Here is a 57,671-nt window from a genome sequence, read left to right on the forward strand (position 1 = left end):
AGTGATGACCGATGCTCAGGTAAAGATCAACGGCAAGTTGGCCGGCGCTAAACATCAGGGTGCCTTTTATGAGTTCAAATACAATATTACCAAACTCTTAAAATTCGGAGCAGAGAACTTATTAGAGGTTAGAGTAGATAAAATGTCCTCGAACAGATCCATTAATGCCGCAGAGCGAAACACAGACTTTTGGATTTTTGGAGGCATTTACCGCCCGGTATATTTAGAGGTTTTACCAAAGGAGCATATTGAGCGAGTAGCTATTGATGCCAAAGCTAATGGCCAATTAACTACCGAAATATATACCCCTTCAAAGAAGGCGGCATCCGCACAAATAGTATTAGCAGATTTAAAAGGGAATAAGGTTCAGGACTTAGATGCCAAAATTGATAAACAGGAAGGAAAACTGACCCTTTCTGCTAAAGCTGCTAATATAAAAACATGGACGGCAGAAAAGCCCAATCTATACCAACTAAAAATTAACCTGCTGGATAAGAAGGGGAATAGCTTACATGAAATTTCTAAGCGTATTGGTTTCCGAACCGTTGAAATCCGTGAAAGTGACGGTATTTATGTCAACGACAAAAAAATCAAATTTAAAGGTGTTAACAGGCATAGTTTTCACCCGGAGTCGGGACGTACCACTTCCAAAGCATTGAGTATTGAACATGTGAAAATGATGAAAGACATGAACATGAATGCCGTGAGAATGTCACATTATCCACCTGATGTGCATTTCCTGGACGTTTGTGATTCCCTGGGCTTATTTGTTCTGGATGAGCTTTGTACCTGGCATGTGCCGTACCTTGATACGGATGTTGGGAAGAAACTTATTAAGGAACTCGTGGTGCGTGATGTCAATCACCCTTCCATTCTAATATGGGACAACGGTAATGAAACCGGATGGAACCTGGAATTGGATGATGAATTTGCAAAATGGGACATTCAAAAGCGGGAAGTCATTCACCCATGGAACTCATTCAAAAAAATGAATACCATGCATTATCCGGATTATTATATGTTCGCTTTTGATGCTCCCGTAAAGGATAAAATCTATTTTCCAACAGAATTTTTGCATGGATTATATGATGGTGGTCACGGCGCAGGACTGGATGACTACTGGAAGCAAATATGGAACATGCCTTTGGCTGCGGGAGGCTTTTTATGGGATTTCGCTGATGAAGGTGTTATTAGAACAGACAAAGGCGGCATTATTGATGTGGATGGCAACCATGCTCCGGACGGCATTGTAGGACCCTATGGCGAAAAAGAAGGAAGCTATTTTACCATTAAGGAAGTATGGTCGCCCATTTATATTGCAGACCGCTATATAAGGGATGATTTTTCAGGAGTGTTCCGGGTGGAAAATCGTTACCATTTCACCAATTTAAATGAGTGTAACATGACGGCCAAATGGGTTAATTTCCATGGGCCAAATGGAACAACCGATATTACAGTATTGTCTGAAAGTCAGGTGGAGTTGCCGGCCTTAGTACCTGGAGCAAAAGGAAACTTCAGTGTTAAGAAACCATCCAATTGGAAATTGGCCGATGCCCTGTTTTTAACGGCAATAGATATTCACGGTATGGAAATCTTCACCTGGACATATCCAGTAAAAACGGCTAAGCAACTTAATAGTACGAATGTGAGTTATAGTGGTGATAGCAGTGTTCAGACGGTTACCACTGGAGATATCATAACCTTAAATGCCGGTGCCAATGAATATAAGTTTTCTGCCAAAACAGGCTTATTAAAAGCCGTTACAAAAAACGGAACGCTGATTCCTTTAACGGAGGGGCCTGTATTTTTAGGAAATAAGACAGCCCTGGAATCAGTTCAGGTGAATACTTTGGATGATAAAGTTGAAATCACCGGTTTGTTCAAAAAAAGAAAAAAGTATCATGATTGGAAGGATAACAAGGAAATGACTCAGGATTTCTTTAAGTGGACCGTATATCCCAATGGCTTACTTCATTTAAGAGCAGCACTGAGAAACCAGAAAATAGTAGAAGGTTATATGGGGATTACTTTCTCATTTCCCGAAGAAGAAGTTAAAGGAATGAAGTGGTTAGGCGATGGTCCGTATCGCGTATGGAGAAATCGTATGAAAGGCACCAAATTCCAGGTTTGGGAAAACGATTATAACAATACCATAACAGGGGAATCCGGTTGGGTGTATCCCGAGTTTAAAGGGTTCTTTTCAAGTATCCATTGGGTGAAATTGCACGGTAAGAAAGATAATGGCTTTACAGTCTACTGCCATTCAGATTTAACCTTTTTAAGAATGCTAACCCCTGACCAACCGGCGGAGCCTATGCGTGGGGCTACCGTAAAAGAATTTCCAAAGGGCGATATTTCATTTGTGAAAAATATTCCGGCTATGGGTACCAAATTTATGCCGGCTACCTCGTCGGGCCCACAAGGAAGCTCAAAGAACTATTTTGGAAATGTTGATGAGCCTATTGTGATTGAATTAACTTTTGAATTTTAGTAAGTCTCTCGCAAAGACGCAAAGAAGAAATAAGTTTTGTGACTTAGCGTCTTAGCGAGAAAAATAGAACGAGTATTAACAGCTTAAATAAAGATCTTTATACATGAAAAAAATTCTATACATCTTAAGTGTGTGCATAATTTTACTATCATGCCAACAAAAAGTAACACCGGAACAAAAAGAAAAAGAAAGTACTGAAGAAACCGCTAATGAAGAGTTTCCATTTTTTGTTCCTTCTGAAAAGCCAGACCGTCCGTTGAGCGCTGCCGTAGTGCGTAACTATGACGCTTACGAGAGTTTACGTCCGGAGCAAACCGAACTGTACACCCAATTTAAATATACCAAACTAAAGGGCTTTGATTACAATGGGGGTGATGGTACAATTACCCGACGCGACCCGTCAAAAGTCATTTATGAAAACGGAAAATACTATGTATGGTATACCGGTCGTAAAAGTCCTATAAAGCCTGTTGGGATGTCCCGGGCCAAAGAAGCTACGGACGTTATCCCCTCATCAGATTGGGATTTAGCCGATATCTGGTACGCCACATCAGAAGATGGTTTTACATGGGAAGAGCAGGGGATCGCCGTACCCCGTCCACCAAAACCACAACCGGGCTGGCGTTCGGTTACAACCACAGATATCTTAAAGTGGAAAGGTAAATACTATCTATACTTCCAGGCCTTTATGGAGGCCAGTGGATTACGCGGTGATTTTTGTCCGGTTTCAGTGGCTTATGCCGATTCTCCTGACGGCCCCTGGACACATACCAGAAAAGTCGTTTTGCCTAATGGGCCGGAAGGATCCTGGGACCAATACTCCATTCATGATCCCTATCCCTTGGTACATGATGGGAAAATCTATCTGTATTATAAAGGCGACTTCGACAAGCGTCCGGAGTTAAAACCATCAAAAATTAGAATGCAGGGATTAGCTATTGCCGAAGACCCGCTGGGGCCATTTGAAAAGCATCCGTTAAACCCAGTTATCAATTCAGGCCATGAAACCACCTTGTTCCCTTTTAGAGAAGGGGTGGCGGCTATTGTACAACGGGATGGTCAGGAACACAATACCATTCAATATGCCAAAGACTGGGTGAATTTTGAAATTGCTTCCATCACCGAATTGATGCCATTAGCAGCAGGGCCTTATGTGCCGGATGCGTTTACAGATACCAAAGACGGCAGAGGGATCACCTGGGGGATATCGCATTTTATCAATGCCGATGGCAATTGGAACCATACGGTATTAACGCGCTTTGATTGTGACTTAAGCCTGGATGTCCATGATGATAATATGAAAAAACATTACTATACCTATCCTCAGGATTTTTACTATACGGAACACGGTTTGAGTGCGAAGCAAAAGGAACGTATAAAAAAAGAAAACCAAAGATTAAAAGAGCAATCAACAAACTAAAAACTTACAATGTAAACGGCATTTAATATGAAACTAACTAAATTATTTATGGTTGTACTATTGGTAAGTTCTGCGGCTTGCAAACAAGAGGTAAAAAAAACGGAAACTGTAGCCTTTAAATACGAACCTAATTTTGAATCCCTTTCAATAAAGGAAGCGGCTCCGGAGTGGTTTGCCGATGCCAAATTGGGGATGTATTTCCACTGGGGTCCTTATAGTGTGCCGGCCTATGGCAGTGCCTGGTACCCATGCAATATGTATATAAAAGCAAGTGATGTCAACAAGTTTCATGAAAAGAACTATGGGCCTATTGAAGAATTTGGATACGAAGATTTTATCCCTATGTTTACAGCAGAGCATTTTGATGCCGAAGATTGGGCAGACCTCTTTGAAATGACGGGAGCTAAATTTGCCGGGCCCGTGGCTCAGCATCACGATGGATTCGCTATGTGGGATAGTGAAATTAATCCTTGGAATGCCGGTGATATGGGGCCTAAAAGAGATATTGTAGGTGAGTTATTCGAATCTCTTAAAAAACGAAACATCAAAACATTGGCGACCTTCCATCATGCCAGAAACGGACAGCGTAACGCTAAGGTTCCGGAGCGTTGGGGAAGAAATGGTTTTAATAGTCACTACCCTTACCATCCGGATTTACCAACGGCTACTACCGACCCTAAGCTTCGTAAGTTATTCGGAAACTGGGAAAAGATTGAGGATTTTAACCAATATTGGTATGACCAGGCTGTGGAGGTTGTAGATAAGTACAATCCCGATATTCTGTGGTACGATTCCTGGCTAAATATGATTCCGGAACAAAAGATAAACGAGATGGTGGCTTATCATTTTAATAGTGGGCTTAAGCATGATAAAGAGGTTGTGGTCTGTAGTAAACATCAGGATATCCCTTTAGAATATGGCATTGACGACCTTGAACAGGGCGGACGTAGGGACATTTATCCCTTGCCCTGGATGACTGATATCACCTTAAGTGATAAACGCTGGATGTACGTGGAGGGTGAAAAATACAAGGATGCGGCCCTGGTGGTAAGGAACATGATCGACGTTTGGAGTAAAAACGGCACCGTTTTATTAAACATATCCCCACGAGCCGACGGTGTCATCAATCAGGAACAGAGGGACATTTTAAAGGAAATAGGAGCCTGGATGAAAGTGCATGGCGAAGCCGTTTATGGGACGCGTCCGTTTAAAATTTTCGGATATGGTACCGCTAATGCCTCCGATGCTTCCCATGACGGGCAATCGGCTAAGGTAAAATACACGGCTTCAGACGTACGTTATACCGTCGCAAAAGACAAAAAATCCATGTATGTTTTCTTTTTGGGAGTTCCTAAGGGTGGAAAGCAAATAAAAATGAGAGCGATTGGTGGGCTTCATAGAAACCTGCCACCATCACCTATAAAGGATATTAAGTTGATAGGCTCCGACGCTAAGGTAGCATGGGAGCTTACCACGCAAACCTTGCTCATTAAATTCCCGGAAGTGGAGTATAACCCTATCGCTACGGTTTTAAAATTGGAGTTAGAATAGTAGCGGATTTTTTTTATACAATCCTTAGACAAAACACATTTGTTCCATCAAGAAACACATATGTAGTTTAGTCTCGTTTTAGGAATAGATACCTTTGAGACTGTCTAAAAAGTATGACCTTGTCACACTGAGCGCAGTCGAAGTGCATTGCAGGTTCTAATGACACCTGATAATTAATTAGGTAAGATTCTGAAACGAGTTCAGAATGACAGAACAAAGTGCTTTTAGACAGTCTCAATTATTTTATGCGTATCAAATTAAAACTCTAATAATACTTTTAATACGAATCATGAAAACATTTAAACAACTTTCAATTATAGTTTTGCTTCTAACGGTTGGCGTAACCTATGCTCAGGATGCCCCTTATTTCTCTGATGGCGAAGATCCCAAACCAGCAGGTAAAAGTTGGAAGCTGATAAAAGGTATGTCTGATGAATTCAACGGCAAAAAGGTAAATGAAAAGAAATGGCAAATTTCTGGCCAGGGGTGGATCGGAAGAGCTCCGGGCTTGTTTTTGGCGGACAATATTAAAGTAGAGGGTGGTAACCTACAGATTACCTCAACTAAATTACCGAAACCAGTAGTGAAACAAGGCAAGACCTTTACGCATGGCGGTGGTTATGTGGGATCCTGGAAAGGTATGACCTATGGATATTATGAATGTAGAATGAAAGCCAATAAAACCTTTATGTCGTCTACCTTTTGGCTTATAAATGACCGAAATGAAACCACTGGTTGCGATAAAAGAACCACCGAGTTGGATATACAGGAATGTGTAGGGCAGATGTCGGGCGATCAGGAGTTTATCAAAAAAATGTTGAATCATATGAATTCCAATACCCATAGTCGCGGTATTAAAGAAGGGTGTGATATACCTGCTGGTTCATTAGGAGCTAAGGCACCGTTAGGAGGATTGGCATCAGATGACTATCACGTCTATGGCGTATGGTGGAAAAGTAAGGATGAGGTATTATTCTTCTTAGACGGTAAATTCCAATCTAAAGTAAAACCTAAAGCGGACTTTAGTATCCCAATGCATTTAAGAATGGTTGTTGAAACTTATAATTGGAATCCGGTTCCGGCTGATGGCGGGATGACCGGCTCAAAGGAAGATAGAACAACGTTATACGATTGGGTGCGTTCCTGGAAGTTGGTGAACTAATAACTTAATATAGAATTGATTTTAAGGCTATCTGATTTTAGATAGCCTTTTCTTTTTCAATAAGTGATGCTTCCGACTTTAGTGTTAAAAGTTTTGGTCATTCCAAAATAATATGTATTTTTGGAAAACCAAATTGGTTAACCAGATTGGTTTTCCAGAAGTAAATGACCTGTCATAGTCCTTTTAAGGAATGATTAATAGTTGTGTTGATAGTTTTTTGAATTGTTGTTTAGTTGTAAAAGAAAGTCTTTGTTCGTAAAGGCTTTCTTTTATTCATTATCTTAAATTAATTTTAAAAACCCTTATGAGATCCTTTTTCCTGTTTTTTTTATTGTGTTTTGGCTTCCTGTCGTGTAATAACAACGCGCCAGAATCTAAAATAATGGTTGATACTATGGATGCGCTGAACGAAGCCATTAAAAATGCTAAACCTGGAGATGATATCGTCATGGCCAATGGCGTTTGGAAAGATGTGCAAATTAAATTTACAGGCGAAGGGACTGAAAGTGATCCCATTACTATACAAGCAGAAACACCGGGACAAGTGTTTATTGAAGGGATCTCTGACCTTAAATTCGGAGGGAAGTATTTAGTTGTAGACGGATTACATTTCAGACAGGGCTATTCACCAGGTGAAGCTGTTGTAACTTTCAGAATAGACAAAGAAACCATAGGAAATCATTGTACATTCACTAATAGTGTTATTGAAGATTTTAATAAAATGACACGAGATGATGCCGACCGATGGATCCAATTCTGGGGAAGGCATAATACACTAAGCAATTGCTATATCACAGGGAAAACAAATCGAGGCCCCACTATCAGGGTTGATTTAAAAGGGAATGAGCATATCAATAATTACCACCAAATTATAAATAATCATTTTGGGCCAAGACCGCCAAAAGGAGGGGCCAGTGGAGAAACCATTCAAATTGGGGATAGTTACTCGTCCATGTCGCCCAGTTATACCATGGTGGCTAATAATCTATTCGAAGAATGTAACGGCGAGGTGGAGGTCATTTCCAGTAAAACCAATTTTAATGAGTTCAGAAATAATGTATTTTATAAAAGCGAAGGATCTCTGGTAACCAGGCATGGTAACTACTGCATTATTGACGGCAACTATTTTATAGGGGATGGCGAAAATGAAAATATTGGAGGTATCCGAATTATTAATACCGGGCATTGGGTTACCAATAATTATTTCTACAACTTAAAAGGCAAGAGTTTCAGAAGCCCGTTAGCGGTTATGAATGGTATTCCAAAATCACCGTTAAACCGCTATAACCAGGTAACCGATGTGGTTGTTGCTTATAACACTTATGTGAACTGTGATTCGCCATGGCAATTTGGAGTGGGGCAAAATTTAGCGCAAAAGGATGTATTGCCGCCTTCAGAAATTCGTTCCGCAAGGCCTCTAAGAACTATCGTAGCCAATAATGTACTTTATAATGAAACAGGAGATGAGTCGCCCATTGTAGAACATGATAAGGCAGATGGTGTCACATTTAAAAATAATGCAATTAACAATCAGGGCGTTTCATATAAGGATTATGATGGAGGACTTAAAAGCCTGGATTTTAAGTTAAAAGAAATTGGAGCCCATATTTTAGTGCCATCATCAAGTTTAGACATAAAGCCTTTTAAAGGCTTTGAGTTTGAAACCATATCAAAAGACCTTTTTGGTAATTCAAGGAGCTCAAAAAATAGCATTGGTGCCGTGGTAAACACCAATGCTAGTGCCCCTTCATTTTTAGATAAATCCAAATATGGACCCAATTGGTATTCCAATGAGATTGAAGTCAGAGAACCAAAAACTATCGAAGTAGCTCCCGGAGACAACTTTCAATTGAAAATAGATGAAGCCGAAAATGGCGATATTATCGCTTTAGATTTAGGGCTATACCATGTTGAAGAACCCATAATAATAAACAAGCCCTTAACAATTAAAACTGTAGGTGACGGAAAAGTTCATATTGAGTTTTCCGGAGGAGCTAACACACCTTTGTTCCAATTACAACCAAAAGGATTTCTAAAATTAGAAGGTGTTATTTTAAAAGGGAATGGAACACAGCATGCTTTTGCAACTTTAAAAGAAAACATGTATACGCATTTTGGGTTATCTGTTTCAAATTGTGAAATAAGGGATTTTAATTTCGCATTAAAGGTGTATAAACAATCCTTTGCGGAGCGCATCACTTTTAAAAACACAGCTGTTTCTAACTGTGAAAATGGATTAGAACTGTCAGAAGAAACCAATGACAAAGGGGATTATAATACAGAATATTTAACCGTTAGCAATTGTCAATTTACAAATGTAAAACAGAACGTTATCGATTACTACAGAGGTGGTTATGACGAGTCTACTATAGGAGGAAATCTTATCCTTAACAACAGTATATTTACAAACTGTGGATCTAAAGAACAAAACGGTATTTTAATTAATACAAGAGGTATTGTGAATGTAGATATTTCAAATAATACCTTTAAAAACAATCCTGTAAAACTAGTGGCTTTGTTGTGGGGCGCTAAAAACAATTCACATACAAATAACGCTATTTCTAACTCCGGAAAAATTGTGGTGGAACAGAATTTAAAACAGACCTTAATGTATTAAGATATCTTGTTTATGAAAGGGCTTGGAACCATATTAGTATTCACAATTTTTATCACGATCAATTCCGGTATTGCTCAAAATATACCATCACATGAAGTAGTATCTGTCAGTGAACTTTCAACATTTTTAAAACCTGAGGTAAAACAAACGTTAGCTCAAAAGGGAAAGATCTCAACGTCAGATTTAGCACAATATTTTAGAGAGACATTCTCTGAACGCTATTTCTACGATTGGAAAAATTTCGATAAGCGTTTTCAATTGTACAAAACCATTTATCCCGAAGCAGAAAAAAATCATGAAACGCGCGCTTTAGACCATATGGCCAAATATTCGGGAACCACAAAATGGAAACTACCGTTCAATTATTTATTTGGAGACCCTGTAAATGCTTATGCCTTACGTCATTTGGCACGTCAGCATAAAATGGTAGACATTGCTTTTTATAGTCATTATCAAGATCAAGGGTCAAAATATGTTGCATATTTTAAAGATCAACAGAAATCTTTAAATGCAGCTTTAGAATCCGGTAATTACGAAAAAATTGAAGATGGTAACGGAGTTTATGAAGCTTTTCGTTCCGGGTATCGCGTATTAAACTGGTTACAGATCCATAATATGTTTTTGGGTGAGGATGCCTATACCGATGAGGACCAATTAAGAACCATTGCTACTTTGCTACAACACGGTTCCCATTTATATGAGACCAACCGGGAATTTCATTCCGGGAATCATCAAACCAGGGGGGTATCGGCCTTAGCTATGATTTCTATTTTGTTGAGAGATTTTGTCGATACAGATCTGTGGTACGATCGTGCGATGCAACTGTTGGAAGCGCATTTATCAAAAGAAATAAATGAAGATGGTTTTCAGTTTGAACGAACAGTACACTATCATATGAGCGATATTGGTAATTATTATTACGTATATCAGTTGGCTCAGATCAGTAACATTAAAGTGGGTGATTTTTGGGAAAATCGTTTAAGATCGTTGTTCTCCACATTGATAAAGATAGCTTATCCGGATAAATCGGCACCGGTACTTTCCGATGATACCGATAGGCCCTGGGCAGAAAAAAATGATATTTCAGGAGCACTTACGTTAGGGTATTTACTTTTCAATGATCCTGAAATGGGCTATTTCGCCAATGATCATGTGGAGGCTAAAATGTACTGGTATTTAAATGAACAACAATTAGGAATGCTCAGTAATATTCAATCTAAAAAACCGGAATATCAGTCACTGCATTTCCCTGAAACCGGGTATTATGTTATGCGTGATGGCTGGAATGACAGGGATAATATGATGATCATTTCAGCGGGATTGGATGATCTAAAACCAGACCATCAGCATGGTGATATGTTAGGCATTCAGGCCATGGCTAATGGAAACGTTATATTACCCAATTACCAGGTGCGCTACTACTTAAAGGACCTGGAATTATTCAAAAATTCTTTGACCAAAAATGTTGCTTTGGTAGATGATGAACTTCAAGGTAAGCAATATACATCCAATAAAGGGGGGAGTGGCTTTGGAAAGTTTAAAGCATTACCGAACCCTGAAGTTATTACATGGCATTCAGATGACAATGTTGATGTATTTGTTGGAACTCATGACGGTTTCGAAAATATTGGCGTAAACTATTCGCGACAGGTCATTTATTTAAAAAATGATTTTTGGATAGTAAAAGATAATTTTAGTTCTGAAGAGGAGCATATTTACAAACAGATATGGCAAGGTCATTTTAGTACTGAGAATGGGCCAAATCTGATCAGAACCACATTTGATGATGGTTCCGGGCTGGATATTTTTCAACTTGAAAGTGTAGATGGGGTTAAAACGGATGGGCGAAGAGGAAAAGAATGGGCTATTGTTTCTAAGGATGCCGCTCAAAAGTATAGTTTCATTACACTGGTTTTTCCCTTCAGTACTTTCGATAAACGAATTGATGAAAACCTGGATAGCCCGAACCTGAAAGGCTGGAAATTGAATGCTTCAAAATGGAAAAATGATTCCGGGCATGGCATGTCATTGACCAAAGAAGAAACCTCAATTTACTTTTCGGTTAGCTCCTTGGAATTTGCGGATACCAGAATAAGTTTCAGCGATACTGTGGATGTTTTGGTGAACACCGGGAACAACCGTCTGAAAGTACAATTGTTAAGTGGTGATAAAATCAATGGTATAATTACTAGAAAAGGTGTTGCACAATCTGTTATTTTTACATCAACTATTAATACATTTTAATAATGACTGTAAAAAAGAACAACGTGATTTTCATTATGGGAGTTTCCGGTTGCGGAAAGACCACTATTGGAAACTTGCTTGCGGAATCCCTTAGAATACCATTTTTTGACGGTGATGATTTTCACTCACAAGCTAACGTAGATAAAATGAGCAACGGTATACCGCTTAATGATGAAGACCGGTATGGCTGGCTGCAAACCTTAAATGGCCTGGCCAAAGAACAATTGGAAAAGCAATCTTGTATTATCGTTTGTTCGGCCCTGAAACAAAGTTACCGGGATCTATTATCCCAGGGTATTGAAAAGCATACCAAATGGGTACATCTGGCTGGGACATTCGATCAAATAGAAGCACGTATCAATAACCGTTCAGATCATTTTATGAGTTCTGCTTTGTTGCAATCCCAGTTTGATACTTTAGAACAGCCAACAGATGCTTTAACCATTGATATCAGTTTAAAACCGGAAGATATTGTTGAAAAAATACGAGAAGAAATAGACATGAAATCAGAATTTGGCCTATTTGGTTTGGGGGTCATGGGTAAAAGTTTAAGTAGAAACTTGGCTAATAATGGTTTCAGGGTGTCTTTGTTTAACAGGCATGTTGACGGTTTGGAAGAAGATGTAGCCGTCAATTTTAAAAATGAACATGAAGAATTGGCATCAGCCCTGGCTTTTGATGATATCGAAGCCTTTGTCAATTCGCTGCAACGACCAAGAAAGATCATGCTCATGGTTAATGCGGGAAAAACCATTGATATTGTTATCGATTTGCTCATGCCGCATTTGTCAGAAGGCGATATTATTATTGATGGCGGAAACTCAAATTATAACAAGACCAAAGCGCGGTTTGAGTACTTAAAAGCAAAGCAAATGCATTTTATAGGTACAGGTGTTTCGGGTGGAGAAGAAGGTGCGTTAAAAGGGCCTTCTATTATGCCAAGCGGTGCTAAGGAGGCTTATAAAAACGTACAGCCGTATTTAGAAACCATTGCTGCAAAAGATGAAAACAAGCTGCCTTGTTGTACCTATGTTGGACCGGAAGGCAGCGGGCATTTTGTTAAGATGGTACATAATGGTATTGAATATGCCGAAATGCAATTGCTGGCCGAGGTGTTCAGCATCCTTTCGGCCACAGGAAAAGATCCGGATGAGATAGCCGATATATTGGAAGGTTGGAAAGTTACGGCTAACAGTTATTTACTGGAAATTACTGTTGATATCCTTCGGAAAAAAGAAAATAAAGATTGGTTGATCCATAAGATCCTGGATAAAGCCGGTAATAAAGGAACCGGTAATTGGGCAACTATTGCCACGGCTCAGTTGGGTGCTCCAAGTACCATGATGGCGTCAGCATTATTTGCCCGTTATATATCCTTTTATAAAGACGATAGGGTAGAAGCACAGCAGCATTATGGAAGCCATAATGATTTGAGTTTAGAGGTTTCGTCAGAAGCGTTATTGAATACCTATCAGTTTGCCAGAATTATTAATCATCATCAGGGGTTTGGTTTAATTCAGCAGGCATCAGGAACGTATCATTGGAATATCAATTTAAGCGAATTGGCGCGTATCTGGACAGGCGGCTGTATTATCAAATCGAGCCTGATGGTTGAACTGGTAGAAATCCTTAAAGACACCGATTCAATTTTAAAAAGTGAAACTATAATTAAACAAATAAAGGCTTTAAAACCGGATGCCAACAAAGTAGTTTCTGAATGTATTTTAAATGAATTACCGGTGCCCTGTTTAAGTGAGGCGCTGAATTTCTTTAATGCCTTTACTACGGCTGATTCATCGGCAAATATCATTCAGGCGCAACGTGATTATTTCGGAGCGCATACCTATCAAAGAACAGATGATGGCTCCGGAAAATTTTACCATACCAACTGGAGTGAATAACCATTAAAACCACCACATGATGCCAACATCCGAAACTAAAAAGTCGCTATTGAAAAAGATCATTGCTTTAGTCTTAAGTTTTGGCCCCGGCATATTTGCAATTGGCTATACTATCGGAACCGGAAGTGTAACCTCCATGATTGTGGCAGGAAGTACTTATGGTATGCAACTGCTTTGGGTGCTTTTATTGAGCTGTTTGTTCTCCGGGATCTTAATGTTTGCTTATGGGAACTATGGTTTGATAACCGGTGAAACAGGACTATATGGTTTCAAAAAGTATATCAAAGGAGGCAAGGTTTTGGCTATCATGGTGATTATTGGTATTTCTTTTGGACAGTGGAACTCGTTAATGGGTATTTTGGGTATTTCGGCCAATATGCTCTACGAGATTTTTGCTATGAATTTTGACGGACTGGAACATTATAAATATGAAACCGTTTTGATCATAGCTATAGTTATCATAGCTGTTTTTTACGGATTATTGCTAGTTGGTAAATATACCTTCTTTGAAAAAATATTGGTCATTTTTGTGACGTTTATGGCACTGTCCTTTATAGTGTCATTGTTTTTTGTGTATCCGTTACCAAAAGATGTGGTCATGGGATTAATACCTTCCATACCGGATGTTCCGGGAGGTAAAATGATGGTAGCGGCTTTTGTGGGCACCACCATGGCGGCAGCTACGTTTTTGTCGCGCCCGCTCTTTGTAAAAGGAAAAGGTTGGACTATGGACCACTTACAGCAGCAAAAGAAAGATGCCATTACAGCGGCCATTTTAGTGTTTATAATTAGCGGTACAGTCATGGCAGTAGCCTGCGGTGCTTTGTTTCACCAGGGGAATCCGGTAACCAAAGTGCTTGATATGGCAAATACCTTAGAACCCGTTGCAGGAAATCTGGCCGTTAGCATTTTCTTTTTCGGAACACTCAGTGCGGGTTTATCATCCATATTCCCCTGTTTATTAATTGCCCCTTTGTTATTGGCAGATTACCAATCCGGTACTTTAGACACTAGTTCCCGCCAATTTAAGATCATCACGTTTATTGCCTGTTTAGTGGCTTTGATCGTTCCCGTATTTGGAGCTAACCCCATTGAAATGCAAATATTGTCCCAGGTATTCAATGTGTTTGTGTTGCCGATAGTTATACTGGGGATCATATTACTGGTTAATAATAAAAAAGTGATGAAAGGGTATAAAACCGGTGTTTTTGTGAATGTAGGTTTAGCAGCGTCACTACTTTTCGCCTGTATTATTTCCTATAACGGGGTTCTAGCGCTTTTTGAGTATTTCTAAAACCCATACATGGGTCTCTCGCAAAGGCGCGAAGACGCAAAGTTTTAACGACTTCAATATCCCTTTGAGGGGATCATAGGGGTGTTTTTCTTCCCTTTGAGGATTATCGAAATGAAAATAACGAGCGCAGCTCTATAGGAGTATCACCTTCTTCGTACTTCCAACTTCGTACTTCTAACTTCAATCAAACATTTTAACACTATTTATTTGTATACTAAATAATTATATGTATTTTTGGTAAACCAAACTGGTTAACCAATTTAAATTATGCATAAGACACCACATTTTTTATACGTTTCCTTCCTCTTATTAATTGTGTTTTCATGCAATAAATCTGGTGAAGCAGGTATCCTTGTTAAAGATTTAACCGCATATAATGAAGCGGTTTCCAAAGCACAACCGGGAGATATTATTGTACTCGCCAATGGTGTTTGGAATGATGCCGAATTGGTTTTTGAAGGCCAGGGTACCAAAGAAAATCCTATTAAACTTTCTGTTGAAGAAAAGGGAAAAGTCACTTTGGAAGGCCAATCCAATCTTCAAATGGCAGGACAGCATCTGGTTGTAGAGGGTTTGGTGTTCAAAAACGGGTATACGCCAACTAATGCGGTCATCTCATTCAGAAAGAATAAAGAAGAAATAGCAAATAATTGCCGTTTGACCGAATGTGTGATTGACAATTATAACAATCCCGAACGCCTGGTTCAGGATTACTGGATAACGATTTACGGCAAAAATAACCGAATTGACCACAATCATATATCAGGTAAAAAGAATTTAGGTGTTACTATGATCGTTGGTTTGGATACCGAAGCCAGTAGGGCTAATCATCATCGAATAGATCATAATTATTTTGGTCCACGGCCTACTTATGGTAATAACGGCGGAGAGACTTTGCGAATAGGAACTAGCCATTACGCTTTAGAGAGTTCAAATACTTTAGTGGAAGCGAATTATTTTGACCGATGTAACGGTGAGCACGAGATCATCTCGAACAAATCCTGTCAGAATACATTTAAGTATAATACGTTTTTTGAGTGTACCGGTACCCTGACCATGCGTCATGGCAATGAAACTTTGGTGGATGGCAATGTGTTTATGGGTAACGGAAAACCCAGTACAGGTGGCGTGCGTGTGATCAATGAAACTCAAACAGTTATCAATAATTATCATTTCGGATTAACAGGCTACCGTTTTAGGGGCGCTTTTGTTATGATGAACGGCGTACCTGATTCACCGGCAAATCGCTATGTGCAGGTGACTGATTCTAAAGTGAAGCATAATGTGTTTGTGAATTGCAATCACATTCAGTTATGTGCCGGAAGCGATGCAGAGAGAAGCGCGGTGCCAATCAATTCAGAAATTTCGGAAAACATTTTTTATCATGATTCCAGGGATAAACTATTCACGGTTTATGATGATATAAGTGGTGTTACATTCAGTAATAATATTATTGGGATCAATATAGAGACCGGTATAGCTCAAGGTTTTGAAAAAGCAAATATGCAACTGGCTAAGAACGCACAAGGGTTTTTAATTCCGAAATCCGATCAGATCAAAACCCCTATAGCTATTAGTCCGGAAATAGCAACAAAAGAAAATACCGGTGCCACCTGGTATTCAAAAAGTGAATCGTTAGTGGCATTAAACAGCGGAAAAACTATTCATGTAAAAGCGGGGTTGAATAGTTTGTTTGATGCTGCTAATAATTCTCAACCCGGAGATATTTTAGAACTTGAATCCGGTGGAACCTATGTAATCACTAAGGCGGCCAAAGTAAAACACCCGCTTACATTTAAAACATCGGGCGATGAAAAAGCCACTATTCTATTCGAACGTATGATGGCTTTCGAGATCCAGAACGGCGGCAGCTTGTCTTTGGAAAATTTAAAGTTTAACGGAGCCAGTTCGCCTGATTATGCCGGAAATTCGGTAATCAGTACCAGTAAAAGATCCATGACAGAAAACTACAAACTGTTCATTGATAATTGTCTGTTTGAAGACTTTGTGGTAAACCATTCGTTTGATGTGTTACGAGTATCTAAAGGCACCTTCGCCGATACTATAAGCATAGCTAATTCCGCATTCAAGAATATTACGGGGCATATTATGGCTCTGGATAAAGAAACTGACGATATTGGTGCTTACAACGTAGAATACGTAATTATGAAGAATAATGTATTTACTGATGTCCAGGGAACCGCCCTAAGATTGTACCGTGGTGGAAAAGACGAAAGTACTTTCGGTCCGTTTTTAGAAGTGAACCACAATGTGTTTGATAATGTAGGCCACGGTAAAAAGAATAAATTCAATACAGCGATGTCCTTATACGGCGTTCAGGTTAATGACATTAACAATAATATCTTTAACAATTCAAAAGGCTTGAATATGCATTTGGTGGTTGGAGAGCCTATAGTAAATGTATTGAACAACAATTTTTATAAGTCTGATAAAATCACGGTGACAGGGAATGAAAAATACAACGTGCAAAATCTGTGGGAGTTAGATCCGAAGTTTGAAGGAGACAGTTTTGTGCTTTCAGGCAAATCGCCTTTAAAGGGAAAAGGAACCGATGGGGCAGACCTTGGCATAATTTCTAAATAATACTATGAACATTTTAAGATATATAAAATCAGGTTTATTATTAGCACTTGCGATAGCCATTACTGTGTCGTGCAAAGAAAAAGAAAGTAGGGAAACCGTTACCTCTTCCAATTCAGGGCATCCGGGGTTAGTATTGACCCAACAAGGCGTTAAGGCTATCAGGGCTAATTTGGGTTCTATACCCATTTTTGATACATCATTGGCAGCAACTAAAGCAGAGATAGATGCTGAAATGGAAAATGGCATTGAAGTCCCTGTTCCAAAGGATTATTCAGGAGGGTATACCCACGAACGTCATAAAAGAAACCTTTTAGTACTTCAGAAAGCAGGCGTTTTATACCAGATTTTGGAGGATGAAACCTATGCTAAATATGTAAAGGATATGTTGTTTGAATATGCCAGACTATATCCAACATGGCCGGTGCACCCTAAACCGCGTTCCTATGCCAGGGGCAAAATATTTTGGCAATGTTTAAATGACTCTAACTGGTTGGTATACACCAGTCAGGCTTACGATTGTATTTATAATTATTTAACAGAAGAAGAACGCAATACACTTGAAACAGATCTTTTCAGGCCGTTTGCTGATTTTATTTCAAAAGAAAATCCGCAGTTTTTTAACAGGGTTCACAACCATAGTACCTGGGGCAATGTGGCTGTTGGTATGATCGCTTTGGCTATGGATGATGATAGTTTGTTGCAACGTGCGCTTTATGGCGTAAAAGATGTGAATCTGGATGCAAATATGAAAGATAATGACGGAGGGTATATAAACAGGGATGGCAAAGTGGGCTTTTTTGCTAATCTTGATGAACCCTTTTCACCGGATGGCTATTATACCGAAGGCCCTTATTACCAGCGGTACGCTTCGTATCCGTTTTTAATCTTTGCTCAGGCACTGCAAAATAAAAAACCGGAACTAAAGGCATTTCAGTATAAAGACAGTGTGCTTTTAAAAAGTGTTACTGCGTTGATCAATCTATCCGATGCAGATGGCGAATTTTTCTTATTGAACGATGCTCAAAAGGGGATGTCTTATTATGCCAGGTCTTTGGTGTCGGCAGTAGATATCGGTTATCATTTTGGAGGTAATAACCCGGAGTTGTTAAGTATTGCTGAAAAACAGGGAAAGGTAACTTTGGATGATGCAGGTTTGGCTGTGGCTTTAGGAATTAAAGATGGAAAAGCGCAGCCTTTCAGTAAAAAATCGATAGAATTATCTGACGGCCCTAATGGCGATCAGGGTGCTGTAGGCATTTTAAGAAGTGGTGATTTGGAATTGGTCTATAAGTACACAGCACATGGTTTAAGTCACGGGCATTTTGATAAATTATCATATGCATTATTCGATGAAGGTGATGAGGTAGTTCAGGATTATGGTTTGGCGCGTTTTGTGAATATTGAACAAAAGGGCGGTGGTAACTATTTAAAAGAGAACAAGACCTGGGCCAAACAAACCGTAGCACATAATACGTTGGTTCAGAATGAAACCTCCCATTTTGAGGGTAAGTACGATATAGGAAGTCAACATCATTCAGAGACCTATATTTTCAGTGTGGAGGATGAAAACCTTCAGGTGGCCAGTGCCAAAGAAAATAATGCTTATCCGGGAACACAATTTCATAGAACCATGGTGGCGATTAAGGATAAAGATTATGATAACCCTTATGTACTCGATATTATGAGAGTGACTTCGGAAACTTCCAACCAGTATGATTTACCGTTTTACTATTTAGGGCAAATTATGCAAACCAGTTTTGAATATTCAAAATTGGAGGTTCCGGAGGTTTTAGGAAAGAAAAACGGGTACCAGCACTTGTATAGAGATGCAGATGCTACTGCTGATGGCGGTAATGTAAGGTTAAATTGGTTATTGAATAACAAGTTCTACTCTTATACGGCAACAACATCAAATAAAGACGAAATCATTTTTGGAAGAATTGGAGCAAACGACCCGGAGTTTAACCTTAGAAACGAACCAACCCTGATCCTGAGAAAAAAGAATGTTAAAGAGGCCTTGTTTGTATCTGTCATTGAGTCGCATGGAACATATAGTCCGGTGTCTGAATTTGCAGTTAACGCCTATAGTAATATTAAAAATTTGGCTGTAGTTCATGATTCAAAAGCATATTCAGCAGTCCGGATTGAAATGAATAACGGCAAACAAAACCTATTCATTATTTCAAACGAAAATAATGATGCTAATAACGAACATAACCTTTCTATAGAGGATAAAAACCATACGTGGAAAGGGCCATATACATTAATAAACTTAAATTAAAACAATATGAAATGAGCCATAATAACTATACGATAATAACCATCGAAATGCGTTGCATTGAGCTTGTCGAAATGTTTAATGGCGAATTACATCTAACAAGTAAAAAACAATAAAAATAAAAAGATGAAACGATTTAGTGAAAAATACATCATCACAAAAGACATGGAATGGGAAGCGCTAGGTGGAGGTGTATCAAGAAAATTCTTAGGTTACGATAACCAAATTATGATGGTAAAAGTGAAATTTGAAAAAGGCGCTTTAGGGAGTCCGCATCAACATTTTCACACGCAAGCTACCTATTGTGTTTCGGGTAAATTTGAATTCGAAATTGATGGCGTAAAGCAAATAGTAGAGGCAGGAGATGGTGTGTATATTGAGCCTAATTTATTACACAGTGCAGTTTGTTTGGAAGCTGGGATACTAATTGACACATTTAGTCCTGTAAGAGAAGATTTCTTAAGCGGTGGCGGGGTATCTTATTTTGGCGATAAACAGTCCTAGGAAAAACATCTGCTGGTCCAATTCGTGAAGATTTCATGGAATAATACTGTTAAAATTCAAATTTAATTTGATTTAACAAAAAAATAACATATATTTGGAAAACCAATCTGGTAAACCAATTTGGTTCACCAAAAAAATAACTAAACTAAATGTATAACACTTCTAAAAAAATCAATCTTATATGGGTGAAAAATGAAAAAAGGACGGGTGCACGCCCATCCTTTTAAACTATTTACTTCTTGTCGGAGGGAAGTAAACTTTTATACACGTTATTGCTAATCAATAAACATGCATTTTCAAAACTACAAAAAATTGTTGGAAGATTCTGTTTTTGTTAGTGATTAGTGTTAGTTGATAAACCGATGATTTAGTATAAAAGCATACTAATCAGACATAACAATTTTAACTAAAAAAATAAATTATGAATTTAAAACTTAAGCTAACTCTAATTACAATATTGTTTTTCAATATTGTACTGATTGCACAGAATGGAATTACCGTGAAGGGTACTGTGGTGTCTGCTACAGATAATATTCCGATTCCTGGTGTAAATGTTATTGTGGTAAATACAACCACAGGTACTACCACAGATTTTGACGGTGCCTATCAAATTCAGGTAAATGAAGGTGATGTTCTTCAATTTTCTTACGTTGGGTTTCAGTCTCAAACGGTTATTGTTGGAGATCAAACTACGATTAATGTGTCACTGGCTGAAGATTTAGCACAGCTTGATGAGGTGGTGGTTGTAGGTTATGGTACAAGAAAAAAATCGCATTTAACAGGAGCGATATCTCAGGTAGTCAATGAGGATCTGGACCAAATAGCAGTATCGCGAGTAGATGATGCTCTAATTGGTCAGGTATCAGGGGTAAACATACAGGCAACCAATGCGGAGGCCGGTGGAGCTCCTACCGTTACAATTAGGGGTTTTGGTTCTGTAACAGCCGATTCCGGTCCGGCACTGGTGGTTGACGGTGTTGTGGTGAGTTCGGAGTTTCTGGCCAATATAGATATGAATGATGTGGAATCTTTTGAGGTATTAAAAGATGCGGCTTCTGCTGCTATTTACGGTAGTGAGGGGTCTAATGGTGTCATCATGATTACCACAAAAAGTGGTAAGGAAGGAAAAACAAGATTCAGTTACCAAACCTATGTTGGGAGAAAAGAAGCACATGGCAGTGATGACTATAGAAAGAGTGTTTCAGATTGGCTGGAAATAGAGCAGGCAGCAACAGGAACGCTTTCTGAAGAGAGTGTATATATGCAGGCTTTAGTTTCTGTTACAGGTGTTGATAGAGACTGGCAGGATGTTTTCTTTAACGGAGGAACGGTGACAAGCCATTCTTTTGCTGCACGTGGAGGCAGTAAGAATACTAAATTCAGTACATCTCTGAGATATCTTGGGGATGAGGGCGTTGTTATAACTGACGATTATAAGTTGTATACCGGGACATTAAAGTTGGATTCCAAACTAGGAGATAAATTAAAATTTGGAATTAGAGCTACACCGTCCTATACAAAACAAAGAAGATTGCCTACATCGATACATAATCCAATCCGTCAATCGCCATGGTTACCAATTTATCATACTGCAGAAACGCTTCAGTTCATTAACCGGGATACATATCCGAATGTCGGTGTTGGGGATTATTTTTATGAGAATCACCTGATTGAATTAGATTTTGATGGCGATGGTAGTGATAACAGACCGCGTACTTCCGGTGATTCAAATCCTTATGCGCAGTATGTGGAAAGAGAGCATTATGAGTTTAATACTAAACTTTTTGGTTCCACATACTTCAGCTATGAAATTTTAGATGGGCTTATAGCAAAAACATCTCTGGGGATCACGCTGGAGCAAAGAAAAAGAACGCGTTATGATGGTACGGAACACCATGCCGCCGGAGCCAGTAGAGCGCAATATAATTTGCAGAACAGATACCGTACAAGATTAATTTCAGATAATACATTATCCTATACTAAAGATTTTGGCAAGCATGAATTTGATTTTTTGGCCGGTATGACCATTCAGCAAAGAAAAAGTGAGGAGAGTATCATCATCGGTAATGGCTATACTAATGATCTGCTTAAAAACCTGCAAGGGGCAACGGCCATTGCTACGTTTCAAGAGACTAATACCGAGTTAAAAAAAGTAGGTTATTTTGGTCGAATTAACTATGCTTACGATAATAAATACCTGGTATCTGCTTCTTTTAGAAGGGATGGTAGTTCGGTGTTTGGTGTAGATAGTAAATGGGGTAATTTCCCGGCGTTTTCAGTAGGTTGGAATGTTGCTAATGAACCGTTCTTAGAAGATAGCGAAGTGATAAATAACCTGAAATTCAGAGCGAGTTATGGTTTCACAGGAGCCGAAAATTTTAATGTAGGTAATGCTATTATAAATTCATGGCCCTATTTAGCATTATTACAAAATTCTAATGCCGTTGTAAATGGTAGTATTACTGCCGGCGTTTCCTCGCTTAATATTGCAAATACATTATTACAATGGGAGGCATCGGAAGAATTCAATCCTGCAGTAGATTTTGGACTGTTTAATAACAGAATATCCGGGTCTGTAGATTACTATGAAAGAACCAGTGACCAGTTATTATTGAATAATCCGGTATCTTATATCACCGGTTTTTCCGGAGGTATCGTAAACCTGGGTAAAGTGCAAAATAGAGGATGGGAACTGGAGTTAAGAACAAAGAATATTACCAATGAGAAATTTTCATGGAATTCAACTTTAATTGCATCTACCAATCAAAATGAATTACTTGCCTTTGGAGACTCTAATAATGCCTTAATAGAGGATACCTACGGTAGAAACTCACAATGGATTAACCGAATTGGTGAACCCATATCATCGTTTTGGGGCTTTGTTGTAGATGAGGAAGCTTACGACGATACCAGTTTCAGAACAACCTATGTTGATAAACCCTGGAATAGGATTAATGGTCAGGCCGATGATACCATAGTAAAAGATTTAAATGGGGATGGTTTGATCACAGATGATGACAAAACCATTTTAGGTGATCCATATCCGGACCTGGTATATAGTTTTACAAACGAATTTAAATTCGGAAACTTTGATTTCTCTTTTATGATACAGGGAAGCTTAGGAGCTCAGGTAAATAATATTGGAGATCAATATTTCTTTAATTGGTTTGGTAACAGAACAAGAAGTGGCGGAGCCGCACAGGCAGTTGCAGATGGTTTAGTTCCGGATGAGTCTTTCATTCAGGAAAAGGTATTGACAAGTGAAGTTATTGCAAGTGCCGATTACTTTTCATTACGTAATATCAACCTGGGATATAATATGCCGGACGATGTTACATCAAAATTGGGGTTGTCAGGATTAAGGCTTTATGCAACAGCTCAAAACCTGTTATATATTACGGCCGATGATTACCATGGTTTTAACCCGGAGCATATAGATGGATCTAATCCAAGGGCCTATGGATCTCAAAGAGCCGGTACGCCTATATTTAAAACAATAACACTGGGTTTAAATATTGATTTCTAATAAAAAAAAATAAATTATGAAAAACATAAAATATATAATCTTAGCCATTACAGGATTTGTGTATACGTCGTGTAGTGATGAGTTTTTAAATCCACTGCCGGATACGGCAGTTGCGGTAGAATCATTTTACCAGTCTGATGAAGATGTGCTGGCCGGTGTTATTGGTATATATGATGCCCTTCAGGGAGTTAATGAAAATACAACAACAAGTATTATTGTCGCTAACAGAGGTGTTCAGTTTGAACATCTGTTAACGGAACATCGTACTGATAATACAAGAAATGCAACCTTGGAAGGATCAAAATCCGATTTTCACAGATATTTGGTTAATGCGAACAATGTAGAATCCGAGGATTACTGGCAATCTATGTATGAAGTTATTTTTAGAGCCAATAATATCATGGACTTTATGGATATTGCAAATGAGGGAAACAGGGCAAAGTATACGGGAGAAGCTAAATTTTTAAGAGCCTTTGCTTACTTTAATTTAGTAAGGTTGTATGGCGATGTACCATTAGTAACCCGAGTAGTGAACCCCGAAGAAAATGATTTACTGTTTACCAGGGTTTCTACCACACTGGTTTATGAACAAATAGTGGCCGATTTACAGGAAGCTATTAATACTTTGGATAATACGCATAAGTCCAGAGCGTCTAAAGCTGCGGCCCAGGCCTTGTTGGCAAAAGTATATTTAACACAAGGAACAAACTATTCCCAGGCGCAACAGTTATGTGAAGCCATTGTCACTGGTGGCGAGTTTGATCTAGAAGCTAATTTTAGTGATGTGTTTTATTCTGAATTGAATGATGAAATTATTTTCGCCATTCAATATTTGGCAGGTGATGCTAATGAAAGTCAAAGTTTTTCATCTGAATTTACTTCGGCGTTCCGTCAGGGAAGAGAGGATGGTCAAAACATAGTTAATGCTAACCTTAAAGCTGATTTTGAGGCATTTGGAGGGAATAGAACAGCGGTTTCTATTACTGATCTAAATGGTGTCTTAGAAATTGATGAGAATGAAGTTGCCAAGTTTTTACCAGAAGGTTCTGATATTACAACGTCGCCTCCTACCTATGGAGGAAATGCGCGTAACGCAGGGAATGACTATATAGCACTGCGCTATGCCGATGTTTTATTAATGCATGCAGAAGCCATTTTAGCCGGTGGTGTTGAAACAACAAGTTCGGCGGCTATAGATTCCTATATGGCAGTAAGGGTTAGAGCAGGATTTGATCCTGTGGCCGATCGTCCTTCGATACTTACCAAAGAAGCTTTGCTTTTGGAAAGACGTGTTGAATTAGCATTTGAAAATCAACGTTGGCATGATTTAATTCGTTTTGGTGTGGCCGATAACGTATTAAGCGCACATGCCATTGAAATGGGCTATGGAGATTATAGTACCAGAGCATTATTATTGCCTATTCCGGCAAGAGAAATTAATTTGAGCAAAGGGCTTTTAACTCAAAACCCCGGGTATTAATCTAAAAATTGTTAGACATGAAAAAAAGAATAAATATTTTCGGAAAGACAACAAGGTTGTTCTTATGTTTAGTTACTGCCAGTTTCATGGTTGGTTGTGTTGGAGATGAACTTTTTAGAGACGAATTACCGGATACAGGAACGCAGGTGGATAATATTTTACCGTCGGCAGACTTTTCCTATATACCTGATGCAGCTGATTTTAAAAAAATTAAGTTTACCGATCTTTCTTCGGAAGCAACTGATTATTTGTGGGATTTTGGAGGTGGAGCCACTTCGGAACTGAGAGACCCTACACATATTTTTACTGCAGGGGAAGGTACATATCCTGTAACATTAACGGCCAGCGATAAAAATGGAGCATCTAACTCTAAAACAATAGATGTTGTTGTTGTAGATAAATTTGTACCACTTCCGGTAACTATAATAAATGGGGATTTTGATGATGGTCAAAATGATTGGAGATTCTCTTCTTTCACGGGCGGAACAACAAGTCCTTTCAACTCAAGTTCTGACGGGTCTTTTACAAATTACGATGGCTCGGATAACGGCGCTAAAACGGCAGGTGCTAAATGGACAAAATCCACTTCGGCAGGCGCTTATTTAAGTTCTAATACAAGATATGCCTATCAGGCAATCATTGTATCCCCTACAACACCGGAGCGTACCGTTAAGTATATTTTGGAATATGAATACGCCATTAAAACTCCGGCAGAACAAACAGGTGTAGCTCCCGGAGGCAATCGAATTATTTCAGAGGTTTTAGATGGTCATTTTTCTGACGGTGCTAATGCAGTAGCAAGTACACCGGTTTCACAGTTTATCGCAACTGAAGTTAAGGGAAAAACGGTTCATACATTAGTCGAGCAGGAATTCACTACGAATGCCAGTGGTGAAATGGCAATCATGTTTTATGCAGTAACAGATGTAGATGTGTATATAGATAATGTTAAAGTTTATGCAGCGAACTAATTGTAAAAGTCGAAAAGAATAAAATAAAAAATAAGAAATTATGAATATATTTAAAAAAGGTATTTTAGCCCTTCTAGCTTTAGGTCTTGTAATATCATGTGGTGATGACGATTCCCTAACCGGACCACCAGGGTTGTCTAAGATTACATTTTCAACTTTAGAAGTAACTGTTGGGCCGGATAAAAATGGTTTAGAGGACGGTACATATGTTACTGTAAAACCTACGGCTATAGGAGTTACATCTTATCTTGTTGATTTTGGTGATGGTAGTGCTCCAGTTACAGTTGAAGAACCGGGAGGTACAGCTGTAACAGCTTCACATGATTATTCTAACGAAGCTCAAGAAGCTACATATACCATAACGGTAACAGCACAATCAAATAGAGGTCTTGCAAGTGTTACCAAAACAGAAGTTATAACAGTTGAGCATGAGGTTACTTCTATATCCTCAGCATCAGATTCGCCTATTATTATGGATGAAAACACCTATGCTATTTTTAGTGATGGTATGGAAATAGATGGTGCTTTAGTTGCTTATTCAAACAATGCATCAAATGCCAATTTCGAAGCTGGTGATGCAGAGTATAATGAAGTAGCCGTTGGTGATATTAACAATAATGTCATTCAGTATTCCAGACTTAACGGTACTAACATGGCAACAATCTCCTTTAGCACGCCTATTACTATTGCAGATGTCTTTGGATCAAGCGGTTCTGCCGATTATTTTTACATAGACCTTCATTCTATTCATGAAATAGGTGTTGATATGGTAAAGATCTCATTAGGTGGTAAAACTTTTGAGCAAGCCTTAGATAACAATGTGTGGACTGGATTAGAAATTGATTTGGCTGCTGAAGGTATTGCTCAAATTGACGACATCACGCTGGAATTAGGTACAGGTGGTACGGCAAGTAATGAGGCGACGCTTAATGTGGATAACATTTTTCTTTACAGAGAACCTCTTTCAGTACCCGACTTTACTTTTGATGATGATGCCAGTGATTATGACGTTACCTTTACCAACGCATCAGAGCTTGCAACCAGTTACAGCTGGGACTTTGGAGATGGCACAGGTAGCTCGACTGAAGAAAATCCAACCTACAGTTATACGGATGATGGTTTGGAAAAAACCTATATGGTCACATTAACAACCACTAATTTCCTTAATAAAACAACTTCAATTACAAAAGAAGTTACCGTAGGTGGACCAGCAGGACCTATTAATCCTGACATTCTTAAAGGTGATTTTGAACGTGAAGGCGGTTTGTCATCGGATGATACTAATATTAGAAATGCATGGAAAATAGCAACAACCACGGGAAGTAGTAACCCATTTGGCACTAGTTCTGATGGTTCTTGTATCGACTATGAGGGAACTCTAGGTTCTAAAACGAGAGGAGCAAAATGGTCAGGTAGCCAAAGTGCAAATCCTGATGGTACTGCGGTGCCTGGTAATACTAGATATGCATACCAGGCAGTTACATTAAGCCCTAATACGGATTACATTTTTGAGTACGAATATGCTATAAAAACAGGGGGAGCTGAAACTAATAGTATAGTTGCGTCAATTTTAAATGGCCATTTTAGTGATAGTGCTGATGCTGTTGCTAGTAATGCTTTAGTAAAGCATGTTGGCACTGAGGCAAAAGGAAAGTTTTCTGATAATTCCTGTTCAGGTGGTACAACAATGAAACTCCAGTTTAGATCTAATGCTGTAGGTGAGGTAGCTATATTTATATACGCCGTAACAGATGTAGATGCTTATGTGGATAATGTTAAGGTGTATCCTGCAGAATAAATTTTTATAATGAAAAAAACCTTCCGGAAAGACATATTAATAGTAATTTTAATAACACTTGTATCTGTAAGTGCTACTTGTCAAGACAAGGCAAGTAGTGTTTCAGATACGGAAGTAAAAGTTGAAAAGAAGCGCAAAAAGAAAAAAAAGAAGGTAAAGCTTCCTGATATTGATTTAAGCCATTGGAAAGTAACACTTCCTGTTGCAAATGATAAAGGGAAACCGGTTGAAATTGAACCGCCTGAGATTCTTGATTTTGCTGAAATGGAAGTTGCAAAACCTTATATGTATATAGATTCTACCAGAGGAGCCATTGTGTTCCATGCCATGCCTACGGACTCTAAGACCAGGAATACCAAGTATACCAGATCTGAGTTAAGGGAACAAATGGAACCGGGTAACAATAATGTGAACTGGACCTTTGCAGATGGCGCTTATATGCGAGGAAAGCTGGCAATGGAGGCAACAACCAGGGATTCCGAGGGTAAGTATCACAGAACCATAATCATGCAAATTCACGGTCGCCTGACCAATGAACAGCGTGATTTAATTGGGGAAGATGATAATAATGCACCACCTATATTGAAGATCTATTGGGATAAAGGTAAAATCAGGGTGAAAACCAAAGTGCTTAAGAACGTTAATGTAGGTGTACCCGCAATATTACATGAAGATGCCTGGGGTGATGATGAAGGGTTTAATTTTGAACAGGAAGTAGGGTTTAAAAAGTTTACACTTGAAGTTAAAGTATCTGAAGGCAAGTTGGTTGTGATTCTAAATAAGAATGAGTATAAAGTTTATGAAAATATCCACATGAGAAAATGGGGTGTTTTTGAGAACTATTTTAAAGCCGGTAATTATTTCCAGACCAGGGATAAAGGCGCTTTTTCAAAAGTTAGGTTTTACGAGCTGGAAGTGAGTCATTAGTTCTTTGAAAGTATGTGTGTATTAAGACAAATAAAGATGCATTTAAAATTACCACTTTGGTTGTGGGTATTGTTTATGTTTACCATGGCTTGCCAAACCGGGGATATACAGGATGAATCAGAACCAACTGGAGAAACCCCTGTTGAGGAGGCTCCTGAAGAAGAGCAGGAAGAGGAAAATGGAGAAGAAAATGGAGAAGAAAATGGATCTGATTTTAAACTGCCGGACATTGATTTAAGCCATTGGAAAGTCACCTTGCCAATAGGAAACCCAACAGAGGTGCATCCACCGGAGATTTTGGATTATGCCACCAATGAAACGTTAAAGCCGTTTTTCTATAATGATTCAGTTAACGGCGCATTAGTGTTTCATACCTATCCGGGAGCATCCACGGCAAATTCATCTTACTCAAGAACAGAGTTAAGAGAATTGATGAATCCCTCAGACAGGGGAAAGACCAATTGGACCTTTAAACAAGGGGGTAACATGAAAGGGAAGTTGCAAATGGAGGATGTTTCAAAAGGTAGTGATGGAAAGTATCATAGGACAATAATAATGCAAATACACGGCAGGCTCACAGATGCACAGCGGGATCTAATAGGTGAAAATGATAATAATGCCCCACCTATGTTAAAGATTTACTGGACCTATGGCTATGTTAGGGTGAAGACCAAAGTATTAAAAGATTTAAATGCGTCTGATACGGAAATATTACATACGGATGCCTGGGGAGATGACGATGGATATACATTTGAAACCTATGTAGGGTTTGATCCGTTTACCCTGGAAGTAAAGGCAGAAGAAGGAAGAATGGAAGTGATCTTAAATGATGATGAAAACGTAGTTTACAATGATGTTCACATTCAAAAATGGGGTGTTTTTGAAAACTATTTTAAAGCCGGAAACTATTTGGCTACTAAAGATGAAGGTGCTTTTGCAACAGTGAAGTACTATGAATTGGAAGTAACACATTAAAAATATCCCCTTGAGGGGATTATAGGGGTGTCAGATTAGACAATATTAAAGAGTATGTTTTATATAGTTTGAGTTTGTTTGTAGTTTGAATTTTACTGGTTGTTTATAACACCAGTAAAATTCTGCTAAAAAACAAATGATGATTTCGCCAATTTTTTTTAATTTAACAAAATTGGTTAGCCAATTAAAAGTCATGAGAGTAAAGTTTAAAGATAATAAAGCAATAATAAGAGGAATAGTAGTTTAGGAGTAGATCTCATAAACGGTTCCAGGAAAAGTTTTAGCATATGAAGATAGAAGCAATCACAATAAACGATAGTAAAAAAGTACAAAATGCAATAATCGCTAAGATTAGAGATTTAATTAATTATAAAAATCTGGAACCCGGAGATAAATTGCCTTCGGAGCGCATGTTGGCTGAAAAGTTTGAAGTAACCAGAAGTAATGTTAGGGATGCTATTCAGACACTTGAATTTTACGGACTCTTAAAATCCATTCCCCAAAGTGGAACTTTTGTGGCAAATATTGGAGTCATTGCATTGAACGGCATGATTGAAGATATTTTAAGATTAGATGAGCCGGATTTTAAATCACTGGTGGAAACCAGAATTCTTTTAGAATTAAAAACAGCCAGTTTAGCAGCATCAAGAAGAACGGAAGCCGATTTAGAACACATGAAAGAGACATTGGATGCTTATACTAAAAAGGTGATGAATAATGAAGATGCGGTTCAGGAAGATCTATTGTTTCATTTAGCCATTGCAAAAGCAAGTGGTAACAGTACTATGAATACCTTAATGTTAACAATCACCCCGGAGATTATTACCAACTTTGAAAAGTATCATGTATGTGATGAAAACCAGGCCTTTTTAGGTATTCAGGAACATACCGATATCTATGAAGCGATTAAAAATCAAGAGCCTGCTTTGGCTAAAGAAAAAATGAAAATTCACTTTAAGGCACTATATCAATTTTGCTATAGTACCGAAGATTAAATATAGCATTTGAAGTTGGGAGTGCACGTCTTGGCTTCATTTAAATAGAAATGTAGGAGGGAAGTAAATACTTTTAAGTATTTCTTCACAAAAAGATTATAACCTTAAATAACGGTTTGATTTATAATGACATATAGATCAACAGAGGTATAGTATTGTTCAAAGTTAAAGAATAACAAGAGTTTAATTACTCTTTTAAATAACAAAAACATGAAAATAAAAGGACTAAGATGGTGGGTAGTTGGATTAATAGCACTTGCTACCATTATCAACTATATAGATAGACAGTCATTAAGCGTGCTTTGGCCGGAAATTGCTGCGGATCTTTATCCCGATAAATCAGCTGATGAGCATAAGTCAATTTATGCCATCATTTCAATCATTTTCGTGTTTTCCTATGCCTTTGGCCAGGCCATTTTTGGAAAAATATTTGATTGGGTCGGTACACGTATAGGATTTGTGCTTTCCATTGGTTTTTGGTCGGTGGCAACTGCCTTACATGCTTTGGCTAAAGGATTATTAAGCTTTGGTATATTTCGTGCCATTTTAGGAGTGGCAGAAGCCGGAAACTGGCCCGGAGCCACCAAAGGAAATGCGGAGTGGTTCCCAACTAAGGAACGAGCGCTGGCACAGGGTATTTTTAATTCCGGGGCTGCTATTGGTGGTATTATTTCTATTCCGCTAATCGCATTTATGACGATTCATTTTAGTTGGCAGGCCATATTTGTTTTGGTTGGTTTAGCTGGATTGCTTTGGTTGGTTCCATGGTTGATCTTAGTGAAAGCACCGCCTAAAGCACATCCCTGGATTACCGAAAAAGAAAAGGAATATATCCTGACAGGTCAAAAGAACGAAGACGTAGAGGAAGATTCTGAGGGCGAAGAAGAGGGGTACGTGCCTAATACAAAAGAATTACTATCCCATAAACAAAGCTGGGGAGTTATTATAGCGTCAGCTGCTATTGACCCTATTTGGTGGCTGTTTGTATTCTGGATCCCAATTTATCTTTTTGAAGTATATGGTATGGATGTAAAATCCATCGGAATATATGGTTGGGTACCTTATGTAGGTGCCATGCTAGGTGCCTGGTTTGGGGGCTTATTAGCCCAAAACAGATTAAAAGCCGGATGGACGGTCAATAAAACCAGAAAACTGGTAATCACGCTGGGTTGTTTAATCATGTTGCCATCCTTATTGGCTATGGCTAACCCGGGAGCACCGGTAACAGCAGTGTTGATAATGGCTGTTATATTATTTGGATTTCAAACAGCCATTGGTAACGTTCAAACACTTCCAAGTGATTTTTTCAGTGGTAAAACCGTAGGGACCCTGGCAGGGTTTTCCGGAATGGCAGCCAAACTGGGTGCTGTGGGATTAACATCTTTAGTGCCCTGGTTAACCAGCGGGGGAAATTATACGCCTGCTTTTATTATAGGAGCGGCATTGGCCATTATTGCACTTGCCAGTGTATGGGGATTATGCGGAAAGATTGTGCCTTTAAAAAAGAAATAAGATCATAAAATAAAAAACAAGTAATAAAAAATTAAATTAAAGAATATGAGTAATTTAAATGGAAAAGTAGCAGTAATTACTGGTGCGACCGGAGGTATTGGTTTTCAAGTGGCGAAAAGACTTGGACAAGACGGATATACCGTGATTTTAAATGGTATTGAAGACGAGATCGGAGCCCAAAGAGTGGAAGAACTTAAAGCTGAAGGTATCAAATCGGAATACTATGGTTTCGATGTTACAAATGAAGAAGCAGTAACGTCTAACATCAATAAGATTGGTGAAAAATATGGGAAAATTGATGTTTTAGTAAATAATGCCGGAGGTTTAGGCGGAAGATCCAGGTTTGAAGACATGACTACTGAATTTTACCGATTTGTAATGGCATTAAATCTGGACTCAACCTTCTTTGCTTCAAGAGCAGCCATTCCGTTCTTAAAAAAGAGTGACAATGCTTCCATCATTAACTACACGTCAAATGCAGGATGGAATGCCGGTGGTCCGGGAGCAGGTATCTATGGTACCTCTAAAGCTGCTGTACACACAATAACAAGAGCACTGGCAAAAGACTTGGCTGAATACGGCATTAGAGTTAATGCGGTGTCTCCCGGAACCATTGATACTGATTTTCATAAACAGATCAAATCCACTAAACCGGAAGTTTTTGCTTCATGGAAAAATAATATCATGTTAGGCAGATTAGGGCAACCTGAAGAGGTTGCAGGTGTCATTTCATTTTTAGTAAGTGAAGACGCGGCGTTCGTTACTGCTGAAACTGTACAAATTGGTGGTGGACAAGGTTTAGGAATATAAAGTTATAAGGGTTTTGGTTAAATTTGCATAGTTCAAGCATTATTTAAAAGTACTCATTAAAGACCAGAATAGCATGGGTAAATTAGAAGGAAAGGTTGCTGTAGTTACAGGAGGTTCCAGGGATATCGGAAGAGCCATATCCCTTAAGCTGGCTAAGGAAGGCGCCAAAGTAGTGGTAAACTACTATAATTCGGAATCCGGAGCCAGGGAAACTGTTGACGAGATTAAGTCTTTGGGAGGCCAGGCCGTTGCAGTTAAAGCGGATGTGTCCAAACTGGCTGATATTCAGAACTTAAAATCAAAGACTGTTGAAGCATTTGGAGATAAAGTCGATATTTTAGTGAATAATGCCGGTGGCCTTTTCGCCCGAAAAACATTGCAGGAGCTTGATGAATCCTTTTATGACCTGGTTATGGGGGTTAATTTTAAGTCTACGGTTTTTGTAATGCAGGCCTTTGAGCCTTTAATGGGTAAAGGCACCTCAATTGTCAACATGTCTTCCCAGGCGGCAAGAGATGGCGGTGGTGGCGGATCGTCTTTATACAGTTCCTCCAAAGGGGCTGTAACCACATTTACCAGGGCTATGGCAAAAGAGCTCGGGCCTAAAGGAATTAGGGTCAATGCAGTTTGCCCGGGATTGATCGGAACCAAATTTCATGACGATTTTACCAAAGATGACATTAGGGCAAAAGTAGCAGGTGCTACGCCTTTAAGAAGAGAAGGAGGTGCAGAAGAAGTAGCGGATTTAGTGGCTTATTTAGTGTCAGATGAAGCGTCTTTTATAGCCGGCAATAATATTGATATTAATGGTGGTTTGGCGTTTAGCTAAAAACATATTAGAATAAAGGATTAAATGGAAGAAGATCCGCAACAACGTTGCGGGTTTTGTTTTAACTTGAGTTTAATTCAATTTTCGGTTAACCCAAAACACCCCTAAAGTCCCCTCAAGGGGACAATCGGTTGGGTAGCAGTCCTCCCTTGAGGGAGGAATAAGGAGGGTGTTTGAATGGCGTTTTGTTTTTGAATTGATAATTGATAATCGACTGCTCATTGAAGCTTGAGTAATTTGAGTTATACCAGGTTAGGTGACTGTAAATAGCCTACACCTTTGAACGGTTTACTATACCGTGATCCTTTGATACGCTTTCCTGTATTTTGAAGGTGACATACCCAAATGTTTTTGAAACTGCCTGTGGAAAAAAGTCAGGTTATTGTATCCAGTTTTGTAACCTACCTCTGATACGGATAGATCCGTGTCAATAAGCATTTTACTGGCAATACTAACTTTATATTCGTTTAGAAAGGAAAAGAAAGACGTATTAAAGGTCTTCTTAAAAAACCTGCAAAAGGTATCGTTGCTCATGGAAACCTCATTGGCAATATCACTTAATGTAATTTTATCCAGGTGGTTTTCTTTTAAGTAGGTGTATATAATATTGATACGTTCGCTTTCCTTTGAAGACAAGCTATTTGAAAAACTAGAGCCTGCCAATAATTCAAATTCATTAGTTAAAGCCAGTTTCTGTAAAACCTGCAAAAATAGGATCAACCGCTCAAAAGACCGGGCTTTTACCAATTGTAGCAAGTTTCGTTTAATTTCTCTGGCAAAGGGTTTGTTGAATTTAACCCCTCTTTGAGAACGAGTTAATAGCTTGTGAATATGTTGCACCTCCTCCTTGTCCAACCAATTAAGCAAGAGGTCTTCGTGCCATTGGATGATGATGCACTCAACATCCTCGGTCTGCTCACCGATGGTTTTCCAACAATGGGGCAGGTTGGCACCAACCATAACCAGATCATCATTTTCAAAAGAATCCATGCTGTTGCCCACGTATCTGATTCCCGTACTTTTTATAATATACGTTAGCTCATATTCTTTATGAAAGTGCCAGGCCGCGGGAAACTCCTTATCTTCAAATAAGGTGACCCTAAAAGAACTGCCGGGAGAGTTTCTTATGTCATGATAGCGGGCTTTCATTTAAAAAGGTTTTTATAACAAAAGTATATGCTTTTGGAATTAATAAATCAACATTCTAGGATGAAATCCCAAAATAGTGTATAAAAATAGCGTTATTGTGGAAATATTGCAATGAAATAATCAATAACTTTGTATTTATATATAAATGAATCATTCAAAATTAAAATTTGAAACCATATGTCTAAAGACATTACCATAAGGGATGCTAAAATTTACAAGGCGGCAACCACATTGAAAAAACCTATATCTGATGCCACCCATACCTTAACCGAAATATCATTTCTGGTACTTAGAATTCAGTTGGAAAATGGTGTTATTGGAGAGTCTTATTTGTTGTCATTTCAGTACTCCCCAAATGCTGTTGTAGGCGCTTTAAAAGATGCCATACCACATATCATTGGACGTAAAGCCAATGAGATGGGATTGGTATATGACAAATTAGACCATTTAGGAGAATACTTTGGAAACCAGGGTATTAATAGATGGGCGCAAGCTGCTGTAAATATTGCCATGTGGGATGCCTGGGGAAAAACACTTAGTCAGCCTGTTCACGAAATTTTAGGTGTTTGTAAGGAAAAAGTATCTATTTACGGTAGTGGTGGATGGATTTCGTACACCATTGATGAACTTATTGAAGAAGTAACCGATTATGCCAATAGAGGGTTTAAAGCCATTAAGATAAAAGTCGGGTCACCAAAAGTTAGTACAGATGTAGAACGTTTAAGACTGGTGCGTGAAGCAGTTGGAGATAAAGTTGATATCATGATGGATGCCAACCAGGGTATGGATTTGCCTTCTGCAATGAAATTAGCCAGACAAGCGAAAGAATTGAATATCAATTGGTTTGAAGAACCCGTGAATCATCAGAACTTTCAGGCCTTTGAGATATTAAAAAATCAGGCGGGAATTTCACTCGCCATGGGAGAGCGCGAATATGATACCTTGCCACTAAGAGAATTGGCTTCCAGAAATGCATTAGATATTTGGCAACCGGACATTTTAAGGATTGGTGGTGTTGAAAAGTGGCGTGAAAGTGCGGCCCTGGCACAAAGCTTTAATCTTCCGGTGTTACCACATTATTATAAAGATTATGATGTACCGTTATTATGTACCATATCAAATGGTGTGGGTGCCGAATCTTTTGATTGGGTCGATCCTTTGATCGATAATCCAATGGTGATTCAGGACGGCTATGCAAAACCCCATAATTTACCGGGTTGGGGATTCAATTTTATAGATGATGTTTTAACCGAAATTAAACTGTAATGGCACTAGAAGTATTTTCTTTAGAAGGTAAAACGGCCCTGGTGACAGGTGGCGGAACCGGTATAGGCTTAGGTATTGCTAAAGCTTTTATTGAAGCGGGAGCCAAAGTGGTGATAACCGGCAGAAGGGAAAGCATTCTGCAGGATGCCGTAAAAGAGCTGGGAGGCCGGGCATTTTATAGAGTAAATGATATTACCGATAAAGCTTCTATTCCTGTCCTTGTTGAAGACATTGAAAATAATATTGGCGGTATTGATATTTTAGTGAACAATGCCGGAATTCATCATAAAGCCTGGGCTCAGGATACCACAGATGAAGATTTTGAGCGTGTGATCCAGACCAACTTAATAAGTGTATTTGCTTTAACAAGAGCTTGTGCCAAAAACATGATCGAACGTAAAAGTGGCTCCATTATTATGATTGGCTCCATGGCGGGACTATTCGGAATAGATAGGGTTATAGCTTATAGTGCATCGAAAACGGCATTGACCGGATTGGTAAACAGCTTGACAACAGAATACGCCAAAGACAATGTACGCGTTAATGCCATTGCACCGGGATGGATTACTTCCAATATGTTCTTAAATGCAGTAAATAAAGACCAGGCACGAAAGCAACAAATAACAAATAGAATTGCTATGGACCATTTTGGTACCACCGAAGATATCGGAAATGCGGCGGTATTTTTGAGTTCTGAGGGCGCTAAATATATAGCCGGTGTTATTTTACCGGTAGACGGAGGAGCCACCGTTAATTTTTAAAAATGTAATTTATGCAACCAACGTATATAACGGGAGACTATACAAAAAGCCCTGCTTTTAATAACGAAACCAGACTGGTCTATGGAACCTCAGGATTAGGTGGTGTTTGGGGAAAAGTAGAACAAAGAGATTCTATAGATGCCTTATTATATGCTTTTGAAAATGGTATTTCTGCCCTAGATACAGCGCCTTCTTATGCTAATTCGGAATATTATGTAGGAATGGCTTTAAGAGAGTGGCAAGGTAAAAAGCCCTTTGTAAGTACCAAAATTGGCCGTTTAAAAGGAGACAATGCTTATGAGTTCAAACTGGATTACAATGCAGATGGGATGAAGCGAAGCCTGGGCAATAGTTTAGAGACCCTGGGCCTGGATAAAATAGATTTACTGTTTTTACACGAACCGCAACTGGTGCCTCTTGAAAATATAGACGACATATTAAATACGTTACAGGGTTTTAAGTCTGAAGGATTAGTAAGCTCACTTGGAGTAGGAGGAAACCCCTCAGCAGAGTTTATGCCATTTGTAACCAGGGAAAACTTTGATGTGGTATCGGGGTTTTTACATATGGATGCCTGTAATTTGTCAGCATTTGATGGAGAAATTCAAACCTATCAAAAAGAAGATATAGCCTATTACGCCGCTTCTGCACTGCATTTTTCGTTATTAGGGAATCGCTTTGAAAAATACAAGGAAGAAGGCGTTGATGGCGAGTGGATAACGCAACTGGATTTAGAGAATGCCATTAGAGTAAAAGCAGTGGCAGATAAATATGACATGCCTTTGGCAACCTTATCCCAACGTTATTTGTTTTCAATTAAAGAAGCAGATCGGGTAGTGATGGGAGCTAGAACGCCAGCACAAATTAAAGCAACCATTGACGACTGGAACGCAGGGAAGTTGTCCGAAGACCTGTTTAATGAAGTTACAGCTTGTATTCTAACCTAGATAAGATTACATCTGACCGATAAAAAACAATGAAACAAACAGATGAATGTAATTAGACTAAAAGAACCGGGAGTTTGGGAACAGTTGGGTGTTGAAAGACCGGGAGAGGTCCTATCATCCGGAAATGCTCTCTTAAAAGTGAAAAAAATTGGGGTTTGTGGTACCGATTTGCACGCTTTTAAAGGGCAACAACCGTTTTTTAGTTACCCGCGCATTTTAGGGCATGAATTAGCTGTTGAAGTTGTGGCCGTAGCTGATGATGTCACCAATGTATCTGTCGGAGATAAATGCTCAGTGGAACCTTATTATAATGATATCATCGGACAAGCCGTACGAAGAGGTAAAACCAATTGCGGAGAGCATTTGCAGGTGTTAGGCGTACATGTAGATGGTGGCATGCAGGAGTATTTCGTGTATCCCGCTAAGTTTTTGCATGCTACTAATGCGTTGTCTGATGACCAGCTGGCCATGATTGAACCTTTAGCCATCGGATGTCATGCAGTGGATAGAGCTGATATTAAAGAAGATGATATTGTGTTGGTTATAGGCGTAGGGCCTATTGGCTTAGGAACCATTCAGTTCGCCCGGTTAAAAAGTGCAAAGGTCATTGCCATGGATATTGATGATGCTAAATTGAAACAGTGTCAGGAAATTACCAAAGTAAAACATACCATTAATGCCCTGGGCAATGTGGAAGCGGAACTAACCACACTTTTAAATGGAGATTTACCAACAGTGATTTTAGACGCCACGGGGAATCCAACCTCCATGATGAATACCTTTAAGTATGCAGCAGCGGGAGGAACCATTGTGTTTATAGGACTTTTTATGGGGGATATCGTTTTTCACGACCCGTCTTTTCATAAGAAGGAATTAACGCTTAAAGCCAGTAGAGCAGCTATGGGCGAAGATTTCGGAAGAATTATCAGGCTAATAGAAGCCGGTAAAATTGACGCTACCTCATTTATTACCCATCGTATGCATTTTGATGATGTGCCTACAGAATTTGAAAAGCTCTACAATCAAAAAGACTTAATAAAAGCCATTATAGAATTATAAACCAACTAAAATTTGAATATCCGTAAAACAACATGAATATTAAACTTTGTCACACTGAGCGCAGTCGAAGTGCATTTTAGAGTCTTTTTTTAAACTAGATTCATATTTAAAGATGCTGAAGTACTGAAATAAATTCAGCACAGACAAGTTCAGCATGACAAAGTCAAGGTGTTTGTACGGACATTCAACGACTAAAATAAGATTAAATGGAAGAAAAAAGGGTAAATTATTCGCAGTTTCTGGTGCCACTGATTATAGTGATGGCCTTGATGTTTTTTTGGAATTTAAGCAGAAACATCAATGATGTTTTGATTCCCTATCTCAAAAGAGCCTGTCAGTTAACCGATTTTCAATCGTCCTTAGTGCAATCCGCTTTTTTTGGAGCTTATTTTGTGATTGCATTACCTGCCGGTTGGTACATTCAGAAAAAGGGCTACCGTAAAGGCATCATCACAGGGCTATTGATTTCATCAATTGGCGCCTTTTTATTCTTTCCCGCGGCAGAAACACGAGTATATTCACTTTTCTTGATGGCATTATTTGTAATGGCGGCTGGATTCGCCATTTTAGAAGTAACGGCCTCACCTTATATCACAAAGTTGGGTGACCCTAAGGGGGCTTCAAGTCGTTTGAGTTTGGCAGCTGCTATTGGTTCATTGGGAGCTACCATCGCACCTTCGTTGGCAGCACTATTGTTGTTACATGAAGAAGATGTGGCACAATCTACTATTGATGCCTTTACCCCAAGTCAGTTAGAAGCATTTTTGTCCAGTGAAGCGGAATTAGTCAAACCTCCTTATTTAATACTTGGAGCCATATTACTTATAATTGCTGTCATAGTGGTTTTTACAAAATTACCTAGCATTAAAGATGAAGAAGGCGGTGATAAAAAGCCACTAATAGATATCTTAAAGTTTAAGCATACCCTTTATGGTGTTGGTGCAGAGTTCTTTTATGTGGGGGCTGAAGTAGGTATTGTCAGTTTCATTATCAGATATGCCAAATGGTTTAACCTTCCGGAGCTTACGGAGCAAAGAGCAGCTCAATATATAACGGCCTTTATGGCATTGGTACTTATAGGAAGGTTATTAGGTGTTTATATCTTAAAACGATTCAAACCTCAAAATGTATTAGCTTTTTGTAGTATTAGTGCTTTCATTATGGTGTTTTTAGCCATCGTAACCAATGGGTATTTCTCATTAACATGTCTGTCTGTAGTCGGATTTTTCACTTCGATTATTTATCCGATTATATTCAGTTTAAGTATGAAAGATCTGAAGGAATATACCAAAACAGGGTCTTCGGTATTTTTATTAGGAATTGTTGGTGGGGCCATCGTACCGCCCTTAATGGGGTATATCTCAGATACGGTTGGAATTAAATATTCATTTATTATTCCACTAATTTGTTATATATACCTATTGTTCTTTGCAGTAAAAGGTTATGTGGTTAAAATAAAAGCTTAGTTAAAATGAGTGCCGGCCAATTTCGAAGATTTACATATCTGGTTACTTCAGGAAATCAAGTTATTCCGGGAATAATTGGGCGGATAAAATCTGAAGGCATTCAAAAGCAGTTAAAAGAAACCGGAATCTTCACATTTGAAATCTATCAAAAAGAAGATACACATTTCTTATTGATTGACGCAGAAAAGCACATGAATAGTGCTATTTTAAATAGTACGTTATTAAGTGTTTCTATTGATTTTAAAGCGTTTCATTTTGAATCAACCCCATTAGACCGCATCTACAAACTAGAGCAAAAAGTAGTTTATGCTCCAACCGATGGACAACTCAAAACATCCGTCGCCCCTTATAAACGCTTTGTTTGGACACTGTTACTGGAACCGGACCTCATTGAAGAATACAAAAGCGTGCATGCTATGGGGATGGCATGGCCGGAGATAACCGCTAATATGAAATCTGTTGGCGTTAAGGATATGGAGATTTATATTCATAAGGATCAAGTAGTTTTAATTATGGATACCGAACCGGATTTCGATTTGGATGAAGTAGGTCCCAAATGGCAAAAGTTACCAAGGGAAGAAGAATGGCAGGCATACGTGGCCAAATTCCAAAGAACAGACCCCGAAAGTTCCATTCAGGAAAAATGGCAGGATATGAGACCACTATAAAAACAACAACTAAAACTAAACTTAAAACCAAATGAACAGTAAATTATTTGTTGCTATACTTGGAGTTTTGACTTTTACTTCATGCAACACTAAGGAATCAAAAGAAGTCAATACCACTGCAGAAAAGCTTGTAAAACACTTTGAACCAACCTGGGAGTCTCTACAGCAATATGAGTGTCCTGAATGGTTCCGAGATGCAAAATTTGGTATTTACACGCATTGGGGCGTTTATTCTGTTCCTGAGACAGCATCGGATTGGTATGGAACACACATGTATAACAAAAGCCATCCAAATTATAAGTTTCATCAGGAAACTTATGGGGATCAAAAAGAATTTGGATATAAAGACCTGGTGCCTCTTTTTACAGCACCTAAATTTAATGCGGATGAATGGGCAGATCTATTTGTAGAATCAGGAGCAAAATTTGCAGGCCCTGCCGGAGAACATGCCGATGGTTTTTCCATGTGGGATTCAGAGGTGAATCCATGGAATTCGGCTGATATGGGACCTAAGCGAGACATTACGGCCGAATTGGAAAAAGCCATTCGCAAACGCGGGCTAAAGTATGTTGTAAGTTTACATCATTCATGGTTATGGGGATGGTTCCCTACCTGGGATGAAAATACTGATTGTTATGATCCCGCCAATACTTCATTATATGGAGAAAGAGTACCGGAAACGGCATGGAGAATGAAAGATGCCAAAGGCTATTACAAAGTCCACCCGATGCCAAGTGCTGAGTTTGAACGCGTTTGGCTTGAAAAAGTAAAAGAAGTGGTGGATGGGTATTCGCCTGATTTACTTTGGTTCGATAATCGTATACAAATACTATCGGAAGATGTTCGTAAGCAAATGATGGCTTATGCATATAATGAGGCTGCAAAAAAAGAACAAGAATTTGTGTTAACTTTTAAACGTCCCGATTTTCCTTTGGGAACAGGAACCGTAGATTTGGAGCGTAACAGAATGCCGAAGATTTATCCGGATCCATGGCTAACAGATAACTCAATTTCCAAACAAAAATGGATTTGGCACAAAGATTTAAAGTGCTACCCAACCAATAACCTGATTGACGATTTGGTGGACATTGTGAGTAAAAACGGAAACCTGTTGCTAAATGTTGCTCCACATCCTGACGGGACGATTCCTGAGGAACAGAAACAACGTTTAAGAGAAATGGGTAAATGGTTAAAACTTAATGGAGAAGCCATTTACGAGAGTCGTCCCTGGTTAATCTATGGAGAAGGTCCAACCGAAACCAAAACGGGCCATTTAGCAGATATGCAATTTGATGGTTTTGGTGATGAAGACATACGCTTTACAACCCGTGACGGACAATTGTATACTATAGCTTTAGGATGGCCGGAACCCGGAGTGCTGCCCGTAAAATCATTGGGCTCCAGCAATTATAACGGTACCGTTAAAAGTATAGAATTAATTGGACATGAGGGTAAAATTGAATTTAATCAAACAATCGAAGCACTTGAGATTACATTACCAGACACCAAACCATGCGAACACGCATTTGTATTTAAAATAAACTAAAACATTAGAGACATGCCAGAGAATACACCACTAGAACAGCATAAAGACATCCCGTTATACAATACTGAAACCTGGATGTATGAAGATTTTCAAATAGGTCAGAAAGACCGGTCTATAAGCAGAACCATTTCCGAAGGCGAAGCTATGATGTTTAACGGATTGGTTTTAGATATGCATCCTTATGTAGGCGACCAGGTTTTTGCGGAGGAAGAAGGCCTTTTTGGAAAACGGTTGGTGGCTGGAGCCATGGTTTTCAGCCTTGGTTTGGGCTTAATGGCCAACAACAATGTAAATACGTTTAGTTATGGCTATGACAAGCTTCGCTTCATTAAACCGGTGTTTATCGGGGATACTATTTACACGGTGAGAACACACCTCAATAAAATGCCCAAATATGATGAAATGGGGTTAATAACAGTGAGTTATGAGGTGTATAAACAACCGGGAGAACTGGTATTGTATTGTGAGCATTTGCAAACGGTAAAATATCGAAATCCTGATAATTTTAATAATAAATAAATAATTTATTAAAATATTTACAAATGAGTAAATTAATCAAATGTAAAACGATTACAAGAGCCTTAGGCATTATAGCTATTTGTGCTTTTGTGTCCTGTACATCTCAAAAGAAAAAAGAAACTTCTTTCAAGTATGAAGAGAATTGGGAGAGTTTAAAGTATTATGAGATCCCGCAATGGATGAAAGATGCCAAATTTGGAATTTTTATTCACTGGGGTCCAAATTCAGTAGCGGAATTGCATACCGATTGGTACCCGCGTTGGATGTACCTGGATTCAGGGCATGTAGACCATGTAACCGGAAAGAAAATTAATGATATTCCACATCCCGCATCAGTTTACCACAAAGAGAAATTCGGGAACCAAAAGGAGTTTGGTTATAAAGACCTGATCCCTATGTGGACCATGGAAAACTTTGATGCTAAATCCTGGGTAGATCTGTTCAAAGATGCAGGAGCACAATACGTAGTGCCGGTAGCTGAACATCATGATGGGTACGCGCTGTATGAATCAAGTATAACGCCCTACAATGCAGTTGATATGGGCCCGAAGCGAGATGTTTTTAAAGAACTGACCGATGAAATTAAAAAACAGGGGTTGATCTGTGGGGCAAGTTCACACCTGGCATTTAATTGGAACTTCTATACACAAAAACCTCATTTTGATACGGGAGATCTTCAATATGCAGCATTATATGCACCACCGCATGAACCTTATTCACCTGCAAGTGCAGAATGGTTGGCCAATACCTGGTGGCCCAGAACAAAGGAAATTATAGATAAATACCAACCGGATATCCTATGGTTCGATTTTTATTTGGACCGCCCTGAGTTTGCACCCTATCACAAAAAACTGGCGGCCTATTATTATAATTCAGGATTGGAACGAAATAAGACTGTGGTTCTCCAAACGAAAAATTTAAGGTACGAATCGTTTAAGCCGGGGACACACATGCTGGATTTAGAGCGTAGCAAAATGGACTCCCTGCGAAAAGCGTACTGGCAAACCGATACCTCCATTGGTAAGAACTCCTGGTATTATGCCGAAAACTGGATCCCGAAATCTGCCGGAAGTTTGATTGCCGATTTGATGGATATCGTTAGTAAAAATGGGTGTTTGTTACTTAATATTGGCCCCAGAAAGGACGGTATTATTCCTGACGACCAAAAAGAAACCTTATTGGAGATTGGGAAATGGTTACAAACTAACGGAGAAGCTGTTTACGGCTCTAAGTATTATGAAGTTTACGGGGAAGGGCCGACAAAAACCGAAACCGGTCATCTTTCCGAAGGAAAAAATAAAGGATTCACTCAGGAGGATATCCGCTTTACAACAAATGGTGATGTACTTTATGCAACTGTTTTGGTGCCACCTACGGAAGATATCCATATCAAATATTTGTCCAACTCTAAAATGGACATCAAATCCGTTAAGCTTTTAGGCTATGAAGGAACTGTTGAATTTGAACAATCAGAAGAAGGAACCACTATAACATTACCGGCTGATACTAATTTGAAATACGCATGGGTTTTTAAAATCGATACTAAAGGTTAGATAATTTGTTTATGGTAACAAGGCGATTTAGTAGAGCATTTGTATTAGAAGTATGCACGCTGTTTGTGCGGTTGTTTTTACCTGCGCTTTTAGTATTTGCATCTTGCACACAACCACCCTCGGATACCAAACCACCTAATGTGATTTTAATCCTTACAGATGATCAGGGATACGGTGATTTGAGTTGTCATGGTAACCAATACATAAAAACGCCCAATATTGATAAACTTTACAAAGAATCGGTACGGTTTACAGATTTCCACGTAGATCCTACCTGTGCGCCAACAAGAGCAGCACTTATGACCGGGAAATATGCACATCATGCAGGCGTTTGGCATACTATAGCTGGTGGGAATCATTTAAGAACATCTGAAGTCACTATGGCCGATGTTTTTAAGGAAGCCGGTTACAGAACCGGATTATTCGGGAAATGGCATTTGGGGTCAAATTACCCGTATCGACCTATGGACAGGGGTTTTGATGAATGGCTGGGGCACGGTGACGGGGGTACGGGAACGACCGATGATTGGTTTGATAATGACCGGGTAAACGACTATTATTGGCATAATGGAGAACGAGAACAGCGAGACGGGTTTGCCCCGGATGTATTCTATCAAGCTGCCATAGATTTTATTAAAAAGGAAGGAGAAGAGGACAAACCATTTTTCGTTTATTTACCTACTTACTTACCACATGGTCCGCATACGCTACCGGATGAGTCCTGGGCAAATAGTGATAATCAGGACGTATCAGAATATGTCTCTTATTTCTTTGCAGGTATTGAGCGTATTGATTGGAATATAGATCGGTTGCAAAAGGCTCTTAATGAATCTGGTTTAACTGAAAATACCATTATCATTTTTATGAGTGACAATGGTGGTACGGCAGGAGTGAAATTATTTAATGCGGGCATGAGAGGTCACAAAGGCCAGGTTTATGATGGAGGCCATAGGGTGCCTTTTTTTATACATTGGCCTAAGGGAAATCTTAAAAAGGGTAATGATGTTGAAGAGCTAACATCGCATATTGATGTGCTGCCAACGTTGATTGATTTATGCGATTTGAAGCCTGAAAATGAAATGAATTTTGATGGGAGAAGTTTCAAAAAACAGCTTTTTAATACTGAATTAAAGTTGTCTGAACGAACGCTATTTGTTGAAACCCAACGAACATATGAAGCTGAATCATGGGTTAGAACCGCGGGAATGACTAACAAATGGAGATTGGTTGATAATAGGGAACTGTACAATATAGAAAGTGATCCGGGGCAGATGAATAATGTTATCGGCGAACACCCGGAAGTCGTGGAAGGTATACGGGAGGCTCATAAAAATTATTGGGCTAAAGTAACACCAGGAGACAGAGAGCGACCGAGATTTATCATAGGGCACCCTGATGACCCTGAAATCTTCTTAACGCCTTCAGACTGGTATTTGCCGAAAGTACCCTGGAATCACGCTCAGGTAGCATCAGGTAGGCCGGAAGCAGGTGAGTGGCTGGTGACCATTGCAGAACAGGGTAACTACAGATTTGAAGTAAGACGTTGGCCCAGAGAAGCTAGCGCTACTATTCAGGGCGTTGCGGTTTTTCAGAAGCAGGTTGATGCCTGGGATGTCAACGGAGGCGTAGAAAAGTTCATCTACAGAGATGGAGAAATGAAAGCTTTAAACGTAAATACCATTTCTCTTGAAGTAGGTGAACATAAAAAAACAGCAAAGGTTGATCCAAAGGAGACTCATGTGATATTTGATTTTGAATTGAAGGAAGGAGACAAAACGGTTAAAGGAATTATGCTCGATGACCAAAATCAGGTGATTGCAGGAACTTATTATGTATATGTATCCAAACTAAACTAGAAAAATATGAAGTGTTCGGTTTTAATAAAGTGTACCGCTACCATAGCATTTATGCTCCTTGTTTCCGGTCTTTATGCCCAACCCGAAGTGCCGGGTAAAACATGGAAAAAAGTAGAGCGGTTGAGTGATGAATTCGACGGTAGGAAAATAGACAGATCAAAATGGAACATTGACCCGGAGGGTCATTTTGAGTTAAATTGGATCGGTCGTGCTCCGGCTTTGTTTCAAAAAGAAAGTTTTGATATCCGTGATGGGTATCTGACCATTGAGGTTGGCAAGTTAAAAAAGCCCTTTATAGAAGATAGAAAATATAGTAAACCTATGGTATACAAATACTATGGCGGTATTTTACGCTCTCATATGAAAACCTCGGTTGGACACTACTACGAGTGCCGGATGAAAATGAATAAAACCGAAATGGGAGGTGGATTTTGGCTGTGCCATAAAGGGACCTGTGAAAATAAGCATGAAATAGATATTACGGAATCTGTGGGCCAATTAACGGAACAGACACATAAGTGGGCTTATGATTGGGACCAGATCATGCATTCTAATGCCATTCACAGGGAAACAGCCTGTAATGAATCAAAAAGAGATCAAAAGAAAATGACCCCGCCTACAAAAAATTCCGAACGGTTTTATACTTACGGTTTTTGGTGGAAAAGCCCAACAGAATTGTTGTTTTATCTGGATGGTGAATACGTCTATACATTGAACCCGCCCGTTCCTTTTGATCAGGAGTTGGTGTTACAATTTTCAATAGAAGCTTACGACTGGAATCCCATTCCGGAAGAAGGTAGCAAAGTGGCTACAGCCAGTAAAGAAGACAGAACCACCTTTGTAGATTATATCCGGGTTTATAAGCTGAAGAATAACTAATTACAAAACCTATAATTAATTGAAAAACGTTTTAATCATGAATAAGATATCTCACTTTTTTATACTCCTTCTTTTCTGTGGTGCTTTATATGCCCAAAAGAAAAAACAACCACCTGTGGTGAGCTCGTCGAATCCAAATATCATTTTCATTATGTCTGATGATCATGCCGCCCAGGCTTTTGGGGTTTATGGCAGCAGGCTTTCAAATTTGAATTTAACACCAAATCTGGATAGCCTGGCAAATCAGGGGATCCGTTTCGATAATGCGTTTTGTAATAATTCCATATGTACACCAAGTAGGGCCTCTATTATTACGGGACAGTACCCGCAAACCAATGGCGTACTGGATCTGGATATTGAATTAGATCAAAGCAAACAATATCTGCCAAAGGAATTAAAAAAACTCGGTTATAGTACCGCTGTTATTGGCAAATGGCATTTACACAACGAACCCGTTGCCTTTGATTATTACAAAGTGCTTCCGGGACAGGGTAAATACTTCAACCCGACATTCCATGAAAAAGGCAAAGGTAAATGGCCCAATAATAAGGTGAAGACCGAAGGACACTCAACAGATGTTATTACCGATTTAAGTATTGATTATATTAAAAACAGGGATAAGTCCAAACCTTTTTTCCTGATGCATCATTATAAAGCACCTCATGACTTTTTTGAATATGCACCAAGGTATGAAGCGTTTTTAGCAGATACGGAGATTCCGGAGCCTTCAAGTTTATATTACCAACCCAATTGGGGGTCAGAAGGGACAAGAGGCATTAATGATTCTTTGATCACTTATATTGGAACATCGGTTTCAGATCGTCATATGTACCGCAATTATAACTGGATGCTAAATGGAGGTAAATACAAAGGACAGGAATCGGCTCATCAGGGCTACCAGACCTATATGAAGCGATACCTGCGCTGTGTTAAGGGTGTGGATGATAATCTGGGACGACTGTTCGACTATTTAAAATCTGAAGGCCTTTGGGAAAACACGGTAATTATTTATACGGGAGATCAGGGCATGATGCTTGGCGAACATGATTTACAGGATAAACGCTGGATGTATGACGAAGCTATGCGTATGCCATACATTATGCATTATCCCAAACTGATCAAACCTGAAAGTGTAACGGATCTTTTAATAAATAATACGGATTTTGCCCCAACTATGATCGAACTGGCAGGAGGTACAACTCCGGATTATATGCAAGGGAAGAGTTTTATAAAAACGCTTAAGGGAAAAGAAGAGAAAGACTGGAGAACCGCTACGTATTACAGATATTGGATGCATATCATTCATCATTATGTACCGGCACATTTTGGGGTTAGATCTAAAGATTATAAGCTTATTTTCTATTATGGAAAGCATTATTTGGATCCTTCGGAGTTTGGTAAACACTATTGGGCAAAACAGTATTATGGCATAGATAGGGAAACACCCCATACCTGGGAGTTTTATGATCTCAAAAATGACCCTGAAGAATTAGATAATCGTTATGATGATCCGAAATATCACGACATTATTGTTGAACTTAAAGCAGAATTAAAAAGGCAACGGGTTGAATTAAATGAAACGGATAAAAACTTCCCTGAAATACAAGCTATAGTAGATAAACATTGGAATGATTAGTGAAATCAATACCAGACGCATTGATAAAAAAACAAAACCCCGAATTTGATTCTGATGATCAATTTCGGGGTTTTTTAATCAATTATCTCCAGTTCTACTAGTTCGCAGCTTACATCCAATCTGTTTAAACCTTCGATCCTGAATAAGCCATAAAAATCTTACCTTGAAAGCATTATTTTTTATATATTAGAGCCCTTCCTAAGGTCTCTGAAGTAGCCGAGTAGAATAGATTTTTTCCGGATTTATAGAGCCGATTAATTTTAGCAAACAGGTATTATATTTTAACTATGAGTAACCATTCAAAACCTGGCACATTCCATTTAGGTATTACCATGGCCGGTGCCATTTCCGCAGGTGCTTATACCGCAGGATTTATGGATTATATTTTAGAGGCGCTTTCAGCCTGGGAAGCGGCTAAAAAGAAGCATGAAAACGACCCAAATAGTACGATTCCAAACCACAATGTTGTTATTGATGCCATTGGAGGTGCCTCGGCCGGTGGTATGGTAAGTATGATAGCAGCCTTAGCGTTATACGAAGGAAATATGCAACCGGTCAGAGAAGTTTCAAACACCAGGACCGGTAATATACTTTATGATAGTTGGGTGTTCCTCGATGACGATGACAGTCTTTATGATGGCAGAAAACACGGGAAAACAACTTTTGAAAAGATGTTATCCACTAGTGATTTAAGCTCTGGGAAAGGAGCCCCTTCGTTGTTGAACTCCATACCGATTGACAGGATTGCCGATAGGGTTTTTGAGCAACTGTCTTCTACGGCTGGCCCTGACAATTTTCCTGCCTATATTTCAGATGATCTCCGAGTCCTGCTTACCGTAACAAGTTTGCGCCCTTTAGATTATAAGGTAAAATTCAGTAAGATCAAATCCAAGTTTCTCGATTCGACTCCCGGCCATCGTGTAAGCAATCATGACATCGTAGCGCATTTTAAATTGAAATACGATGACACTACCGACAAGAATAAATATTTGCCCTTCCACCCCCATAAATCTGATTTGGATATTGGTAACGGTAAGAATCTAAAGTCAAATAGGGATTTTTTAATCAAGGTAACCAAGGCTACCGGTGCTTTTCCTATTGGCCTGGCACCGCGTTATTTTGAGTCTGATTTTCCTCAGGAATATGTAAATAACAGTTTGGTGGAACGAAAAGCCTTTACCTCACAAATGGATGTTGAATTGGATTTAAACACCAGGGAACATTTTAAGTTCACTGCTGTTGACGGAGGTGCTATAAATAACGAGCCCTTTGATGAGGTATTAAGGTGCCTGGTAGCTAATCATGGGCCGGAAGACCCGGATAACCCAAAATATGGAACCATATTAATTGATCCGTTCCCGGACTTTGAAGATGAAAAGGGATCCCAGGAGCCAGACTATGAAAGAACCAGTATTATGGATATTGTTTGGGATTTAATTCCAACGGTCCTTAACCAGGCCCGAAATAAACAAAGTGATACTTACGGTACCGGATTATTTAAACTGATGGCTTTTCCAAGGAAGTTGCAACTGGGAACATTACAGGAAGTGGAGCATCCGCCTTTAGCAACCGGGGCCATAGGAGGCTTTGGAGGCTTTTTGGATATTGAGTTCAGGAAGCACGATTTCTTTTTAGGACGTAAAAATGCCAGAAATTTTTTAAGAGGCATTATGCTTATGGAGTACGATAAGGATGACCCCGACAATTTGTTTTATGGCGTTAGCGATGAAGCAGTTAAAAAATTTAAAAGAGTAGTGGGAGGAAAGGTTTTTATGCCAATAATCCCTGATGTTAGCAAATTGGATCCCGATGATGATTCTAATCCTTCCAGGTATGAAATTCAGGACTTTCCCAAATTTAATAAGGATGCTTTTATAAAAATGGAAAAACCTGTTAAAAACAGGATCAAAGCCATTTTAAAAGCCGAACTCAAAGGAAAAATATCAGGATGGTTTTGGAGCCTTGGCAAAAATATAATCATTAATAGGATTTCCAGGAAGATGACTAAATGGGTTATGGAAACTATTGAAAAGGATTTTGCTAAACGTGGGATGTAACGTATCCTTAGTAGTGAGATCGAGATTTATTATATGAATCTTTTTAGAGAGGCCTCCAGGTTATGAAAAGCTGAATCCCCTCGCTGGTACACGATTGTATCGCGTTCCAAAATAACATTACAAAGCTATTCTAATTTTAGAGTAGCTTTTGTATTTTAGGAATTGATTCCAACTCGGAATGCGTAATAAGTTTTTATCCGTTTAGCATTTAAGGTCTAACATCAGAAATGCCAGCCCAACTTTATAGATATTTCAGGTGTTAGCAACAGTGTTTCAAAAGTGCTTTGATCAACCATGACGTTTTTGTCACCTTCAATCCTAAGATGTCCGGCTACCCAGGGGTTTAAATAAAAGTTCTTGTAAAATTTCCAGACATATCCTCCGCCAAGAGTAAATATGATATTGTTGTATTCTGCAGTTTCTAATTTTGCATCGGTCTGTATCTTAGCATCCCAATATTCTAAGCCGGGTCCTATCCACCAACCTTTAAAGCCCGGTTTAAAAAAATAATCTACAATAGCCGCATAAACGTTAATGTCATTATTGGTGAAACCATCCTCTAAGATAAAGTCAGGCGCTTCTATTTTTGTAATGACCGCTCTATATCTAAAATGATTATGGCCAACCCAAACCGAACCATAATAACCTTTAAAGATATACGGTACGGCATCCAGCTCAAAACCTATACGAGTACTTTTTGTTGATTCATTATCTTGTTGTCCATGAGATAAAACAGAAAATAGAATGAGGCAGAAAGATAAGAATGTTGCTTTCATGGTATGAATTTATTTGGCAAAGTACCATAGCAGTTTCATTTATCAAATGATTTTTATCATCTAAAGCGTTATTTTTTAAGGCTTGAATTTAGCACTTCTATTATTACTAAACACATGACCCATTAGCATAATTCCTTTGCTGTAAGATTTTGTTATAAAGTTATACAATCCTACCATCCGCTAGTTCTATAATCCTATCACAGCGTTTTGCAAAATCATGGTCATGGGTAACAGCAATTATGGTTTGTCCCAACTCTTTGGCCAGGTGTCGAAAGGTCTCTATGACAACATTGGCATTTTTTGAGTCCAGATTTCCGGTAGGTTCATCACCCATAATTATTGCAGGCTCATTCATCATGGCTCTGGCGATGGCTATACGCTGTTGTTGTCCACCTGATAAACGGGATGCCAACTTTTTTTCCTGGCCTTTTACATCTAAAAGGTTTATCAATTCCAGCGCACGATGTTCGATTTCTTCTTTGGGTTTTTTATTCAGTTTTAAGGCCGGTAGCATTAAATTATCCAACACTGTAAATTCGGGTAATAGATAATGAAATTGAAATACAAAGCCGATGTGCTCATTACGAAAATCTGCCAGTTGCTTTTGATTTAAGCCTGTTACCTGTTGACCATTAATAGTAATGTTGCCTTCGTAGTCGTTATCCATGGTAGAAAGCAGGTACATAAGTGTTGATTTTCCTGAACCTGATTTTCCTGTTATGGCTACAAACTCCCCTTTATTTACTTCGAAGTTTATGTCTTTAAGCACATGAAAATTCACAGGGTCATAGAAATACTTATTGATTCCGGTAGCAACAATTGATTGTTTTGTATTTGTCATAATTTAACCTCTTAAAATTTCTACAGGGTCCAGCTTTGAAGCTTTACGAGCGGGCAAGTAACCTGCAATAAATGTGAATAGTATCCCAAAACCAAATGCCAATATATAATCTTGCGGTCGGTAGGAAACCGGCAGCGAATCCATTGGGCCTATGTTAAAAGGAACATGGTCAATAATTCTGATGATGATATTTCCAATGATAAGTCCTAAAAAGCCACCTATCAACCCGATGAAAAGGGCCTGTGAAACAAAAATGGTCTTAATATCCTGCCCATCAAACCCCATGGCTTTGAGAATGGCTATTTCCTTAATTTTTTCATTGACTGTCATATTCATAATATTATAGATGCCAAAACCTGCCACAATAAGTATGGTAAGTGACACGGATATAGCTAAAATATCTCTTAGAAAACTGGATGAATCTAACTGGGCATTCCCTTCCTGCCAGGCCTGTACCTTGTATTTGGTATGGGGTGCAATCATTTTTGCTACTTGGCGGGCTTGATTGTAATCTTCAACATTAACTTGTACTTCGGTGGCATAACTTCTGTTTTTCGATAAGAATTGTCTGGCGGTTCTAATAGAAACAATGGCTTTACTTTTGTCTGCAGACATAGCTCCTGTTTCTATAATACCTACAATTTTAAAGTTCTTTTTAACTCCTTGTGATGTTGAAAGCGTGATGGAATTACCCATGTTTACGCCCATTTTTTCTGCCAAGCCTATACCTAAAATGATACCATCCGAACGCTTATCAATATCAAAAAAGTTGCCTTCTACCATATAATCTGCCGTTTTGAACAGTTGATTTTCGGTTTCGGTTTCCACGCCTGAAAGGGTCGCACTTTGTTGTAAAACACCATTTTGGATGAATACGTTTTCGTTTATCTGGGCTGTATAGCCCGTTATATTATCAATGTCTTGCAGTATGTTTTTAAGTCCATCTACATTTTTTATACCTTCCGTATAGTTGATATTCTTGGTATTGCTTACATAGGAATATGCCTGCTCGTTTTTAGGAACTGTTGTAATGGGTGCTACCTCATCAGGCGTTTCGTTATATATTTTTATATGGGCCATTGAAGTAAACGTAATTTCGGTTTGCGAGTCATTCACGCCTCCCATAAATCCGTTCATGGCTACGTACATAGAAATTCCGAAAATAACGCTGAGTACCGCAACCATTAATTGTCTGATGCGAGACGTAAGCATAATGCGGGCTATTTTTTGATTCGTATTCATTGCTTTAGTAATATATCATTTACGCTTAATCCGGATATCACTTCTGTCCATTCATTCGTTTTTGAGCCTGTTTTTATGCGCTTTTCCTCACCGGATTCCAGTGTTACAAATTGGCCTTTTTCAATAAAACTGGTAGGAACGACTAATACATTTTCTCTTTTGTCAATCGCTATATTGGCTTGTAGTTGTGTGCCGTTGAACATTTTTTGAGGAAATGCATCAAAAGTTGCTTCCACGATATGGGATTGTTCGCTGGCATTAAATCCCGGGTGAATTTTACTTACCCTGGCGGTAAACACCTTTTGAGGATAGGTATTGATACTAAGTGCTACCGATTGTCCTAAGCTAACTTTTACAATATCATCTTCTGCTACAAATAGTTTTACAATAAAATCACCGCTGGCTACCTGTGCTACGGTTTCTCCTTTGCGCACCAATTCCCCTTGTTTTTTGTATAAGTCTGTAACAACACCTGTTTGTTCAGCATTGATAAAATAATCGTTCAATTTATCTTTTTGGGTACTTAATTGAATGCGGTTTCTTTCTACATTTAATTTTAAATCAGATTGCAAATCGTGGTAGGCTTCTTCAAGAGATTTCAAATTGCTTTGTGACGCTTTATACTGCAGTTCATATTTTTCAAACTCTAGTTTTGATACGGATTTTAAGGCATAGAGTTCTTTATAGCGTTGATAGTTTTGTTTATCAAAACCCAATTGCTTTTTGGCCTGCTCTACTTGCACGGCACTATGCTGAAGCTCCGGTGAATTTGGCAACGCTGATTTAACGGCATCTCTGTATGCTACTTCTGCATCATTTACCTGATTGGTTTGCACATTATTTTGAATACCGGCAATGCGCTGTCCTTTTTCTACCGGTTCTCCCTCTTTCACGGTAAGTGAAATTAAAATACCATCGGCATTTGCAGAAAGGTAATAGGTGTTTTTCTGTTCCATAGAACCACTGGCAAAAACAGCTTCTTCTATGGCTATTCTTTTGGGCGTGGTGGTTTCTTTCCCTTTACAGGATTGAAATAAAACCAACATTCCAAGGCTGAAAATAAAAGTGATTGATTTCATATATTTAAAAATTAGTAACACAATGTAAATTCGATATATTAAAAATTAATAATCAACTATGTCATTCCGAATGAGGCACGAAGAGGAATCTCATCAGGATGCGATATCTCGTCGCTCATACTTCGCTCTGTCGATATGACAAAATGTTGTTTTTTTAATATTATAGTCATGATTTATTGATTGAAATTTTAATCGAGTTAACATTAGTATATGGTTATTCGTAGTTCAATGTTCTGATAAACAATTGGTATTTATTGATGGTTACCGCTCCTAAACTCTGTAGATAGTTGTCTTGGGCAATTAACAAATCATCATATTGTTCCAGACGGTCATTTAAGCTAATAATATCTTTTTCGTACTTATTTATGGCGTGTGTGTCATTCTTTTTTTGAAGCTCAAGAATTTTTTCGTTTTGACTGTGTTGTTCGGTAGTTTGATTGCGTTTTAATACTAACAACTCGTCTTCTTTTTGTTTGACTAATTTGGTGTTTTCTAACTCGTGCTGTTTGATTTCCAGTTCCAGCTTTGACTGTTTAATTTTTTGTTTGTTTGAGGAATTACGGAACGGAATAGTTAACGTAGCTCCGAAAAACTGATTGGGCAATTCGTTACTATTTGAAAAGTTGAAAAAATCGTCACTGGCCCAGGTTTTTGTATTTTGATAAGTAAGGCTCAGGGAAGGGTACCGAAGCGCTTTGGTTTGTTTTAAGAACTGTTCCTGCTTTTCTATTTCAGCTTTTTTCACCAGAATTTCGGGGTGAACCGTTGTAATGGATTCATCTTCAAGAATGAAAACATCCATGGTATCTTCAATCCGTATACTATCAGTACAATTCAACTGACTTTGCAACTGAACGTAAAGCTGGTCTAAATTACTTTTCGTAATACTTAAAGTATTTTCTGCCTGTAGTTTTTTTATCTCACTAAGATTGAGTTCGGCTTCACCAATAACACCTTTATCATATTTACCTTCTGCACTGGTATGGATGGTGGTGGCAACCGATAGGTTTTCTTCGTAAATGGCAATAGCTTCCTGAGTCAGCAAGATGGAATAATAGGTATTTGCCAGGGTGTTATAGGTATTCATTTTTTGTAGTGCCGTATTGCGTTTTCCTTGTTCCCATTCGGCATTGGCGGTTTTTACAGCAAATAGTTTCTGAAAATTAAGTATATCCCATTGTGCGCTGGTGCCGATACTATAATTGAATTTGGTACCAAATTCTACCTCATTGAAACTACCTTCAGGTGCCGTAGGATCAAAGATTTGTGATGGAATTAATACGGGCTGCAGCGAAATATTATCGTTGTAACTGGCATAGGAACTGATTGTTGGTCGCAAGTTTGTTTTGGATTCTTTGACTTTGAGCCCTAATAAATCTTCCTGTTTCTCTGAAGTTTGAATACTTGTCGCATGTTCATCGGCATATCTTAGCACGGCTTCTAAAGAGTTGAACGTTACCTGTGCTTTTACGAAGGAACAATGGAATAAAATGCTTAGAACGACAAGCGGTTTAATTATTATTTTTACTATTTGAGTCATTTTCTTTTGTTTTGATACTTCAAAAGTAGCGTAGATACTAGCGCAGAACTCTGAAAAGAAAGTGAAACGGTCAAATCAAGTAGTGAAATGACCGTTAATGGAATTGAATTTTATACCTTTTGACCCAGGTTACATTTACCCGATAGACTCGCGCATCGAGCCAAGTGTTATCTATTGAATGATGCGTTCTATGTATCCGTTAATCAAACTATTTGGACGTTTTTTTATTTTGCTTTTTTAACAAAGAATAAGGAAATAATTAATCCGACAACCATTAAAAACATAGCGACAAATAGGCTTAAATTAACAAGATGAATATTAGTACTTACTGGGAAAGCGAATGTCTTTTCAATGCCCGCTACTTTGCTATCATGAAATTTTTTAAAATCAGGGTTTGTAGACAATTCCAACATTACTCTACGGCTTTTATATCTTACTAGAGAACCTGTAGTCCACTCTCTTGCGTTTTCAATTCCCCACACCTCAGGAGCATCCATTAGGGATGTTCCATTAAATATTGGATAACTACCTCTCTTGATTAAAAATGTCCCTACAAAACTTGTATAATGGGCAAGAGCTTCTTCAGAGGAACCAAAGGTTTTTCCATTCACAGTTTTTGGAATATCATTTGTTTTTATAACATTAACCATGATGACAGGTTTGCCATCATCTTCTTCCATAAACGAACGCATTTGTTGGAACTCACTATCAGAATAATCTTGTTGTAAGATTTCAGTGTATTTTTCTATTTCCTCCCCAGATAAAGGCTTTGTAAACAGACCATTCCATATCAGAAATAAGAAGTATAATATACCAATACAAAACCATGTTATGATTAATTTTTTTCTTGTTTTCATAGTTGTTGCTAATTATAGAGATTACTTGAATTAATGATGAACTAAATTTATTTTTACTCGTCCAAACGGTGCTGCTCGCTTTTCC

41 protein-coding genes (1 of these 41 cut by a window edge) are annotated in these 57,671 nt (G+C 38.7%); 34 read left to right on the forward strand and 7 right to left on the reverse strand.

Annotated features, from left to right (window positions below; translation table 11 throughout):
• From Q0983_RS16695 to Q0983_RS16795, 21 genes are all read left to right on the forward strand, one after another.
• A protein-coding gene (locus Q0983_RS16695; protein ID WP_299555927.1) for a glycoside hydrolase family 2 TIM barrel-domain containing protein crosses the window boundary here: on the forward strand, positions 1–2,491 show its 3' portion. Its footprint begins 335 nt before the window's first position; the window shows 2,491 of its 2,826 coding nt (coding positions 336–2,826); its start codon lies off the left edge, out of view; the stop codon is at positions 2,489–2,491.
• Positions 2,492–2,594: 103 nt separating this feature from the next.
• Complete coding sequence (locus tag Q0983_RS16700) at positions 2,595–3,911, forward strand: family 43 glycosylhydrolase (RefSeq protein WP_299555928.1); 1,317 nt, start codon at positions 2,595–2,597, stop codon at positions 3,909–3,911.
• A 27-nt stretch (positions 3,912–3,938) separates the two neighbouring features.
• Complete coding sequence (locus Q0983_RS16705) at positions 3,939–5,462, forward strand: alpha-L-fucosidase (protein ID WP_299555930.1); 1,524 nt, start codon at positions 3,939–3,941, stop codon at positions 5,460–5,462.
• A gap of 289 nt (positions 5,463–5,751) precedes the next feature.
• Positions 5,752–6,624 (forward strand): family 16 glycosylhydrolase, encoded by an 873-nt coding sequence (locus Q0983_RS16710; protein ID WP_299555932.1) that lies wholly within the window; start codon positions 5,752–5,754, stop codon positions 6,622–6,624.
• A gap of 304 nt (positions 6,625–6,928) precedes the next feature.
• A complete protein-coding gene (locus Q0983_RS16715; protein ID WP_299555934.1) occupies positions 6,929–9,241 on the forward strand; it encodes a chondroitinase-B domain-containing protein in 2,313 nt (770 codons plus the stop codon).
• A gap of 12 nt (positions 9,242–9,253) precedes the next feature.
• Positions 9,254–11,485, forward strand: coding sequence for a heparinase II/III family protein (locus Q0983_RS16720; protein WP_299555936.1), 2,232 nt, complete (start codon positions 9,254–9,256; stop codon positions 11,483–11,485).
• Positions 11,486–11,487: 2 nt separating this feature from the next.
• Entirely contained in the window at positions 11,488–13,386 is a 1,899-nt protein-coding gene (gene gndA, locus Q0983_RS16725; protein ID WP_299555938.1) for an NADP-dependent phosphogluconate dehydrogenase, read from the forward strand.
• A 16-nt stretch (positions 13,387–13,402) separates the two neighbouring features.
• Entirely contained in the window at positions 13,403–14,680 is a 1,278-nt protein-coding gene (locus Q0983_RS16730; RefSeq protein ID WP_299555940.1) for an Nramp family divalent metal transporter, read from the forward strand.
• Between the two features lie 267 nt (positions 14,681–14,947).
• Complete coding sequence (locus Q0983_RS16735) at positions 14,948–17,284, forward strand: polysaccharide lyase 6 family protein (protein ID WP_299555942.1); 2,337 nt, start codon at positions 14,948–14,950, stop codon at positions 17,282–17,284.
• 4 nt (positions 17,285–17,288) lie between these two features.
• Complete coding sequence (locus Q0983_RS16740; protein ID WP_299555944.1) at positions 17,289–19,565, forward strand: alginate lyase family protein; 2,277 nt, start codon at positions 17,289–17,291, stop codon at positions 19,563–19,565.
• 123 nt (positions 19,566–19,688) lie between these two features.
• Positions 19,689–20,066, forward strand: coding sequence for a cupin domain-containing protein (locus Q0983_RS16745; RefSeq protein WP_299555946.1), 378 nt, complete (start codon positions 19,689–19,691; stop codon positions 20,064–20,066).
• A 421-nt stretch (positions 20,067–20,487) separates the two neighbouring features.
• Positions 20,488–23,592, forward strand: coding sequence for a TonB-dependent receptor (locus Q0983_RS16750; protein ID WP_299555948.1), 3,105 nt, complete (start codon positions 20,488–20,490; stop codon positions 23,590–23,592).
• A 16-nt stretch (positions 23,593–23,608) separates the two neighbouring features.
• Positions 23,609–25,072 (forward strand): RagB/SusD family nutrient uptake outer membrane protein, encoded by a 1,464-nt coding sequence (locus Q0983_RS16755; RefSeq protein WP_299555950.1) that lies wholly within the window; start codon positions 23,609–23,611, stop codon positions 25,070–25,072.
• Between the two features lie 17 nt (positions 25,073–25,089).
• Positions 25,090–26,043, forward strand: a complete 954-nt coding sequence (locus Q0983_RS16760) for a PKD domain-containing protein (RefSeq protein WP_299555952.1) — start codon at positions 25,090–25,092, stop codon at positions 26,041–26,043.
• A 40-nt stretch (positions 26,044–26,083) separates the two neighbouring features.
• Positions 26,084–27,841, forward strand: a complete 1,758-nt coding sequence (locus Q0983_RS16765) for a PKD domain-containing protein (RefSeq protein ID WP_299555954.1) — start codon at positions 26,084–26,086, stop codon at positions 27,839–27,841.
• Between the two features lie 9 nt (positions 27,842–27,850).
• The gene (locus Q0983_RS16770; protein ID WP_299555956.1) at positions 27,851–28,768 is read left to right on the forward strand and encodes a polysaccharide lyase family 7 protein; all 918 of its coding nucleotides are present in this window, start codon (positions 27,851–27,853) and stop codon (positions 28,766–28,768) included.
• Positions 28,769–28,804: 36 nt separating this feature from the next.
• The gene (locus tag Q0983_RS16775) at positions 28,805–29,743 is read left to right on the forward strand and encodes a polysaccharide lyase family 7 protein (RefSeq protein ID WP_299555957.1); all 939 of its coding nucleotides are present in this window, start codon (positions 28,805–28,807) and stop codon (positions 29,741–29,743) included.
• 287 nt (positions 29,744–30,030) lie between these two features.
• Positions 30,031–30,738: a FadR/GntR family transcriptional regulator gene (locus tag Q0983_RS16780; protein ID WP_299555958.1), complete on the forward strand. Its 708-nt coding sequence runs from the start codon at positions 30,031–30,033 to the stop codon at positions 30,736–30,738.
• A gap of 210 nt (positions 30,739–30,948) precedes the next feature.
• Positions 30,949–32,250, forward strand: a complete 1,302-nt coding sequence (locus Q0983_RS16785; RefSeq protein WP_299555960.1) for an MFS transporter — start codon at positions 30,949–30,951, stop codon at positions 32,248–32,250.
• A gap of 45 nt (positions 32,251–32,295) precedes the next feature.
• Positions 32,296–33,060, forward strand: a complete 765-nt coding sequence (locus tag Q0983_RS16790; RefSeq protein WP_299555961.1) for an SDR family NAD(P)-dependent oxidoreductase — start codon at positions 32,296–32,298, stop codon at positions 33,058–33,060.
• Positions 33,061–33,133: 73 nt separating this feature from the next.
• A complete protein-coding gene (locus tag Q0983_RS16795; RefSeq protein ID WP_299555963.1) occupies positions 33,134–33,889 on the forward strand; it encodes a glucose 1-dehydrogenase in 756 nt (251 codons plus the stop codon).
• Positions 33,890–34,180: 291 nt separating this feature from the next.
• Here the strand turns inward: Q0983_RS16795 and Q0983_RS16800 are convergent, their stop codons facing one another.
• Positions 34,181–35,038, reverse strand: coding sequence for an AraC family transcriptional regulator (locus Q0983_RS16800; RefSeq protein ID WP_299555965.1), 858 nt, complete (start codon positions 35,036–35,038; stop codon positions 34,181–34,183).
• Between the two features lie 177 nt (positions 35,039–35,215).
• On the opposite strand from Q0983_RS16800, the gene Q0983_RS16805 reads away from it, so the two are divergent.
• From Q0983_RS16805 to Q0983_RS16865, 13 genes are all read left to right on the forward strand, one after another.
• A complete protein-coding gene (locus Q0983_RS16805) occupies positions 35,216–36,304 on the forward strand; it encodes a mandelate racemase/muconate lactonizing enzyme family protein (RefSeq protein WP_299555967.1) in 1,089 nt (362 codons plus the stop codon).
• Entirely contained in the window at positions 36,304–37,065 is a 762-nt protein-coding gene (locus tag Q0983_RS16810; protein ID WP_299555969.1) for a glucose 1-dehydrogenase, read from the forward strand. The genes Q0983_RS16805 and Q0983_RS16810 overlap by 1 nt, the downstream gene beginning before the upstream one ends.
• Positions 37,066–37,076: 11 nt before the next feature.
• Complete coding sequence (locus tag Q0983_RS16815) at positions 37,077–38,012, forward strand: aldo/keto reductase (protein WP_299555971.1); 936 nt, start codon at positions 37,077–37,079, stop codon at positions 38,010–38,012.
• Positions 38,013–38,054: 42 nt separating this feature from the next.
• Positions 38,055–39,071 carry a zinc-binding alcohol dehydrogenase family protein gene (locus Q0983_RS16820; RefSeq protein WP_299555973.1) on the forward strand — a complete coding sequence of 339 codons (1,017 nt, stop codon included), beginning with the start codon at positions 38,055–38,057 and terminating at the stop codon, positions 39,069–39,071.
• Positions 39,072–39,277: 206 nt separating this feature from the next.
• Entirely contained in the window at positions 39,278–40,537 is a 1,260-nt protein-coding gene (gene fucP, locus Q0983_RS16825; protein WP_299555975.1) for an L-fucose:H+ symporter permease, read from the forward strand.
• A 5-nt stretch (positions 40,538–40,542) separates the two neighbouring features.
• Positions 40,543–41,205 carry an L-rhamnose mutarotase gene (locus Q0983_RS16830; RefSeq protein ID WP_299555977.1) on the forward strand — a complete coding sequence of 221 codons (663 nt, stop codon included), beginning with the start codon at positions 40,543–40,545 and terminating at the stop codon, positions 41,203–41,205.
• Between the two features lie 31 nt (positions 41,206–41,236).
• Positions 41,237–42,751, forward strand: a complete 1,515-nt coding sequence (locus tag Q0983_RS16835; protein ID WP_299555979.1) for an alpha-L-fucosidase — start codon at positions 41,237–41,239, stop codon at positions 42,749–42,751.
• Between the two features lie 12 nt (positions 42,752–42,763).
• The gene (locus Q0983_RS16840) at positions 42,764–43,270 is read left to right on the forward strand and encodes a MaoC family dehydratase (protein WP_299555981.1); all 507 of its coding nucleotides are present in this window, start codon (positions 42,764–42,766) and stop codon (positions 43,268–43,270) included.
• Positions 43,271–43,293: 23 nt separating this feature from the next.
• Positions 43,294–44,823, forward strand: a complete 1,530-nt coding sequence (locus tag Q0983_RS16845; protein ID WP_299555983.1) for an alpha-L-fucosidase — start codon at positions 43,294–43,296, stop codon at positions 44,821–44,823.
• A gap of 11 nt (positions 44,824–44,834) precedes the next feature.
• The gene (locus Q0983_RS16850; RefSeq protein WP_299555985.1) at positions 44,835–46,679 is read left to right on the forward strand and encodes an arylsulfatase; all 1,845 of its coding nucleotides are present in this window, start codon (positions 44,835–44,837) and stop codon (positions 46,677–46,679) included.
• A 6-nt stretch (positions 46,680–46,685) separates the two neighbouring features.
• Entirely contained in the window at positions 46,686–47,558 is an 873-nt protein-coding gene (locus Q0983_RS16855; RefSeq protein ID WP_299555987.1) for a family 16 glycosylhydrolase, read from the forward strand.
• A 37-nt stretch (positions 47,559–47,595) separates the two neighbouring features.
• A complete protein-coding gene (locus tag Q0983_RS16860) occupies positions 47,596–49,194 on the forward strand; it encodes a sulfatase (RefSeq protein ID WP_299555989.1) in 1,599 nt (532 codons plus the stop codon).
• Between the two features lie 287 nt (positions 49,195–49,481).
• Positions 49,482–51,251 (forward strand): patatin-like phospholipase family protein, encoded by a 1,770-nt coding sequence (locus Q0983_RS16865; protein WP_299555991.1) that lies wholly within the window; start codon positions 49,482–49,484, stop codon positions 51,249–51,251.
• Between the two features lie 221 nt (positions 51,252–51,472).
• Here Q0983_RS16865 and Q0983_RS16870 read toward each other — a convergent pair whose 3' ends face one another.
• The 6 genes from Q0983_RS16870 to Q0983_RS16895 all read right to left on the reverse strand — a co-directional run bounded on the left by Q0983_RS16870 (position 51,473) and on the right by Q0983_RS16895 (position 57,586).
• Positions 51,473–52,027: a hypothetical protein gene (locus tag Q0983_RS16870; RefSeq protein WP_299555993.1), complete on the reverse strand. Its 555-nt coding sequence runs from the start codon at positions 52,025–52,027 to the stop codon at positions 51,473–51,475.
• A 160-nt stretch (positions 52,028–52,187) separates the two neighbouring features.
• Positions 52,188–52,868, reverse strand: a complete 681-nt coding sequence (locus Q0983_RS16875) for an ABC transporter ATP-binding protein (protein WP_299555995.1) — start codon at positions 52,866–52,868, stop codon at positions 52,188–52,190.
• Between the two features lie 3 nt (positions 52,869–52,871).
• A complete protein-coding gene (locus tag Q0983_RS16880) occupies positions 52,872–54,110 on the reverse strand; it encodes an FtsX-like permease family protein (RefSeq protein ID WP_299555997.1) in 1,239 nt (412 codons plus the stop codon).
• Positions 54,107–55,189: an HlyD family efflux transporter periplasmic adaptor subunit gene (locus tag Q0983_RS16885; RefSeq protein WP_299555999.1), complete on the reverse strand. Its 1,083-nt coding sequence runs from the start codon at positions 55,187–55,189 to the stop codon at positions 54,107–54,109. The genes Q0983_RS16880 and Q0983_RS16885 overlap by 4 nt, the downstream gene beginning before the upstream one ends.
• 214 nt (positions 55,190–55,403) lie before the next feature.
• Positions 55,404–56,729, reverse strand: a complete 1,326-nt coding sequence (locus tag Q0983_RS16890; RefSeq protein ID WP_299556001.1) for a TolC family protein — start codon at positions 56,727–56,729, stop codon at positions 55,404–55,406.
• Positions 56,730–56,953: 224 nt separating this feature from the next.
• A complete protein-coding gene (locus Q0983_RS16895) occupies positions 56,954–57,586 on the reverse strand; it encodes a hypothetical protein (protein ID WP_299556003.1) in 633 nt (210 codons plus the stop codon).
• Positions 57,587–57,671: the final 85 nt, after the last annotated feature.

Origin of the sequence: Seonamhaeicola sp. (assembly GCF_028281565.1) — a bacterium.
Lineage (GTDB): Bacteria > Bacteroidota > Bacteroidia > Flavobacteriales > Flavobacteriaceae > Seonamhaeicola.

What these genes read in the sequence shown, in the direction of transcription:
- Q0983_RS16800 (WP_299555965.1), bottom strand. Translation starts at nt 35,038, where the DNA reads ATGAAAGCCCGCTATCATGACATAAGAAACTCTCCCGGCAGTTCTTTT.
- Q0983_RS16870 (WP_299555993.1), bottom strand. Translation starts at nt 52,027, where the DNA reads ATGAAAGCAACATTCTTATCTTTCTGCCTCATTCTATTTTCTGTTTTA.
- Q0983_RS16770 (WP_299555956.1), top strand. Translation starts at nt 27,851, where the DNA reads ATGAAAAAAACCTTCCGGAAAGACATATTAATAGTAATTTTAATAACA.
- Q0983_RS16745 (WP_299555946.1), top strand. Translation starts at nt 19,689, where the DNA reads ATGAAACGATTTAGTGAAAAATACATCATCACAAAAGACATGGAATGG.
- Q0983_RS16850 (WP_299555985.1), top strand. Translation starts at nt 44,835, where the DNA reads ATGGTAACAAGGCGATTTAGTAGAGCATTTGTATTAGAAGTATGCACG.
- Q0983_RS16885 (WP_299555999.1), bottom strand. Translation starts at nt 55,189, where the DNA reads ATGAAATCAATCACTTTTATTTTCAGCCTTGGAATGTTGGTTTTATTT.
- Q0983_RS16890 (WP_299556001.1), bottom strand. Translation starts at nt 56,729, where the DNA reads ATGACTCAAATAGTAAAAATAATAATTAAACCGCTTGTCGTTCTAAGC.
- Q0983_RS16805 (WP_299555967.1), top strand. Translation starts at nt 35,216, where the DNA reads ATGTCTAAAGACATTACCATAAGGGATGCTAAAATTTACAAGGCGGCA.
- Q0983_RS16735 (WP_299555942.1), top strand. Translation starts at nt 14,948, where the DNA reads ATGCATAAGACACCACATTTTTTATACGTTTCCTTCCTCTTATTAATT.
- Q0983_RS16830 (WP_299555977.1), top strand. Translation starts at nt 40,543, where the DNA reads ATGAGTGCCGGCCAATTTCGAAGATTTACATATCTGGTTACTTCAGGA.
- Q0983_RS16740 (WP_299555944.1), top strand. Translation starts at nt 17,289, where the DNA reads ATGAACATTTTAAGATATATAAAATCAGGTTTATTATTAGCACTTGCG.
- Q0983_RS16820 (WP_299555973.1), top strand. Translation starts at nt 38,055, where the DNA reads ATGAATGTAATTAGACTAAAAGAACCGGGAGTTTGGGAACAGTTGGGT.
- Q0983_RS16875 (WP_299555995.1), bottom strand. Translation starts at nt 52,868, where the DNA reads ATGACAAATACAAAACAATCAATTGTTGCTACCGGAATCAATAAGTAT.
- Q0983_RS16715 (WP_299555934.1), top strand. Translation starts at nt 6,929, where the DNA reads ATGAGATCCTTTTTCCTGTTTTTTTTATTGTGTTTTGGCTTCCTGTCG.
- Q0983_RS16795 (WP_299555963.1), top strand. Translation starts at nt 33,134, where the DNA reads ATGGGTAAATTAGAAGGAAAGGTTGCTGTAGTTACAGGAGGTTCCAGG.
- Q0983_RS16710 (WP_299555932.1), top strand. Translation starts at nt 5,752, where the DNA reads ATGAAAACATTTAAACAACTTTCAATTATAGTTTTGCTTCTAACGGTT.
- Q0983_RS16845 (WP_299555983.1), top strand. Translation starts at nt 43,294, where the DNA reads ATGAGTAAATTAATCAAATGTAAAACGATTACAAGAGCCTTAGGCATT.
- Q0983_RS16880 (WP_299555997.1), bottom strand. Translation starts at nt 54,110, where the DNA reads ATGAATACGAATCAAAAAATAGCCCGCATTATGCTTACGTCTCGCATC.
- gndA (WP_299555938.1), top strand. Translation starts at nt 11,488, where the DNA reads ATGACTGTAAAAAAGAACAACGTGATTTTCATTATGGGAGTTTCCGGT.
- Q0983_RS16835 (WP_299555979.1), top strand. Translation starts at nt 41,237, where the DNA reads ATGAACAGTAAATTATTTGTTGCTATACTTGGAGTTTTGACTTTTACT.
- Q0983_RS16700 (WP_299555928.1), top strand. Translation starts at nt 2,595, where the DNA reads ATGAAAAAAATTCTATACATCTTAAGTGTGTGCATAATTTTACTATCA.
- Q0983_RS16895 (WP_299556003.1), bottom strand. Translation starts at nt 57,586, where the DNA reads ATGAAAACAAGAAAAAAATTAATCATAACATGGTTTTGTATTGGTATA.
- Q0983_RS16750 (WP_299555948.1), top strand. Translation starts at nt 20,488, where the DNA reads ATGAATTTAAAACTTAAGCTAACTCTAATTACAATATTGTTTTTCAAT.
- Q0983_RS16720 (WP_299555936.1), top strand. Translation starts at nt 9,254, where the DNA reads ATGAAAGGGCTTGGAACCATATTAGTATTCACAATTTTTATCACGATC.
- Q0983_RS16815 (WP_299555971.1), top strand. Translation starts at nt 37,077, where the DNA reads ATGCAACCAACGTATATAACGGGAGACTATACAAAAAGCCCTGCTTTT.
- Q0983_RS16855 (WP_299555987.1), top strand. Translation starts at nt 46,686, where the DNA reads ATGAAGTGTTCGGTTTTAATAAAGTGTACCGCTACCATAGCATTTATG.
- Q0983_RS16765 (WP_299555954.1), top strand. Translation starts at nt 26,084, where the DNA reads ATGAATATATTTAAAAAAGGTATTTTAGCCCTTCTAGCTTTAGGTCTT.
- Q0983_RS16865 (WP_299555991.1), top strand. Translation starts at nt 49,482, where the DNA reads ATGAGTAACCATTCAAAACCTGGCACATTCCATTTAGGTATTACCATG.
- fucP (WP_299555975.1), top strand. Translation starts at nt 39,278, where the DNA reads ATGGAAGAAAAAAGGGTAAATTATTCGCAGTTTCTGGTGCCACTGATT.
- Q0983_RS16730 (WP_299555940.1), top strand. Translation starts at nt 13,403, where the DNA reads ATGATGCCAACATCCGAAACTAAAAAGTCGCTATTGAAAAAGATCATT.
- Q0983_RS16755 (WP_299555950.1), top strand. Translation starts at nt 23,609, where the DNA reads ATGAAAAACATAAAATATATAATCTTAGCCATTACAGGATTTGTGTAT.
- Q0983_RS16790 (WP_299555961.1), top strand. Translation starts at nt 32,296, where the DNA reads ATGAGTAATTTAAATGGAAAAGTAGCAGTAATTACTGGTGCGACCGGA.
- Q0983_RS16780 (WP_299555958.1), top strand. Translation starts at nt 30,031, where the DNA reads ATGAAGATAGAAGCAATCACAATAAACGATAGTAAAAAAGTACAAAAT.
- Q0983_RS16760 (WP_299555952.1), top strand. Translation starts at nt 25,090, where the DNA reads ATGAAAAAAAGAATAAATATTTTCGGAAAGACAACAAGGTTGTTCTTA.
- Q0983_RS16860 (WP_299555989.1), top strand. Translation starts at nt 47,596, where the DNA reads ATGAATAAGATATCTCACTTTTTTATACTCCTTCTTTTCTGTGGTGCT.
- Q0983_RS16775 (WP_299555957.1), top strand. Translation starts at nt 28,805, where the DNA reads ATGCATTTAAAATTACCACTTTGGTTGTGGGTATTGTTTATGTTTACC.
- Q0983_RS16705 (WP_299555930.1), top strand. Translation starts at nt 3,939, where the DNA reads ATGAAACTAACTAAATTATTTATGGTTGTACTATTGGTAAGTTCTGCG.
- Q0983_RS16810 (WP_299555969.1), top strand. Translation starts at nt 36,304, where the DNA reads ATGGCACTAGAAGTATTTTCTTTAGAAGGTAAAACGGCCCTGGTGACA.
- Q0983_RS16840 (WP_299555981.1), top strand. Translation starts at nt 42,764, where the DNA reads ATGCCAGAGAATACACCACTAGAACAGCATAAAGACATCCCGTTATAC.
- Q0983_RS16785 (WP_299555960.1), top strand. Translation starts at nt 30,949, where the DNA reads ATGAAAATAAAAGGACTAAGATGGTGGGTAGTTGGATTAATAGCACTT.